This is a genomic window from Paenibacillus sp. ALE2 (assembly GCF_054113385.1).
In genome coordinates this window covers 1,472,501-1,530,171 of sequence record NZ_CM134213.1, presented here as the reverse complement: position 1 = coordinate 1,530,171, position 57,671 = coordinate 1,472,501, and the positions used below count along the sequence as shown (strand labels likewise).

General features: G+C 48.3%; 32 protein-coding genes (2 of these 32 running past the window's edge). 31 read left to right on the top strand and 1 reads right to left on the bottom strand.

All coding sequences use genetic code 11. The features are described 5' to 3' along the window. The 31 genes from spoIIE to ACXHJ1_RS06335 all read left to right on the top strand — a co-directional run. Positions 1-1,822: the 3' portion of a stage II sporulation protein E gene (gene spoIIE / locus ACXHJ1_RS06485; protein WP_019685739.1), read on the top strand. The gene continues 686 nt to the left of window position 1, outside the view; the window shows 1,822 of its 2,508 coding nt (coding positions 687-2,508); its start codon lies off the left edge, out of view; the stop codon is at positions 1,820-1,822. A 126-nt stretch (positions 1,823-1,948) separates the two neighbouring features. Next, positions 1,949-2,698 (top strand): vWA domain-containing protein, encoded by a 750-nt coding sequence (locus tag ACXHJ1_RS06480; RefSeq protein ID WP_016818910.1) that lies wholly within the window; start codon positions 1,949-1,951, stop codon positions 2,696-2,698. Beyond that, entirely contained in the window at positions 2,682-3,620 is a 939-nt protein-coding gene (locus tag ACXHJ1_RS06475; protein ID WP_016818909.1) for a protein kinase domain-containing protein, read from the top strand. The genes ACXHJ1_RS06480 and ACXHJ1_RS06475 overlap by 17 nt, the downstream gene beginning before the upstream one ends. A 66-nt stretch (positions 3,621-3,686) precedes the next feature. Further along, positions 3,687-5,135 carry a tRNA lysidine(34) synthetase TilS gene (tilS, locus tag ACXHJ1_RS06470; protein WP_107735124.1) on the top strand — a complete coding sequence of 483 codons (1,449 nt, stop codon included), beginning with the start codon at positions 3,687-3,689 and terminating at the stop codon, positions 5,133-5,135. Positions 5,136-5,182: 47 nt separating this feature from the next. Further along, positions 5,183-5,722: a hypoxanthine phosphoribosyltransferase gene (hpt, locus tag ACXHJ1_RS06465; protein WP_013368693.1), complete on the top strand. Its 540-nt coding sequence runs from the start codon at positions 5,183-5,185 to the stop codon at positions 5,720-5,722. Between the two features lie 97 nt (positions 5,723-5,819). Then, entirely contained in the window at positions 5,820-7,859 is a 2,040-nt protein-coding gene (ftsH, locus tag ACXHJ1_RS06460) for an ATP-dependent zinc metalloprotease FtsH (RefSeq protein ID WP_017427052.1), read from the top strand. Positions 7,860-8,139: 280 nt separating this feature from the next. Further along, entirely contained in the window at positions 8,140-9,753 is a 1,614-nt protein-coding gene (gene nadB / locus ACXHJ1_RS06455; protein ID WP_090891342.1) for an L-aspartate oxidase, read from the top strand. Further along, positions 9,743-10,633, top strand: a complete 891-nt coding sequence (gene nadC, locus ACXHJ1_RS06450; protein WP_457905812.1) for a carboxylating nicotinate-nucleotide diphosphorylase — start codon at positions 9,743-9,745, stop codon at positions 10,631-10,633. Before nadB ends, nadC begins: the two co-directional genes overlap by 11 nt. Before the next feature lie 6 nt (positions 10,634-10,639). Continuing rightward, positions 10,640-11,407 carry a type III pantothenate kinase gene (locus ACXHJ1_RS06445; protein ID WP_430187154.1) on the top strand — a complete coding sequence of 256 codons (768 nt, stop codon included), beginning with the start codon at positions 10,640-10,642 and terminating at the stop codon, positions 11,405-11,407. A gap of 217 nt (positions 11,408-11,624) precedes the next feature. After that, positions 11,625-12,509: an Hsp33 family molecular chaperone HslO gene (hslO, locus tag ACXHJ1_RS06440; protein WP_457905811.1), complete on the top strand. Its 885-nt coding sequence runs from the start codon at positions 11,625-11,627 to the stop codon at positions 12,507-12,509. A 20-nt stretch (positions 12,510-12,529) separates the two neighbouring features. Further along, positions 12,530-13,480, top strand: a complete 951-nt coding sequence (locus ACXHJ1_RS06435; protein WP_457905810.1) for a peptidyl-prolyl cis-trans isomerase — start codon at positions 12,530-12,532, stop codon at positions 13,478-13,480. A 238-nt stretch (positions 13,481-13,718) separates the two neighbouring features. Continuing rightward, positions 13,719-14,657: a cysteine synthase A gene (cysK, locus tag ACXHJ1_RS06430; RefSeq protein WP_016818901.1), complete on the top strand. Its 939-nt coding sequence runs from the start codon at positions 13,719-13,721 to the stop codon at positions 14,655-14,657. Between the two features lie 129 nt (positions 14,658-14,786). Beyond that, entirely contained in the window at positions 14,787-16,409 is a 1,623-nt protein-coding gene (locus tag ACXHJ1_RS06425) for an anthranilate synthase component I family protein (protein ID WP_019685744.1), read from the top strand. 5 nt (positions 16,410-16,414) lie between these two features. Continuing rightward, positions 16,415-16,990: an aminodeoxychorismate/anthranilate synthase component II gene (gene pabA / locus ACXHJ1_RS06420; protein ID WP_102997558.1), complete on the top strand. Its 576-nt coding sequence runs from the start codon at positions 16,415-16,417 to the stop codon at positions 16,988-16,990. A gap of 3 nt (positions 16,991-16,993) precedes the next feature. Beyond that, the gene (locus tag ACXHJ1_RS06415) at positions 16,994-17,890 is read left to right on the top strand and encodes an aminotransferase class IV (RefSeq protein WP_457905809.1); all 897 of its coding nucleotides are present in this window, start codon (positions 16,994-16,996) and stop codon (positions 17,888-17,890) included. After that, the gene (folP, locus tag ACXHJ1_RS06410; protein ID WP_457905808.1) at positions 17,887-18,753 is read left to right on the top strand and encodes a dihydropteroate synthase; all 867 of its coding nucleotides are present in this window, start codon (positions 17,887-17,889) and stop codon (positions 18,751-18,753) included. The genes ACXHJ1_RS06415 and folP overlap by 4 nt, the downstream gene beginning before the upstream one ends. 201 nt (positions 18,754-18,954) lie before the next feature. Then, positions 18,955-19,317: a dihydroneopterin aldolase gene (gene folB, locus ACXHJ1_RS06405; RefSeq protein WP_013368705.1), complete on the top strand. Its 363-nt coding sequence runs from the start codon at positions 18,955-18,957 to the stop codon at positions 19,315-19,317. A 9-nt stretch (positions 19,318-19,326) separates the two neighbouring features. Then, on the top strand, positions 19,327-19,875 hold the full coding sequence (gene folK, locus ACXHJ1_RS06400; protein ID WP_017427046.1) for a 2-amino-4-hydroxy-6-hydroxymethyldihydropteridine diphosphokinase: 549 nt from the start codon (positions 19,327-19,329) through the stop codon (positions 19,873-19,875). Further along, positions 19,827-20,027 carry a helix-turn-helix domain-containing protein gene (locus tag ACXHJ1_RS06395; RefSeq protein WP_080561116.1) on the top strand — a complete coding sequence of 67 codons (201 nt, stop codon included), beginning with the start codon at positions 19,827-19,829 and terminating at the stop codon, positions 20,025-20,027. The genes folK and ACXHJ1_RS06395 overlap by 49 nt, the downstream gene beginning before the upstream one ends. 46 nt (positions 20,028-20,073) lie before the next feature. Further along, positions 20,074-21,102 (top strand): tRNA dihydrouridine synthase DusB, encoded by a 1,029-nt coding sequence (gene dusB, locus ACXHJ1_RS06390; RefSeq protein ID WP_019685747.1) that lies wholly within the window; start codon positions 20,074-20,076, stop codon positions 21,100-21,102. Between the two features lie 214 nt (positions 21,103-21,316). Further along, positions 21,317-21,793, top strand: a complete 477-nt coding sequence (greA, locus tag ACXHJ1_RS06385; RefSeq protein ID WP_013308160.1) for a transcription elongation factor GreA — start codon at positions 21,317-21,319, stop codon at positions 21,791-21,793. Between the two features lie 112 nt (positions 21,794-21,905). Then, a complete protein-coding gene (lysS, locus tag ACXHJ1_RS06380; protein WP_016818894.1) occupies positions 21,906-23,432 on the top strand; it encodes a lysine--tRNA ligase in 1,527 nt (508 codons plus the stop codon). Between the two features lie 87 nt (positions 23,433-23,519). Next, positions 23,520-24,857 (top strand): TrkH family potassium uptake protein, encoded by a 1,338-nt coding sequence (locus ACXHJ1_RS06375; protein ID WP_016818893.1) that lies wholly within the window; start codon positions 23,520-23,522, stop codon positions 24,855-24,857. Positions 24,858-25,145: 288 nt separating this feature from the next. After that, positions 25,146-25,679 carry a hypothetical protein gene (locus tag ACXHJ1_RS06370; RefSeq protein WP_016818892.1) on the top strand — a complete coding sequence of 178 codons (534 nt, stop codon included), beginning with the start codon at positions 25,146-25,148 and terminating at the stop codon, positions 25,677-25,679. A gap of 422 nt (positions 25,680-26,101) precedes the next feature. Next, a complete protein-coding gene (gene fabI / locus ACXHJ1_RS06365; protein ID WP_017427043.1) occupies positions 26,102-26,872 on the top strand; it encodes an enoyl-ACP reductase FabI in 771 nt (256 codons plus the stop codon). Positions 26,873-26,884: 12 nt separating this feature from the next. Further along, the gene (locus ACXHJ1_RS06360) at positions 26,885-28,345 is read left to right on the top strand and encodes a class I adenylate-forming enzyme family protein (protein ID WP_457905807.1); all 1,461 of its coding nucleotides are present in this window, start codon (positions 26,885-26,887) and stop codon (positions 28,343-28,345) included. Positions 28,346-28,389: 44 nt separating this feature from the next. After that, entirely contained in the window at positions 28,390-29,613 is a 1,224-nt protein-coding gene (locus ACXHJ1_RS06355; protein ID WP_016818889.1) for an aldehyde dehydrogenase family protein, read from the top strand. Further along, positions 29,610-31,310 carry a thiamine pyrophosphate-binding protein gene (locus ACXHJ1_RS06350; protein ID WP_457905806.1) on the top strand — a complete coding sequence of 567 codons (1,701 nt, stop codon included), beginning with the start codon at positions 29,610-29,612 and terminating at the stop codon, positions 31,308-31,310. The genes ACXHJ1_RS06355 and ACXHJ1_RS06350 overlap by 4 nt, the downstream gene beginning before the upstream one ends. Before the next feature lie 20 nt (positions 31,311-31,330). Continuing rightward, complete coding sequence (gene fabF, locus ACXHJ1_RS06345) at positions 31,331-32,575, top strand: beta-ketoacyl-ACP synthase II (protein WP_457905805.1); 1,245 nt, start codon at positions 31,331-31,333, stop codon at positions 32,573-32,575. Positions 32,576-32,579: 4 nt separating this feature from the next. Continuing rightward, on the top strand, positions 32,580-32,987 hold the full coding sequence (locus ACXHJ1_RS06340) for a 3-hydroxyacyl-ACP dehydratase FabZ family protein (protein WP_017427040.1): 408 nt from the start codon (positions 32,580-32,582) through the stop codon (positions 32,985-32,987). Between the two features lie 95 nt (positions 32,988-33,082). Further along, complete coding sequence (locus ACXHJ1_RS06335) at positions 33,083-56,812, top strand: non-ribosomal peptide synthase/polyketide synthase (RefSeq protein WP_457905804.1); 23,730 nt, start codon at positions 33,083-33,085, stop codon at positions 56,810-56,812. A 115-nt stretch (positions 56,813-56,927) separates the two neighbouring features. Here ACXHJ1_RS06335 and ACXHJ1_RS06330 read toward each other — a convergent pair whose 3' ends face one another. After that, positions 56,928-57,671 carry the 3' portion of an alpha/beta hydrolase gene (locus ACXHJ1_RS06330; protein ID WP_016818884.1) on the bottom strand. The gene runs 291 nt beyond the window's last position, so 744 of the gene's 1,035 nt are visible here — the last part of the coding sequence; its start codon lies off the right edge, out of view — the gene reads right to left on this strand; it ends in the stop codon at positions 56,928-56,930.

The window sequence follows — 57,671 nt, the reverse complement described above, 5'->3', positions numbered from 1 at the left end:
ACGATATTTGGTCTTGGTGTTTGCTTTGGTGGGAGGTGCTTCGTTGGGTGCTTCGGTCGGTGTGATTACCGGTTTAATTTTAAGCCTGGCCAATATGTCCGCAATTGTGCAGATGAGTCTACTTGCTTTTGCAGGTTTGCTGGCAGGAATGCTGCGTGAAGGGAGAAAAGGTGCAGTGGCCCTTGGCATGCTGTTGGGCTCCTCCATTTTGACGATCTATTTGGATGGGACTGGGGACGTGTTGACATCAACTTGGGAGAGCTGCGCGGCAATTCTATTATTTTTAATGACTCCAAAAAGTTTCTTTAAAGCGGTTTCTACCTATGTCCCTGGTACGCAGGATCACGCCAAGTCCCAGCATGAATATGCCAAAAGAGTTCGTGATCTCACTGCCGAGCGGGTGACGAAATTTTCCCGTGTATTCAGCCAGCTATCGCGCAGCTTCCATCAGATATCTGCGAGTGAGGGAGCAAAACCGGACGGAGAAATGGAACACTTTATGAATGCGGTGGCGGAAGGAACCTGTGCCTCTTGCTTTAAGTGCGAGCAGTGCTGGGACGGCAAGTTTATGCAAACCCATCAGTATATGACGGAAATGATGAGCGCCATTGAGGATAATCCTGATTTGGAGCCGGAGCAGATGCCGCCACAATGGAGCAAGGCATGTGCCAAGACGGGCGCTGTCCTGCAGGTAATGAAGCAGCAGTATAGTCTCTACCAACATAATATGCAGTGGAAGCGCCAAGTATACGATAGTCGTCAGCTTGTTGCTGACCAGCTATCCGGTGTATCGCAAATTATGGAGGATTTAGCGCGGGAAATTCAGCGAGAAGGGCAGACCATGCATCGGCAGGAAGAGCAAATCCGAGAGGCTCTTGATCGACTCGGCTTGTCCATTCAATCCATTGAGATTATTAGCCTGGATGCAGGTCAGGTTGAAATAGAGATTGTCCATGCCTATACAAGGGGATTTGATGAATGTCGGAAAATCATTGCTCCACTGCTGTCGGACATACTGGACGAGCATATAGCTGTCATGCGCGAAACGGCGGCAGATCGCCGCCAAGGCTTGGCTACAGTCATGTTCGGCTCTGCTAAAACGTATGAGATTGCTACAGGAGTAGCTAGTGCGGCCAAAGGAGGCGATTTCTTCTCAGGAGACAGTTACAGCATGATGGAGTTAGGGAATGGGACTTTCGCAGTCTCTTTAAGTGACGGTATGGGGAACGGAGAGCGTGCGCAGCAAGAGAGCAGTGCAGCACTTAACATTTTGGAAGAACTACTGCAATCAGGTATGGACGAAAAATTAGCGATCAAGTCGGTTAACTCTGTCCTGATGCTCCGATCACCTGAGGAAATGTATGCTACGGTGGATATGGCGCTGATTGATCAGTATACGGCTCGGACAACCTTTATGAAGATTGGATCTACACCAAGCTTTATTAAAAGGGGGGAGGAGGTCATTCCCGTATCTGCCAGCAATTTACCGATTGGCATTATACAGGATATCGAAGTTGATTTGGTGTCGTTGCAGCTCCAGCCAGGAGATATTCTCATTATGATAACAGACGGTATATACGATTCACCGGGTTATGCAGTCAATAAAGAAATATGGATGAAACGCATGATTCAAGAGATTGAAAGTGAGGACCCGCAGGAACTGGCCGACTGTTTGCTAGAACGGGTTATTCGATATCAACAAAATCAAATCTATGATGATATGACTGTAGTTGTTAGTAAAATAGATCACTTTCGCCCAGAGTGGGCCACCCTTCATGTACCTGGCATGAGGTGGTTGGAACGTCCGCGGACGGTGAGCTAGACTCACATTGCCCGGGAAATTGCTTATTCATTTTTAAAAATCTGCATCCTTCGTTTGAATCGTTCCGGATTAGGCAAAGATAGAATCTATCGGAATAGATTAAGAGGAAGCGGAGGTCAAAAAGCGATGAAGCAAATTTTGATCATTACAGATGGATGCTCTAACGTAGGGGTTAGCCCAGTGATGGCGGCTGCCCAAGCTTTACGTGAGGGAATTACAGTGAACGTCGCCGGAGTCATAGATTATGGAACTATCGGCGAGCTTGGGAGCGCAGAGATTCAGGAAATTGCTAAAGCAGGGGGAGGGTTTAGCCAAATCGTCGGTACGAAGCAGTTGGCGCAAACCATGCAAATGATGACGCGCAAAACAGTGGTTCAAACGATTCAGCAGGCGGTTAATAGAGAGTTAACGCACATTTTGGGTGAGGGCGGCGCCCGGCATATCGGTGAACTGCCTCCGGCCAAACGAGCCCAGGTAGTTGAGGTAATGGATGAACTGACAGAAACAAGCCCTCTGGAAATTGCCTTACTCATTGATGCAAGTGCAAGCATGAAGCCTAAGCTGCCTGCTGTAGAGGATAGTATCCGCGATTTGCTGCTCAGTTTACAGTCCAGAAGCGGACTCAGCCGTATATCTGTATTTCATTTTCCGGGTGGACGAATGGGAGAAGACGCAGTCATGGATATCGGGTGGACCTCTGAGCTAGACCAGATCAAATCGATATTCGGACGCTTGCGGATGAAAGGAGCGACACCGACAGGACCAGCCATTTTACAAGTGATTGATTATTACCGATATGTTACACTAGGGGAACAGAAAGATCTGGAAGAATCCTATGGCAAAGGAGAAGGGATGCTCGGTGACTACGTCGTCTGATCCCGTTCTTGCACCCGGAACGGTCATCAAGGGCAAGTGGAAGCGGAGTAGCTATGTCATCCAGCGCTTGCTGGGCCGGGGAGCGAACGGAACTGTATATTTGGTAAAAGAAGCACAGGCCGATCGGCAATTTGCTCTCAAAATGGGAAAGAACACGCTTGATCTGCAATCGGAGATTAATGTGCTGACCACATTACAGTCTCAAGGGACTCAGGCTGCCCTCCAGCGGAATGGGAATCCTTCCTTCTTGTTTGAAGTGGATGATGTAGTGTTACGCAATGGGGAGATCCCCTTTTATGTTATGCGATACGTTAAAGGAGATCCGCTTCATAAATTTGTGGCAGCCAAAGGGTCTGAATGGTATGGTGTGGCTGGGACTGGCATACTGAATCGTCTGGCCGATCTCCATCAGGCAGGATGGGTGTTTGGCGACCTGAAGCCTCAAAATATATTGGTCAATGCCTATGGAGAGGCTGAGTTGATTGATTATGGTGGCGTGTCCCTTGCAGGTCGGAGTGTTAAACAATTTACAGAATGGTACGATAGGGGATTTTGGAATGCTGGTAGCCGAAATGCTGATCCCCAGTATGATCTGTTTGCCTTTGCTCTTTTAACGGTTCATATTTTGGAGAGCGAATCGTTAAAGGCGGCTGCGAGTAGGCTGCCGCAGCTACGTAATACGGCAGAATTGACAGTCATTATTCGTCGCAGTCGTGTATTACGCCCCTACGCCGAATGGCTGCTGGGTGCAGTACGTGGCGAATACTCCGATACTCGTGCAGCGGCCCGAGCTTGGTCGCGTCTGGCTTCCGCGCATGTCAGGCAATCATCTGTCAAAAGAGGAAATCCACGCTGGTTGGGATATGCTTTCACGGTATCGCTTTTGCTGCTTGCTGGAGCGCTCTGGATTGCGTTAAGGTAGCAGCATGACTTACATAAGATAACATAGGATCATCATTTTTACGGTCGGGAGAAAAGAGGGTCGTGAATGGGAACAACAAAACCGACCGGTGTTGTACAGGAAGTGCTCGCTTTGGCGCGGGAACATTCCCTGTGGAGCCCCGGAGACCGCATTGTGGTTGCTGTATCCGGTGGACCGGATTCGGTGGCCCTTTTGCACATTTTACATGAAATATCCGTTATACATATGCCATTACAACTTGTCTGCGCTCATGTTCATCATGGCTTCAGGCCAGAGGAATCGGATGCGGAGGCTGAAGAGGTACGCAATATTGCCCGAAAGCTCAAGCTTCCATTTGAAATGATCCGGGTTGATGCACCCGCTTATATAAAGGAGAGCGGCAAGGGTCCACAGGAAGCGGCCCGTGAGCTACGGTACAGCTTTTTACATGATACGGCTACGAAGTGGGAGGCACAGCATATTGCTATGGCTCACCATGGCGATGATCAAGCGGAAACAGTCCTCTTGCACTTGCTGCGCGGTAGCGGACCGGCGGGTTTGGCGGGTATGCGTTTGGCACGCACCGAAAAAAATGTGCAACTCATTCGCCCGCTGCTTCGTATGTACAAGGCTGACTTGATTGAGTATTGTAACTTTTATGGTCTTTCCTATGTGACAGACAGCACTAATTTATCGACCAAATACCGTCGTAATGCCATCCGCATGGATGTGCTTCCTTTTTTGGGGCAATATAATGAGCAACTGACACCGTCCCTGAACCGGCTGGCCGAAACGATGGCTGACGAAAATGATTTTATGGAGGCAGCTACACTGTCGGTATACGAGAAAATGGTGCATTTCAATAATGGCAGGTACATGTTTTCCATCGCATCATACCGTAAGCTATCCGTTGCTTTACAACGGAGGTTGATTAAACTAATATTAAATTATCTGCCTTCGGACAGTGGAAATTTTGATTTTCGTAAAATTGAGACCGTTCGACTAAGACTTCTCCAGGAGACAACTTCTACATGGAGCTTGGACTTGGGCGGCGGTGCGGTTGGAGTCCGCGAATATGACCAGGCGGTTTTGTTTGACCGTACGCAAGTCGTTATGGGTGAATGGAGCTATGGACTGAGCGTATTGCCTATTTCCGGTGAGCTTGAGTTGCCTGAAGCGGGTGGTATACTCCAGTGGCAAAGAGCTTCCTATTTGGATGGACAACATCCGGCGAATGAGGAAGAAGCATGGTTCGACGCAGATGAATTGACTCTGCCGTTGACTGTACGCTCGCGATTACCTGGAGATACCATGTATGTAATGGGATTAAACGGAAGAAAAAAGGTTAAAGATATTTTTATTGATGAAAAAATACCTCCTTCAATGCGTTCCGTTATTCCCATCGTCTGCGACCATTCTGGAGTTGTTCTCTGGATTCCGGGCGTACGACGTTCTGTACATGCTGCGGTGCAAAAGCACACGTCTTCGGTTATATATATGTCATGGCAAAGACGAGAGAGTCCGGGGCACCGGTAATTGCGCAGGAACGGCTTTCATAGTATAAACTTAGGAGGTTTACACCGTTGCAAAATGATATTCAGGAAGTATTGATCAGTGAAGAAGAAATTCAGAGTAAAATCAAGGAATTAGGCGCACAGCTTAGCGTGAAATATGAAGGGAAAAACCCATTGGTGATTTGCGTGCTGAAGGGTGCGTTTATCTTTATGGCCGATTTGGTTAAATCCATTACAGTGCCGTTGGAACTTGATTTCATGGCTGTATCTAGTTATGGAGTATCCACCAAATCATCAGGTGTCGTTAAAATCATCAAAGATTTGGACGCTTCCGTAGAAGGACGCGATGTTCTGATTGTCGAAGATATTATCGACAGTGGTCTGACACTGACACATTTAATTGAATTGCTTAAAAATCGTAATGCCAATTCGGTATGTGTCGTAACTTTGTTCGACAAGCCTGCACGCCGGACAGTTAATCTTGAAGCTGATTACACTGGATTTACACTTCCGGATGCGTTTGTTGTCGGCTATGGTCTGGACTATGCCGAGCACTACCGGAACCTCCCATACATAGGGATTTTGAAGCCGGAAATCTACACCAGCTAATCTCAGCCTCCAGTCCTAGGACTAAATAGGGTCCTTTGTTGAGAAGGGCTTACAGGCTATGGTAAAATAACTTAAGTGTCTCGAGAGGAGGTAGGGGATGAATCGGTTCATCCGGAATTCTGGTTTTTATTTGATTCTTTTTTTAGTTGTGGTGGGTATCGTTCAGTTTGTTAGCAACAGTAACGAAGCCTCCGATCTCCCTAGATATGACCAATTACGGCAAGAGGTTAAAGCTAATAACATCTCTAAAGTAACGGTCCAATTTGACGGTTACGCCTATCTTGTAACCGGTGCATATAAGAAGCAGCCGGCTAATGCTAAATCAACCAATTTTTCCGTATACGTTCCGCCAACGGATCAAGCACTAAGTGAACTGGTGAATGCCAGCGAAACGAACGGGTTTGAATACGTACAGAAGAAAATGGAAGGCGAAAGCATTTGGCTGACATTTTTGACTTCTATCATTCCTTTGGTGATCATGTTCCTGTTGTTCTTCTTCCTGTTTAATCAGGCACAGGGCGGTGGCGGCAAAGTAATGAACTTCGGCAAGAGCAAAGCCCGTCTGTATAACGAAGAGAAGAAGAAAGTTACCTTCGAAGACGTAGCAGGGGCTGACGAAGAGAAGCAGGAGCTTGTCGAAGTCGTAGAATTCTTGAAGGACCCACGTAAGTTCGCAGCCGTGGGCGCTCGTATTCCAAAAGGTGTTCTGTTAGTGGGCCCTCCAGGTACGGGTAAAACACTCTTGGCGAGAGCTGTTGCAGGCGAGGCCGGAGTGCCGTTTTTCAGTATCTCAGGTTCTGATTTTGTAGAAATGTTCGTCGGGGTCGGTGCTTCCCGTGTTCGTGACTTGTTCGAGAATGCGAAGAAGAACGCTCCTTGTATCATTTTTATTGATGAAATTGATGCCGTTGGACGTCAACGTGGTGCCGGATTGGGTGGCGGACATGATGAACGTGAGCAAACGCTCAACCAATTGCTCGTAGAAATGGATGGATTCGGTGCAAACGAAGGCATCATCATCGTTGCTGCTACTAACCGTCCGGATATTCTAGATCCGGCCTTGCTTCGTCCAGGGCGTTTTGACCGTCAAATTACGGTTGACCGTCCAGATGTTAAAGGTCGCGAAGCAGTATTGCATGTACATGCACGCAACAAACCATTAACGAAGGATGTTAAATTGGACGTCATTGCGAAACGTACAACAGGCTTTACGGGCGCTGATCTGGAAAACTTGTTGAACGAAGCTGCCTTGCTGGCCGCTCGTCGCAACCGTAGAGATATTTCGATGCGAGAAGTAGACGAAGCTATCGACCGCGTGATCGTAGGTACTGAAAAACGCAGCCGCGTAATCAGTGACCGCGAGAAACGGATTGTTGCTTATCATGAAGCAGGGCATACGATTATCGGTTACTTCCTGGAGAATGCCGATATGGTCCACAAGGTAACCATTATTCCACGTGGACGTGCAGGCGGATATGTCATCATGCTTCCGAAGGAAGACCGCATGCTGACAACCAAGCAGGAATTGCTGGACAAAATCACTGGATTGTTGGGTGGACGTGTTTCCGAGGAGCTGTTTATTGGTGAGATCGGAACAGGGGCTTATAGTGACTTCCAACAAGCGACAGGCATTGCGCGTAGCATGATCGTGGAATACGGTATGAGTGAGAAGCTCGGCCCGATGCAGTTCGGAACTTCCCAAGGTCAAGTATTCCTTGGACGTGATATCGGTCATGAGCAAAACTACAGTGATCAGATCGCTTATGAGATTGACCAGGAGATGAATCGCTTCATCACTGACTCCTATGAGCGTGCTAGAGAACTCTTGACGAAGTATTCGAAAGAGGTTCATTTGATCGCTCAAACCTTGTTGGAAGAAGAAACTCTGGAGCTTGAACAAATCAAACGTTTGATCGAGACAGGTTCTTTGAACGGCAATACGAATGAGGGAGAAGGAACACCGGAAAACGGTGAGCCTGTGATCGACAACATCGGTGATGTTCGTGTACGTATTCAAGGTAAGGATGACGAGCCTAAGAATACAACAGATCAACCGAACGATATCCCTAATCTGCAAAAACCAGAGGATGATAACAATTCAGGCAATTCCGGCGGTACTCCACCGACAACAACCTGATTATCTGGTGGATAGTTGAATAAGCATATATGTAAGCTTCGGGGAACCAGATCCTATTGGTTTCCCGAAGCTTTTTTAAATGTGGAAGATTATTGCTGACGTGATTTGACAGACACAGGAACGTTGTGTACATTTATTGTTAAATAAACGGCTGTCGCCTTCCTAGCTTAAAAGGCCAACAGCCGCTGCAATCGACTTACTATCATTTTGAACATATCCGTGAGCGCATACTGTACGATCTATGGTGTGCGCTATTCTTCTGTGAAATCAGGTGAAAGGCATGATTCCAAGATATCTAGTTGATTTTGATGTAGCGGAATTGACCCAATACGAAGCCGACGTCTTAATCATCGGCTCCGGTATTGCGGGCTTATATACAGCGATTAAGGCTGCGGAGAATCGGAAAGTGTTGCTGATTACCAAGAAAACTTTAATGGAAAGCAACACACGTTATGCTCAAGGCGGCATTGCTGCTGTCACATCGGACGAGGATACACCGGCTTATCATATGCAAGACACTCTGATTGCTGGTGCAGGTCTGTGTGAACCCGAGGCGGTCAGAACGCTTGTTCATGAAGGCCCAGAAGGTATTAAAGAGTTAATACGATTGGGGACAGCCTTTGACCGTGTGGATGGTGAACTAGCGCTAACCCGAGAGGGGGCGCATAGTCATCGTCGCATTTTGCATGCAAATGGAGATGCCACCGGTTATGAAATCGTGCGTGCCTTGTCACAGCAGGTTGTCGCCCATCCCGGTATTCAGGTGTGGGAAGAGTGCATGGTCATTGACCTGCTGACTGAGCATGGTGAGTGTATTGGGGCCCTCGTTCAAATGCCAGATGGAGAAAGGTCGTATATCACTGCCAATGCAACCATTTTGTGCTCAGGAGGTAGCGGGCAATTATACCGTTACACGACTAACCCGGATATCGCAACTGGGGACGGTATTGCTATGGCTTATCGTGCGGGGGCAGTTGTACGGGATATGGAATTCGTACAGTTTCATCCTACGGCGTTGTGCCATCCGGGCGCTCCAAGGTTTCTAATTTCCGAAGCCGTACGGGGAGAAGGGGCCGTGTTACGCAACATTCATGGAGAACGCTTCATGGACAAGTACGATTCCCGGCAGGAGCTTGCACCCAGAGATATCGTAGCTCGTGCGATCATCCATGAGATGGAACGCACTCAGTCTACGTTTGTATACCTGGATATTACACACGAGCCGCCTGAGCGGGTAAAGCAACGTTTTCCAACGATTTATCGGACATGTCTGTCATATGGGTTGGATATGACGACAGGCTGGATTCCTATTGCTCCTGCTGCCCATTATATGATGGGTGGTATCCAGACTAATCTATACGGGGAAAGCTCCGTTAGGCGTTTGTTCGCTTGTGGAGAGACTTCTTCCACAGGTGTTCACGGTGCTAATCGTCTGGCGAGCAATTCGCTATCTGAAGCTATTGTGTTCGCCAGTAGGATTATCGAGCGGCTGCATTCATTGCCACCGCTGGTCGGCCATACTTTGATATCTTACAGTGATAACCGTGCAGAGTTCCAGGCTTCATCCGTCGTGGGACAGCGACATAAGCTGCAAGAAACGATGGTTCATTATGCTGGAGTTCGTCGGCATAGTGAAGGGCTGCAAGCAGCTTTAGAAGAGCTACACGGGCTAGTGCCTGTTTTTCAGGCTGTGATCACCAGCCGGGAAGAGATCGAATTTGCCAATTTGCTCACCTGTGCTTTATTAGTAGCAGATGGTGCGTTGCTGCGTGAGGAGAGCCGGGGAGCACACTATCGTGAGGACTTCCCTGAGACAGATGATCGCATGTGGCGAAAGCATGTCCAGCAGAGACGTGAGCAAGGCATAACGGAGGAGAGCGTTCATGACATCTAACAGCGAGCTTTATGGAGAGTTTAGCGGATATCAGGAAGAACTGACGGCACAAATTCGCAGCTGGCTGCGAGAAGATACAGGTTCTGGCGATGTGACCACACGTTGGACGATTGAGCCGGGTCACCAATCCAAGGCTGTCATTCATGCCAAAGAGAGCGGCGTGATTGCGGGTTTACCTGTGGCTGAACTTGTATTTCGAGTAGTGGACCCTTCCTTGTCGTTCACTCCGTTGGTGACCGATGGCCAATGGATTGAAAAGGGGAGCGTTTTGGCAGAAGTGAATGGGAGTACTCATGCGATTTTGACTGGGGAGCGATTGGCATTAAATTTACTTCAGCGGATGTCCGGTATTGCAACGCGGACGCGGACTTTTATAGATCAACTGCATGGACTTTCCACGCGCTTGGTGGACACACGTAAAACAACGCCAGGACATCGACTGTTAGAGAAGTATGCTGTGCGTGTAGGTGGCGGCTCGAATCATCGCTTTGGTCTGTACGATGCGGTTATGATTAAGGATAATCATATTAAGGGCGCGGGTGGGATTGCACAGGCGGTCAGCCGAGCGCGCGCGCATATACCGCATACAATGACGATCGAAGTAGAGACGGAAAACATGACGCAAGTCCGGGAAGCTCTGGAGGCTGGGGCGGATATTATTATGCTGGATAACATGTCCGTCCCAGATATGAAGGAAGCCGTTCGCTTCATTCGTGAACAGGCCCGACACGTCAAAACAGAAGCCTCAGGCAATGTATCGTTGGATACAGTGCGTGAGATGGCTGAGAGCGGCGTAGATGTGATTTCTGTAGGCAGGCTGACATACTCTTTTCATAACCTGGATATCAGCCTTGACCTTAACGCTAAGAAAGATAGGTGACACCGATTGATTCTTGTAGTGGATGTAGGTAATACCAATATTGTTCTAGGAATGTATGAAGGGCGCGAGCTGTTGCACCACTACCGGATCAGCACCTCCAGACAGGCAACAGCGGATGAATACGGCGTACTCATACATAATCTTTTTAGTATGGGCGGCGTATTAAAGGCTGACATTCAGGGAGTTATTATTTCCTCTGTCGTTCCGCCGTTGGTCCGTGTATTAGAGGAAATGTGCGATAAATATATAGGCAAAACGCCGTTAATCGTCGGACCGGGAATCAAGACCGGTCTTAACCTGCGTTACGAGAATCCGCGTGAAGTAGGTGCGGATCGGATCGTGAACGCTGTTGCGGCTGTAGAACGGTTCGGCGGACCTCTCGTTGTGGTGGATTTTGGAACGGCGACGACGTTTGATTGTATTGACGATAAGGGAAACTATCTGGGTGGAGTCATTGTGCCGGGTATCGGCATTTCGACAGAGGCACTGTATCAACGGGCTTCCAAGCTCCCTCGTATCGAGTTGGAGAAACCCAAAAAGGTTATTGGTCGGAATACGGTCCATGCCATGCAAGCCGGGATTATTTTCGGTTACGCTGGGCAAGTGGATGGCATTGTGAGGCGCATTAAGGAAGAAATGCAAGCGGAACCTACAGTTATTGCTACCGGAGGTCTTGCAGAGCTAATCGCATCAGAGACAGAGAGCATTCAGAAAGTGTTGCCGATGTTGACGCTCGAAGGATTACGCATCATTTACCAACGTAACGCCGAATAAAAAGTGGATATAAGTTGCCGCTGAGTCAAGCCGATGATCTTATCGGTTTGGATTAGCGGCGTTTTTCGTCTATACTGAAATATGTTACGTTTTTGAACAATTCGGTGATCTGTTAAGGCAGGTTGTTTATATAGTGGGAAATGATGTTTCAAGGATGAGGAAATACTAACGAAAATAAGCAGCATGGCTGCCTTGGATAATAGGGGAGGATATCAATATGGAAAATAAGAAGGATCGACTTATTCGTGGCACAGCCATGGATGGAAGGGTTAGAGCCTTTGCGGTTCGGACAACTCAATTGGTAGAGGAATTGCGGAGAAGACATGATACTTATCCTACAGCAACTGCTGCTTTGGGACGAACTCTCACAGCAGGTGCAATTATGGGTTCCATGCTCAAAGGCAAAGAAAGACTGACCATTCAAGTCAAAGGTGATGGGCCGATTGGTCAAATCGTCGTGGATGCCAATGCTGTAGGGGAAGTGCGAGGGTATGTTACTGAGCCCCATGTGCATTTGCCAAGCAATAGTATGGACAAACTGGATGTAGCGGGTGCAGTAGGTACAGAGGGATTTATTCATATCATCAAGGATTTGGGATTAAAAGAGCCGTACCGCGGTAGTATCCCGATTATTTCAGGTGAACTTGGTGAAGACTTTACCTATTATTTTGCCAAATCCGAACAGACTCCGTCAGCGGTGGGTTTGGGTGTGCTGGTAGATACGGATAACTCCGTTATAGTGGCCGGCGGGTTTATTATTCAGTTGCTTCCAGGCCTGAATGATGATGAGATTACTGCTATCGAAAATGCAGTCGGCTCAGTTCCACCCGTTACCGCTCTGTTGGATCAAGGGCTAGAGCTTGACGAAATGCTGCGTTGGATGCTGCCGGACGTTCGAATCCTTGATGAAATGGATATCCATTTTCAATGTGAGTGCTCACGCGAGCGCGTAGAAAAAACATTGATCAGTCTGGGAGAAAGTGAATTGAAGCAATTGATTGAGGAAGAAGGACAGGCTGAGGTCGTGTGTCACTTTTGTAACGAGGCTTATCAGTTTAATAAGGATGAATTGCAAAATCTGTTAGATCAAGCCAAGGCCTAACCGGATAGGCGGTGTAAGCGATGACTACACGGGAAAAGGGATTATGGACAGCTGTCATTATTCTGACCGTTAGCGTCGCCGCCTTGGGTGGTCTTATCATGCTTCGGGGGCTGTTAAAGCCGGGTGATGTAAGCAAGGATGACGGCGATCATACTGTGGCGGAGATGGGTCAGGAAGGCATATCGGAGGAACAGTGGGTAGCGGAACTGAAAAAGCGATATGGAACGAATACGCTGTTGCAAATGTTGAATCGTAAAGCCGTGCAGGCTGAAACCAAGCGTCTCGGTATCAAGATCACCCAAGAGGATTTACAGCAGGTGCTGGAGCAGGATAGCAAAGGGTACGACTCAAAACACGCCTACTTTGAGGAAATGCAGCGACAATTTGGCCTAGATCCGGTTGACTTGCGGAATGAAGCGGAGTACCGAATTGGCTTGGAGAAAATAGCCACGCAAGGTATTCAGGTTGAGGAAACGGAGATTGACGAGTATTGGGAACAGCACCCTGAGGAATTTGCCGTTGGTAAGCAGATCAAACTGGCAGCTCTTTATGTGGCCAAAGCAGAGGAAGCAGAGGTGTTGCTGGATCGGGTTAAGCAAGGAGAAAGCTTCGACACGCTGCTTCGGGAACATTCAGGCTCAGGTAATCTTCTCGGCGAGGATCATAGCGGACAGCTAGGATGGGTGGATGAATATGACCCATATCAACCGGAGGCGATCATGAAAGCGGCAAGAGAACTAAGCTCCGGGGACGTTGCAGGTCCCATCTCCATTAACGATGGCTATGCGGTCATTTATGTACAGGATGTCAGGCTAAAGAGTTCTTCGGATAAGCGGCAGATTCGTCAGCAAATTCGCCGGTCGCTTGCGCTTGCACAAGCCGCTCCTTTGGATGAGGTCGAGAAGAGTCTGCGTGATAAATATGGAGCTCGTATTTTATCTGGGAAAGAGGAACCTTCCGCTTCTCTATAGCGTCGTAAAAGAATCTAGATCTGAAGGAAGCACGGTGCGGATAACGCGGGCGAACAGCATTGGCTTATTTACTCGTATTGACAATGGAATTGAAGATTGTTATGATTAGCTTATAAAACCAACTATTTTTATCGGAAATTAAATGAACGGCATAACACGAAGAATGATTTACCTAGAATCATCTACAATATGTTTTCGCAATTTTTAATATATCATCTACAGTCAGGGAGGAATTATCATGGCTAAAGTTGTTAATAACATCACCGACCTTATCGGGGAGACTCCCCTCGTTCGCCTCAACCGGATCGTACCGGAAGATAGCGCCGAAATTTATTTGAAACTGGAATATCAGAACCCAGGCTCCAGTGTAAAAGATCGTATTGCGATTAGTATGGTTGAAGAAGCTGAGCGTGAAGGCCTGCTTAAGCCGGGTGGTACCATTATTGAAGCAACTAGCGGTAATACAGGAATCGGCTTGGCTATGGTTGCTGCTGCGAAGGGGTATAAAGCAGTAATTGTTATGCCAGAAACGATGAGTATAGAGCGTCGTAATTTGCTGCGTGCTTATGGAGCCGAGCTTGTGTTAACACCTGGCTCAGAGGGTATGAACGGATCTGTTAAGAAAATGGAAGAGCTATTGAGCGAAAACCCGGATTATTTCGCTGCCGAGCAGTTCAAGAACAAAGCTAATATCAAAATTCACCGTGAAACGACGGGTCCTGAGATCGTAGAAGCGATTCGTTCCATTGGCGGCACTCTGGACGCTTTTATAGCAGGTATAGGGACTGGTGGAACTATTTCCGGTGCTGGAGAAGTGCTTAAAAAAGAATTCCCTGATATTAAAATCGTCGCTGTAGAGCCCGCTTCTTCCCCATTGCTAGCAGGCGGCAAGCCAGGACCTCACAAAATTCAAGGGCTGGGTGCCAACTTTATTCCCGAAATTCTAAACCGCGATATCTATGACGAAATTTTTCATGTAGAAAACGATGAAGCTTTCGAGGTAGCGCGTAGAGTGGCCAAGGAAGAGGGCATTTTGTCCGGTATTTCTTCTGGCGCGGCTGTTCACGCGGCCTTGAAGCTTGCTAAGCAATTGGGCAAGGGTAAGCGGATTGTTGTCATTATTCCAAGTAATGGCGAACGTTATCTGAGTACACCACTATACAATTTCGAGCTGTAATTATGTCGTAATTGTGTATACTATACGTAAGGAAACCCTCATTTCCCCTGTAACCGGGGGATGAGGGTTTCTTTGTAACGAGAAGAATGCAGACTTTTGGCAAAGTAATGGAAGGGGTAGCGCACACAGATGAAATGGACAGCTAGAGTGACGGAGGCGCAGTGGCAAACCTGGCAGAAGGAGGGCTGGAGTATGCTTCCCTATATTGCTGAGTACCCATTGCCCGGAGGCGGATTGCCTCCATCGTGGCGGAGGGCTTGGGAGGATTCGGCGCCATATGCTTTCTTGCTGGAGAGCGCTAAAGGTGGAAGATATACGTATCTGGCCTTGAATCCGGTTGCTATATTGGAAGGCAAGGGAGAACAAGCAGTTTGGACTGATTTGCAAAGCGGGGAGCATGGTGCTATACATGGACAACCTTTGACAGTCATGAACGATTGGATCGCCCCTTACCGTGCGCCACGTGTACCTGGCATGCCTTTTTTCTCTGGGGGATTTGCAGGCTACCTGGGCTACGATGTAGCTCGCTCGTTAGAGCGTTTGCCAACTCAAGCTGCAGACGATACCGATATACCTGATTATGTGTGGATGCGGGTGAATGAGCTATGGATTTATGATCATGAAACATCATGCCTATACTGTGCTGTTCATATGCCTAACCCTGTCCGCTTGAGTGAATTCAGTAGTCAGACTGATTTGGCAAATGAGGTTATGTTGAATGAGACCGCATCGATACTTGGCAAGCATTATGCGGAAGCGGTCCAACGTACAGAACGCATGTTGACTCAGTGGAAGAACATTATACATGCGGGAGAGACTGATCCGGCTTACCCTCTTCGTTGTGCTCGGCTGTCCGAAAAAGGATTAGAGGCTGTTCACCAGGAATCTGAAGGCTGGAAAACGGCATTCAGTCAACAAGATTTTGAACATGCTGTGAAACGTGTGCAGGAATACATTGCTCAAGGAGATGTATTTCAGGTGAACTTGTCGATTCGTCAGCAACGTACGCTTGCAGCCCTTCCTGAGAATATATATGAATGGCTTCGTCTGCTGAATCCTTCCCCTTATATGGGGATGCTGCGCATGCCAGATTTGCGGATCGTCAGTGGCTCACCGGAATTGCTGGTGAAGCTGGAAGATGGACGTGTGAGTGCTCGACCTATTGCAGGTACGAGAAGAAGGGGACTAACACCGGATGAAGATGCCGCTATGGCCGCAGAGCTTCTATCAAGTGAAAAAGAACGAGCCGAGCATATTATGCTCGTCGATCTGGAGCGTAACGATATCGGCCGGATTGCTGAATACGGATCGGTGCATGTTCCTGAATTGCTGACGGTCGAATATTATTCGCACGTTATGCATCTGGTTTCTCAGGTTGAGGGGAAGTTAGCCACGGGTCGTACAGCTATAGACGTAATTGCTGCTACCTTCCCGGGTGGAACCATTACCGGAGCTCCTAAGGTGCGTACGATGGAAATTATTGAAGAGTTAGAGCCCGTCCGTCGGGGTCCTTACACGGGGTCCCTTGGATGGATTGACTATAATGGTAATATGGAATTAAATATTATAATAAGAACATTAGCTGTTCAGGGCAATACTGCCTATTTACAGACAGGTGCGGGTATCGTCATTGATTCAGACCCGTACAGAGAATATCGCGAGTGTCGGAACAAGGCCAGAGCTGTCATGAAGGCGGTACAATGTGGGGAAGAAGAAGCCGCTTTGAGCAGGAGCGGTATCACAGGAGGGTGAGTCTAATGATTTTGGTGATTGATAATTATGATTCATTTACGTACAATCTTGTTCAATATCTGGGTGAACTTGGCGAAGAAGTAACCGTAAAACGGAATGATGAGATTGATGTGAAAGGCATAGAAGAGCTGGCACCAGATCACATTTTGATCTCGCCGGGTCCATGCACGCCGAATGAAGCGGGAATATCGCTGGATGTAATCAGCCATTTTAAAGGCCAGATTCCGATTTTTGGCGTGTGTCTCGGTCACCAGGCCATCGGACAGGCTTTTGGCGGTAAGGTTATCCGGGCTGATCGTCTCATGCATGGCAAAACGTCACCGATTCTCCATCACAATACCTCAGTATTTGAAGGCCTGCCTTCTCCATTTACAGCCACCCGGTATCATTCATTGCTTGTAGAGCGCGAGAGCCTGCCTGAATGTCTAGAGATTACCGCTGAAACCGCAGAGGGTGAAATTATGGGTTTGCGGCATAAAGAATTTGCCGTAGAAGGAGTCCAGTTCCATCCCGAATCCATTATTACGGACTACGGGCATCAACTGTTGCGCAATTTCCTAAAACGCAAGGTAGGCGTCTGATTTATGAGATATATCGGAGTCAATGGCGTCCTCACGGAAGCCGCAAAAGCCGTGATTCACGTAAGTGATCACGGCTTTTTATACGGAATGGGCTTGTTTGAGACATTCCGCACCTATAACGGGGTTCCCTTCCTGCTGGATCGGCATCTACGTCGACTGGAGGAAGGCTGCCGAATGCTCGGCATTCCTTTTCAACCGGATAAGGAGCAGCTTACGAAACACATCCAGCATCTAATGGTGGCAAATGGGCTGGATGCAGCCTATATCCGCTACACCGTATCAGCCGGTGAAGAGGCACTGGGCTTGCCATCTGGTGACTACACGCAGCCCAACCATATTTTGTTCGCCAAGCCGCTGCCCTCTACAAATACACAAACCGAGCAGTCCTCAGCGCCTTCGGCGCTTCAGTTGCTACGAACCCCCAGAAATACTCCGGAGGGTGAGGTTCGATTAAAATCGCTCCATTATATGAATAATATTCTTGCGAAGCGGGAACTTCAGCAGTATGCCGAGGCTGTCCATTATAAGGCTGAAGGAATAATGCTTACGGCCAATGGTTTTCTGGCAGAGGGAATAGTTAGCAATCTGTTTTTTGTGCGGAATAATACGCTGTATACCCCTGACTTGTCTACAGGAATTCTGCCAGGCATTACACGTGAGTTCATTTTGGAGTTGGCGAACCTGCGGGGCATTCCATGTGAGCAAGGGTTATACCACTGGGATGAGCTGAAACAGGCTGATGAAATTTTTATGACCAACTCTATACAAGAAATACGACCCGTGGATTTATTGTTGGAGCCGGGAGGCGTGGCAAGTCATTTATCGGTGCCCTTGGCGCAGACCGAGTCCATAACAGCCTTGCTGTTCCATGATTATAGGCAGAAAGCAGGGATGAAGTGAATATACCAACTCTTTATGAACGCAGCTATCAAATGGGGGATGCCAAGCTTACACTCGGGCATTCCACCCAGATTATGGGCATACTTAATGTGACCCCAGATTCATTTTCGGATGGAGGATTACATTATACTCCAGAGATTGCTGTTTTACATGCATTGAAGCTAGTTGAGGATGGAGCGAATATCATTGATATTGGTGGGGAATCTACCCGTCCGGGTCATGAACCAGTAGGTGTGGAAGAGGAACTGGCTAGGGTCATTCCGGTCGTCCAGGCAATCCATCGTATTGCACCGCATATCCCATTGTCTGTGGATACTTACAAAGCCGAAGTAGCCAGACAGGCGCTTGAAGCAGGCGCACACATCATTAATGATGTGTGGGGGTTTAAGGCAGACCCCGATATGGCACGAGTAGCAGCTGAATTCGATTGTCCGGTCATTTTGATGCATAATCGTCACGACCGTAACTATACCGATTTGGTTTCTGATATGCTGTCCGATTTACAAGAAAGTATCCAATTAGCACTGAAAGCAGGGGTCCGTAAGGAGCAGATCATTTTAGACCCAGGCATCGGTTTTGCCAAAGACTATGATGAAAATATTCATGCCATGACTTCTCTTGATACATTAAGTCAGCTGGGATTTCCGCTGTTGTTGGCTACGTCGCGCAAAAAATTTATCCGTACAGCACTGGATTTGCCAGTGGATGATGTAGTGGAGGGAACTGCGGCTACCGTGGCCTTTGGGATTGCCCAAGGGTGCCAGATTGTGCGTGTACACGATGTGGCACAAATCAAGCGCACTGTACGTATGTGTGATGCGATGGTGTACGGGTCTAAAAATCCACTGAGTTATGGTGGATAAAGCCCGCACGAATCCTTTGATTCTACGATCGCTGTTGCAATGGGATTCTTTTGAATTGATAAATTATATATCTGTAAGAATCCCGTTAAGTATATGCTTGCGATGTAGCTTTTCCTTGAAAAGCTTTGGAGGCGAGCGATATGAAACTTTTATGTGGAACTTATATAGATAAAATCAAATAAACAGGGGGACTTACCTAAGATGGATAAAATGAAATTGCATCGCATGGAGTATTACGGATATCACGGCGTTTTTCCCGAGGAACGTAAGCTGGGACAGCGTTACTATATTGACTTGGAACTGGAGCTTGATCTGCGTGAAGCAGGGGAGCAGGACGCTTTGGACAAAACGGTTAATTATGCTGAGGTGCATTATACCGTGAAAGATATCGTAGAAAAGGAATCTTACCAATTGATTGAAGCTTTAGGCGAACGTATTGCATCTTCCCTACTGGACACTTATACTAGTGTCAATGCACTGACTGTCAAAGTGACGAAGCCGCATCCGCCGTTTGATATTCATTTTCAGGGTGTGACGGTTGAGCTTTATCGCGCAAGAAAGTAGGAACGATACATGAATGCACATTCGACCTCTGAGGCATCAGAGGCTTATATTGCTTTAGGGGCTAATTTGGGGGAGCGTGAGCATACCCTGTATGAAGCCATTACCGCACTGGACGAACATCCGGCGATACGAGTGCTGCGCTGCTCCAGTCTGTATGAAACAGAGCCTGTTGGATATCTGGATCAGCCTTCTTTTTTGAATATGACGGTAGCCGTATCGACAACACTTGCTCCAGAGGAGCTTTTGTTTTATATGCTGGACGTGGAGAGTCGTCTGGGAAGGGTAAGACATATTCCTAACGGTCCACGAACCATTGATCTGGACTTGTTGTGGATGGAAGCGGAACAACTGGCTACGACGGATTTGGAGCTTCCTCACCCTCGTATGTTGGAGCGTGCTTTTGTGCTGGTTCCCTTGGCTGACATTGTTCCGAACCAAGATTCGTCCGGTCTGTACAGTATCGTGCATACTGCATTGAATTCTGTGGATGGAAAGGACGGCATACAGCTTTGGAAAACTTGCAGCTGGCGCAACGACTCCGCGCCTTTCGGAAGCTAAAAGGGTTCACCCAGCAGGAGTTGGCAGACCGAACGGGCATATCTTTGACTGTATTAGGTGCTGTAGAGCGAGGTAACCGTGCAGTAGACCCAGACATGCTAAACATCATTGCCCAAACGCTAGAGATTGAAGTCCGGGAATTGACGGAATGAAGATAAATATACGATATATAAAGAAGGAGTAAAGGAGGGAACGGATATGCTGAAAATCGGCGACATTGAAATGAAAAACCAAGTCGTCCTGGCACCAATGGCAGGCGTGTGCAACCCTGCTTTTCGCTTGATCGCCAAGGAATTCGGTACAGGCTTGGTATGTGCAGAAATGGTTAGTGATAAGGCCATCATTCACGGCAACAAGCGTACACGCGAGATGCTGTTTGTAGATGAGCGCGAGAAGCCGCTTAGCTTGCAAATTTTCGGAGGCGACCGCAAATCTTTGGTGGAAGCAGCGAAAGTCGTAGACCAGGAGACGAATGCAGATATTATTGACATCAATATGGGCTGCCCGGTTCCCAAAGTGACCAAATGTGATGCAGGTGCTCGTTGGCTGCTCGATCCAAACAAGATTTATGAAATGGTATCGGCGGTAGTGGAATCCGTGAGCAAGCCGGTTACCGTGAAAATGCGTATCGGTTGGGATAGCGAGCATATTTACGCTGTAGAGAACGCTCGTGCTGTTGAACGTGCCGGAGGTCAGGCCGTCAGCGTACATGGCCGTACACGTGAGCAATTGTATACGGGGCATGCGAATTGGGATATTATAAAAGAAGTTAAAGAAGCAGTATCCATTCCTGTCATTGGAAATGGTGATGTGTTAACTCCGGAAGATGCCCGCCGAATGTTGGATTTGACCAATTGTGATGGCGTTATGATTGGACGCGGCGCTCTGGGGAATCCATGGATGCTGTACCGTACGATTGAGTATTTGCAGACGGGTAAGCTGTTGCCCGATCCATCACCGGAAGAAAAAATCCGTATTGCCATTCTGCATATGGACCGTCTGGTGGCGCTGAAAGGCGAAGCAGTAGCTGTTCGTGAAATGCGCAAGCATCTGGCTTGGTACCTCAAGGGGATTAAAGGTTCTGCACGTATTAAGGATGTAATTATGGAAGAAACAAAGCGCGACGATATGGTACGTATTTTGAATCAATTTGTATCTCAATTGCACATGGTGGAAAACGAGGGGTCTTCTACAAGCGCTGCTTCTCCTGTTACTGTTGCGCAATAAGGAAGCAGTTCCGGCTTGTGCATGCGATTGACTTTTCCAATTGCTTGCCCTATAATCGTTCAGTATAAAATCTTGATGTATACTACAAATTGTATGCAGCTCTCAAGACAACAGCAGGAAATGTTCTCATTCCCTCAGAGTGGCATATTATGTTTTGAAAGCGTGCATTCCGATGCACTTTTAAACTTTTCCCATGACAGGAGAATCGGTTGAGATGAGCGATAAAGAAGTCATTCTGACACAGGAAGGCCTTAGAAAGCTCGAAGATGAGCTTGAGAACTTAAAGTCTGTCAAACGCCGCGAAGTGGCTGAACGGATTAAGGTAGCCATCGGATACGGAGATATTAGTGAAAACTCCGAATACGAGGATGCGAAGAATGAGCAGGCCTTTATTGAAGGCCGTGTAATTACTTTAGAGAAGATGCTACGTAATGCCCGTATTATCAATAGCGATGAAATTGACACCGATGTTGTGGGAGTAGGGGCAACTGTAACCGTTGAAGACTTGGAATTCGGGGATATTACAGAGTATGCTATCGTAGGTTCTGCCGAATCCGACCCGCTCCAAAACAAGATCTCCAATGAAAGCCCGGTTGGCAAGGCTATTCTCGGTAAGAAAAAAGGAACTGTTGTAGATGTAACCGTTCCAGCAGGTGTTATTCAATATAAAATCGTGGATATCAAGAAATAAAAACACGGACTTTGGAATTTAATGTAAAAGCTTCCTTGTGGAAGCTTTTTTTCTCTACACCCGAGACGGACCCCGGCCCGTCTATTCATATTGAAGGAGCTGATTTAGCACCATGTCGGATGAAACTACTAACCAGGAATTACAGGAAAATCGCGAGGAATTAAGTGAATTATTGCAAATTCGTCGTGCCAAATTGGACGAGCTTCGCTCATTGGGCATTGATCCTTTTGGACGCAAATACATACGCACGGATGAAGCGGGCGTACTACTGAGCAAGTATGACAGCTTGACCAAGGAAGAATTGGAAGAAAAAAATATTGAAGTTAGCATAGCAGGCCGCATTATGGCTAAACGAGTGATGGGGAAAGCCAGCTTTGCTCATATACAGGATCTTAGCGGACGTATTCAAATCTATGTTCGTCAAGACACTGTACCTGAAGCGAATTATAAAGCATTTGGTATTTTGGATCTCGGCGATATTGTTGGTGTTAAGGGCGTGCTCTTTAAAACCAAGACAGGCGAAACGACGATCAAAGTATTGGATATTGAAGTCTTGTCCAAATCCTTGTATCCATTGCCGGAGAAATATCATGGTTTGAAGGATGTTGAATTGCGTTATCGTCAGCGTTACGTAGATCTGATTATGAACCCAGAAGTACAAAAAACGTTCATTATGCGGTCCCGTATTATTCAATCCATGCGTCGTTATCTGGATTCGCTCGGTTATTTGGAAGTTGAAACTCCAACGTTGCATGCCATTGCTGGCGGGGCGGCGGCGAAGCCATTTATTACACACCACAATGCATTGGACACGCAGCTTTATATGCGTATTGCTATTGAACTTCATTTGAAGCGACTAATTGTTGGCGGAATGGAGAAAGTATATGAGATCGGACGTGTATACCGTAACGAAGGTGTATCGACTCGTCATAACCCTGAGTTTACGTTGATTGAGCTGTATGAGGCATATGCTGATTATAAAGATATCATGCAATTGACGGAAAACATGATTGCACATATTGCGCAGGAAGTACTGGGCACACAGCACATTCAGTATCAAGGTCAGGAAGTCGATCTGACGCCGCAATGGCGCAGAGTTTCCATGGTCGATGCTGTTAAAGAAGTAACAGGCGTAGACTTTAGTGTGCAAATGAGTAATGAAGAAGCTCATCGCCTTGCGAAAGAGCATAAGGTTCCGGTTGAACCGCACATGACATTTGGTCATATCCTGAATGCATTCTTTGAGCATTTTGTAGAGGAAACGCTTATTCAGCCGACCTTTATTACTGGACATCCGGTTGAAATCTCGCCATTGGCGAAGAAAAATGAACAGGACCCGCGTTTTACGGATCGCTTCGAGCTGTTCATGGTCGCTCGTGAGCATGCGAATGCGTTCACTGAGCTGAATGATCCAATTGACCAGCGCCAACGTTTTGAATCGCAATTGCTGGAACGTGAGCATGGCAATGATGAAGCTCATCAAATGGATGATGACTTTATCCGCGCCTTGGAATACGGTATGCCGCCAACAGGCGGACTGGGCATCGGCATCGATCGTTTGGTTATGTTGCTGACAGATGCGCCTTCCATTCGCGATGTGCTGCTTTTCCCGCATATGCGTAACCGTACAGTAGAATAACATCACATTATGAATATAGAGGATCAGCCGGGGTTCCCGTGTCTTGTTCCTCTTTTTCATAAGAACGGATGGAGAGGAATAGTTCTGATGAAACGCAGCGTCAAGCTTAGTCGGTTCGCATCGCCTCCTTTTATATTGGTCATCGGATATGTATTGATTATTGCATCGGGTACTTTGCTGCTGATGCTTCCTATTGCCAATCATGGTGGACATGCTCCGCATTGGATTGATTCGCTTTTTACGTCCGTCTCTGCTGCTTGTGTCACAGGGTTGGTCGTCGTTGACGTCGATTCGACCTATACGGTATTTGGAGAAACGGTCATTTTGGTGCTGATGCAGCTAGGTGGGCTAGGGTTTATGACCTTAGCGACCTTGTTTGCGCTGTTGATGGGACGACGGCTATCGTTGAAGGATCGGCTGCTGCTTAAGGAAGCGATTAACGCCGATAGCATGGAAGGGATCGTGCGCATTATTCGCAAGGTGCTGATCTTTTCTTTTACAATTGAAGCGATCGCGGCTGTCGTCTTAGCTTTGCGGTGGATGCGAGAGATGCCGGTCGGACAGGCGATATATTATGGGATTTTTCATTCCGTATCCCTCTTTAATAACGGGGGATTCGATCTGTTCGGAACTAGCTTCCAGCAATACGCTGGAGATTTTGTTTTCAATATGATTGCATCTGTGCTTGTGATTTCGGGAGGATTGGGTTTTCTTGTCCTCAGCGACTTGTTCGATTTTCGTCGTACCCGGAGACTGACTTTACACTCTAAAATGGTGCTAAGCGTGTCGGGAGCGCTCATTGTCATTGGTGCGCTGGTTATATTTATTTTTGAGTTTACCAATGCACGAACCTTGGGTGGACTGAACTGGGAAGGCAAAGTATATGCCGCTGTCTTCCAATCCGTCTCCACGAGATCATCGGGAACAAGCACCGTCGACATCAGCGGGTTAAGGCAGGCCAGTCAATTTTTCATTATGCTGCTGATGATTATCGGTGCTTCTCCAGGCTCTACTGGAGGAGGAATTAAAACAACTACGTTTCTGCTTATGGTAGGTGCGTTAATTGCCGTCATGCGAGGACAGAAGGAAATTGTGTTTTTCCGTCATAGGGTTCCTCAGGATATCATGATGCGGGCATTGACCATTATTGTAATGGCGCTATTTATCTTCTCGATTGTGGTGATACTGCTTTTAATGACCGAGGATGCCCCATTTCTCTCTCTTGCATTTGAGGCGGCTTCTGCCATCGGAACGGTGGGGCTGTCTGTAGGAGTGACTCCAGGATTGTCTGACGCAGGCAAGCTGATTATGTGTGTGACGATGTTTATTGGTCGAATTGGTCCTCTTACGATTGCCTATGCCATTCGCCCACGTTCGACCAAGACGTTGTACCGTCGTCCTGAAGGACATATTGTAATTGGATAGCTTATCTATATAAAAGATGCACCCGTGCTGATGACAGGGGAGCATCTTTTTTTATTGCACATAACATAATCCTTTATTTGCTGCATATTATGAAAAATGCCCAATTTGAGAATAAGAGGAAATGGACTAAATAGCCGCAATTTTATTGTAAAAAAACGGCTATTTGTTTCCTTTTATGTAATTATAGACAAAATACTAGGAATATTATGTATAATATTGTATGATAGTGGGCATGAAGGGGGGGACTTAGGGAAATACCAATTTCAAATTTGAAAGGAATCGTCCATTATGTATTTATTTATTATTAGTGCTGAGGTTTTATTTTGGGTTTTTGTTGTTGCAGGGTTAGTCGCAAGGTATATGTTTGGGTTGAAGAAATTAGGGGGCCTTCTTTTACTCTTTACCCCAATTATTGATATCCTGTTGCTGATTGCGGTGTTCATCACGGTGAGAAGTGGCATGGAGATTACGACTGCTACTGGCCTGGCAGCCTGTTATTTTGGTATTACCGTGGCATTTGGTCATAGGTTAATTAAGTGGGCCGATGTACGATTCTCTCATTGGTTTGGTAAAGGACCCAAGCCTGAACGCAAGTATGGTGCTGCTCATGCAAAAGAGGAGCGTATAGGTTGGTTGCTTCACCTGTTGGGCTGGGCTATAGGCAACGCTTTGTTGCTCGCCATCATTGTATATGTAGGTGATCCGCAGCGTACGGCGGCACTGGAGGGCATCATGCAAACATGGGCGATCGTTCTGGCAATCGACTTTGTTGTCTCCTTCAGCTATACCTTAGCTCCTAAAAAACATAAACATAAGGCTTAGCCAAGAGGAATAGAGCCGCAAGCTTGAAACGAATCAGGCTGGTCACTCAGGATGTTCAAATCGGGAGAGTCATTGATGGTGAAATGAAGTGGTTACTTTCGATAATGGGATGCGTCTATCGTCGGAATGGAAATATTTATAAGAGTATGATATTTTTATATTAAAATCGCTTTGACAGTCATCTTATCGTTGCCTCACCACTTTTTTCACACGCATGGACTCCTTTCGATTTGAACACAGACCAACAGAAACCACATTCACAATTTTTAAAATATTCTTGCCATCTGCCTAAAACGGCGCCTATATAAGTTTGGCAACTGACGAGATAATATTCCAGGAAAGATTATATATGTCTATATATGTAGACAAACGCAATTAAGTTGTTATTATGTTTAAAAATGTAAAAAGGAAAGGTGGTTTCTGTGGCAGTACTACTGAGTGGAAAGAACATTTTGATTATGGGTGTGGCTAATAACAGGAGTATTGCCTGGGGGACAGCCCAATCTTTAGCTGCGGAAGGAGCAAATCTCATTTTTACTTACGAAAATGAGAGGGTTGCAGAACGGGTGCTAAAGCTCGCTGAAACCATTCCGGGTTCCATTGTCTGTCCTTGCAATGTACAGAGCGATGAAGAATTGGATGCACTGGCGGACTTTCTCAAGGAGAAGGTAGGCGTCTTACACGGATATTTCCACAGTGTTGCGTTTGCTAAGGCTGAGGATTTGGAAGGCTCGTTCGTCGATACTTCTCGCGAGGGATTCGCGGTTGCTCAAGAGATCAGTGCCTATTCTCTGGCTGCTGTATCCCGCCGTGTATACCCGCTGATGACGGAGGGTGGAAGTATCGTCACCATGACGTATATCGGCGCAGAACGAGCCATCAAGAATTACAACATTATGGGTGTAGCAAAGGCCTCACTAGAAGCCAGCATGCGCTATCTGTCGAATGATCTGGGTACTTACGGCATTCGTGTAAATGCGATTTCGGCTGGTCCTATACGTACTTTGGCCGCCTATGGCATTAAAGATTTTAACACAATGCTAAAGCATATTGAAGAAACTACGCCCCTACGCAAGACGGTCGATACGTCTGAAGTCGGAGATACGGCGTTATTCCTATTTTCCCATTTATCGAGAGGCATTACGGGTGAAGTTATCCATGTAGATGCTGGATACCATATTACGGGGATGTAAGGGGGGAACGTTGTGCTTATTACACATACGGATTGCCGTATTATCTCACCTGAAGGAATTATGAGCAGGGAGCGTTTGGAACGGGACGTGACGATCTTCTCACGGATGTTGACTCTCAGAGGAATTCCTGAAGATGGTAGAGTGATTTTGAAAGCGGCCAATTCCTATTGGTTTGTTGTATCTCTGTTCTCCCTATGTCATCTCGCAGTTTCGATAACTGTGGTGGACGAGCAGACTGTAATTGATGAGGTGGCTCAAATCTATGATGAAGCGGGTGCCTGTTGCATCCTGACGGATTCCGATTTAGAACTTCCTCATGCTCTCGTTATTCTGATTCAAGATCTCATTCAAGAAGAAGCAGTACACCCGCATTGGGTGGGAGAGCCAAAGCCCGAAGCCCTCGACTTTAACAAGTGGTGCGAGAGATCCGATGCGCTCATTCTGTATTCTTCAGGTACGACGGGAAAACCCAAGGGAATCGTGAAAGCTGGATCAGCTTTTATGGAGAATATCAGACATTCCATACACGCTATGAACTACATACCGTCTGACCATATGCTCCCCGTGGTGCCCTTCTCTCATTTTTATGGAATTTCACTTATCTTCTCCTGGTGGTTAACCTCATGTTCTCTCATCATCTGCAATCCAAAAAACCTCTGGAGCGTCATTGCAAGTATTACGAAAGACCGGGCGACGGTCGTAGACGCTAACCCCTCTGCTTTTTACACCTTGTTGCGTATGCTAAGCCGAAAACCCGAACAACTGGAATTGATCAAGCAATCCCCAGTCCGCATGTGGTGCGTAGGCGGCTCTCCACTTACTCAAGACCTCGAAGAGAAATTTAACAACATATTTGGACAGCCCCTGCTAAATGGTTATGGCCTTTCTGAACTGGGCAACGTCACGCTGGGGACACTGGAGTGTCCGAAGGGGTGTGGCAAACCATTACCTGGTGTGGATTTGAAAATACTTGATTCTACTGGCAACCATCAGGTGGACGGTATCGTAGGCGAAGTGTGGATACGAAGTGCCGGATGCATGGAAGGTTATCTGAATCGTCCCGACCTGACACAATCTGTTCTCCAGGATGGCTGGTTTAAGACGGGAGATCTAGGCTATCTGGATGACGGAATGCTGTATGTTATTGGTCGCAGTGGTAAGACAGTCAACCGGATGGGCTACATGGTCTCTCCAGTCTATATCGAAGACCGGATTGGTTCACTAGGTTATCGATCCTGTGTGATTACTTTGGAGGATGAGGCAAAAGGGACTTTGCTTGTTGCATTCATCGAAAGTGAATCCTCACAGGTCTTACCTATGCTCCGCAAAGAGATGAATCGGGTACTCCCTTCTTACATGTTTCCCGATCTTTTGCTTCCGCTCGACCATTTTCCTTTAAATCGCAATGGAAAAGTAGATCGTCTGGAGATGGAGCGCACTGCTCTAGAGAAAGCTGCTTCTCGCAAAGCATAACAAGATATTTACCAAAATCGCATATAGGAAAGGGAGAATGTGCCATGAGTATAAATCCAGAACTGGCAGAAAACACGCTATTTTTGAAAAGGCATGAATCTATTCTGAAATGCCTCAATTATTTGATTGAAAATCGGCAAGAAGTGATGGATATTCTCACACAATTTTCATCCTATCGGGCCGCCAATGCAGAAATTGACTCCACGATCCTCACACTTCAAGGTGCATTGCAAGAAGTGCAGACCCATCAGCCAAGCTGGCAACGATCTATGGCTGTATTTATGCCCTCCAACGTCATTTTGTACTCCTATGCATTATACCTCTTGATTCCATCCCTGTACGTTGAAAATATAGACTTTCGTCCTTCTTCTCACGTAAACGAGTATGTCGATATGCTGCATGAAAAGCTGCAAGCAGTACACCAATTACCTATCTATATTCGCAAAGTTAGCCAGAAGGTGTTCATGGAGAATTCCGTGATGCCAGCTGATATTGTGGTGTTCACCGGGAGCTATACCAATGCGGAGAAGATCAAAAAACAGATTCGCAAGGATCAGCTCTACATTTTTTATGGACAAGGGATCAATCCTTTCATCATTGGACCAGATGCCGATCTGGAGCTGGCGGTTACCGATGTGATTCGCATGAGATTGTTCAACTCTGGACAAGACTGCCTGGGACCCGACATCATCCTGGTACATCAAGAGGTGAGCGAGCCATTTAAAAACTTGCTGATTCAACGGATTGACGAACTCGTATTTGGGGCCAACAATGATCCGAACGCGAACTACTCCCCTATATTCTATAAAGACACGCTATATTCGGTTTCTGAATATTTTAATACGAACGATAAGTTTATTATTTACGGCGGCGGCATTGATTTCCGTACGAAAAAAATGGAGCCAACGGTTGTATATAGCGAATTGGATCAGAACTTGGAGATTATTGAGTATTTTTCGCCTGTGTTCAATGTAGTTAGCTACCAAGACGACGAGCAATTGATCAAGCGCATTTCCTCCAGTTATTTCAGCGAACGGGCAATGGGTTGCAGCTTATACGGGTCAGAGCATCTGGCAGACGTTCTACGAAAGAAGCACACATTGACCATTAATCAAACCCTTGAGGATGTGGATCAAGGCAACAAGCCTTTTGGTGGCTATGGCACGATGTCGAACTATATTTTTTACGATTATAAGCTCGTTTCGAAGCCGATCTTGATCTCGGAAATTGTTGCAGAATATTTGTCAGAAAAGAGGAGTTTGGTATGACCGCGAGCATATCCCCCTGGGATGCCATCATTGGCTACTTACAATCGGCTGGGGTTGAGCACCTCTTTGGATTACCAAGTGACGATCTCAATATTGTAGCGTCACTCCCCTCATCCGGTATGGATTTTATTTTGTGCAAAGATCAGCGTAATGCTGTGTTTATGGCTGCAGGCTATGCGCTCACAACTAACCAGATGTCCGTATGTGTTGTGGGAAAAGGTCCTGCGCTCAGCAATACACTTACGGGGCTACTGGAAGCCAAGAACCTGGGTGCCCCGCTCCTGCTCTTGGCGCTCGGCACCGGAGGAGACAAGCTGGGTACCCGATCCTTTCAGGAAGCCGATCAAATCTCACTCGTGAAGCCGCTCGTCAAATGGGCTTATCGTGTTGAGCATGTGGATCGGCTTGTATGGGCGATGGAGCGGGCTGCCTTTTTGGCTATCAATGGAGCACCAGGTCCTGTCTATATAGAATTACCCGAAAACCTGATGGACCAGTCTGTGCCAACAGGGATTCAGTTTGCCCCGCCAGAAAAGCTCTCGTGCTCTCCGTCTGTTCGGGAACTGGATGCGGCATGGAACATCATTGAGAATGCCCGTAGACCACTCGTTCTAGTCGGAGGCGGAATGAAGTCAGGGACAAGCGATATGATTGAGCGGTTCGCTAACCAACATGGAGCGGCTGTGTTCGCAACTGCCTCGGGACGAGGTGTAGTGAATGAAGACCATGAACTTTTCTGTGGTGTTGCCGGTCTTTATACCGATCTTAGTCTGAGACAAATCTGGCAGGAATCCGATGTAGTCATTACGCTTGGCAGTCGATTGGAAGAAACGGCTACGTTCGAGTGGGATATTTTGCTACAGGATACGCCTTTAATTCAAGTCAATGTAGAGCTGGAGGATTTTGCGCACGAATTCAGAGGCATCAAGGTGCTTGGCGATGGATATGCGGCAGTGGAGCAATGGCTAGAACGGCGCGGACAGGAGCCCGATGGAGCGTGGCTTGAAACGATCAGAGGATGTAAACGGAAGGCTTTTTCAGAGAGGACTAATTATTTGGAAGGGTTGAAAAAGGCCCCCGGCATCCACGTTCCAGAACTGTTGGACATGATTCAGACGGAGTTTCCTGAAGACCTAGTGCTTCTACAAGAGAACGGATTGCAGGATATGTGGTCCTACTTTTATCCATATTTCCGTTTTACCACAGGCTCACTTTCCATTGTTCCTAGTGACCAAACGAGTCTTGGATTCGGTGCGGCCGCTGCTCTGGGGGCAAGTGTGGCGACAGAACGCCCGGTAGTAGCGCTTGTAGGTGACGGTGCATTCAATCTATTTTGTTCAGATTTTATGACGGCGGTACAGTATCAAATACCAGTAATTTATCTTGTACTTAATAATGGCGGCTACGGTTGGCTGCAGAACCAGATGAATTATAAGCATATCTCAGGACAAGCCTTCCCATTTGTTTCGGAGGCGGTCAAGACAGGAATCCAAATTCCCCAGTATGAATTTGTCGAAAGTCTGGCAATCCGCAGCAAGGGGGAGGCTCGGGAGCAGCTTCAGCTTGCTTGGCAAAAGTACAAGGAGAACAAGCTTGTGGTCGTCGAGGTGTTTGCTGATCTTGCAGATGTGCATGAGAAAATTAGTCATGTATATGGCGACTTTCCTCTCTACGAGCAACAGGCTTCCAAGAATTAATTTCAGCGAAGGACGTGGGTATGGTGAGAAGACGTGTTGTAGTGACAGGACAGGGAGTCGTAACGCCGATCGGGCTTCATCTTACAGATTTCTGGAATTCACTGCTGGAAGGAAAAAGTGGAATCGGACCTGTCACTGTTTTCGATACAGCAAATATACCAACAAAAATTGGTGCACAAGTTACGGGCTTTGACCCGTTGGAGTATATGAGCAAAAAGGAAGCCCAAAAGGTTGCACAGTTCACTCAATTCGCTTTGGCGGCTGCCCGTCAGGCAGTCGAGCAATCGAGGTTAATCATAGACGAACGAAATGCAGGTCGTGTGGGTGTTATCGTCGGCTCTGGAGCAGGCGGCCTCGATGTCATAGAGGAGAACTACAGAAAATTAACGGAGCTTGGTCCTAAAAGGGTCTCTCCTTATTTTGTTTCCTCGATGATGATTAATTCCGCGCCTGGCGAAATTTCTATTGCCATTGGTGCTAAGGGACCTTCGTTTGCTGTGGTCACTGCTTGTGCCACAGGAAGCAATGCCATCGGTGAAGCATTACGTACGATCCAATACGGCACAGCTGATGTCGTAGTGGCTGGAGGAGCAGAGGCCAACTTTAGTCAGCTTGATTTGGCTTCTTTTGCGAATATTCACGCTCTTTCCAGACGTAATGAAGAGCCACAGAAAGCCAGTCGCCCGTTTGATACGGATCGCGACGGTTTTGTCATCGGTGGTGGGGCAGGGGTTCTAGTGCTGGAGGAGTTGGAGCATGCCTTGAACCGGGGGGCCACCATTTTGGCTGAAGTTGCGGGTTATGGATGCACAACGGATGCATACCATATCACGGCTCCAGATCCCTCGGGCTCCGGCCCGGCAGAAGCGATCAATATAGCGCTGCAAGATGGGGGCTTAACACCGCAGGAGATTGACTATGTCAATGCCCACGGTACGAGTACGCCATTTAATGATCGCATGGAGATTAATGCTATTCAAAAAGTATTTGGAGAGCATGCACCCCGGTTGGCAATATCGTCTATTAAATCCATGACAGGCCATTTAATGGGCGGTGCTGGGGCAGTCGAATTAATTGCAACGGTACAGAGCATGATCCACAGCAAAGTACCACCGACACTCAATTGTGACAATCCCGAAGCCCCTGAACTGAATTTTGTACCGCATGTATATCAGGAACGTGAAGTCCGTGCGGCGATTAGTAATTCTTTTGGTTTTGGAGGACACAACGTCTGTCTTGCCGTTCGTAAGTGGGAGGGGGTATAAGCCTGTGAGCGAAGAGCTAGTCCATATTCAGGATGTGCTTCCGCACAGGTACCCATTTCTTCTGCTCGATGGCGTGACCGGGTACGAAACGTCGCAATGGGCGAAGGGGTACAAGCTTGTTACCTCAAGCGAATGGTTTATTACAGAAGCTAATCCATACATGCCTCCTATGCTGATCGTGGAGTCGCTTGCACAATTAGCGGCATTCGCTGCGATTGACAAAAGAGGTATTTCATACCTAACCAACCTCAATGGCGTTCGCTTTCATAGCCTTGCGAAGCCTGGGGACCGAATAGATCTCTATTTTGAAGTGGTCAAGCGTCGGCGTGGTTATATTCTCGGAAGTGGCCGGGCTACCGTAGGCGAACGATTGGTGGCTGAGGCGGAAGAAATTGTTTCACTTGATCAATGACGGGGTGGAAGCGCGCGTTAAACTGTCTTTTTGTCCTCCTGACTGCCAAGTGCAGCGGGAGGATATTCACATCACGGAAATAGGAGTGAAATGAGATGAATAACATGCAGTTATTTGATTTAACGAATGCGCAAAAGCGTATATGGTATACCGAATTACTCTATCCAGATACATCCGTGTCACAGCTATCCGGTACAGCCAAGATGAAGGGTCACATCAATATCGCTGCCTTCATGCAGTCCATCAATTTGATTATCAAACAGTATGATGCGTTCCGCATTCGTATTACTTCAGTGGATGGAGTCCCCCAGCAGTATGTCGTTCCTTATGAAGAAAGACAGTTGGAGTGCTTGGATCTTACTCATATCGATAGTATTTCCGAGGTGGAAGCCTTACTTGAGCAGCACAAAAGCAAACCTTTGCCATTGCTGGACTCTGAACTCTTCCAGTTTTTGATTGTGAAGATTAGTGAGGAAGAGTATTGGATTAATATCAAAATGCACCATATTATTTCTGACGGGATCTCTATGGTGGTTTATGGAAATCAACTGACAGCCTTTTATATGGATTTAATTCAAGGAAATGAACCTAAGCTGAGCGATGATTGCTCTTATATTGAATATATTGCAGATGAGAACGCATATGAGCTTTCTGACAGGTACCAAAAGGATAAGGCATACTGGCTGGATAAATTCTCCGATTTGCCTGAACTCACAGGCTGGAAGTCATATAACCCGTTATCGCTAAGTACCCAAGCTGTTCGAGAACATTTTACTGTGCCGGAGACGCTATATAACGAGCTACAGGCATTTTGCCAACAAAACAGGATTTCTCTGTTCCAATTCTTCATGGGTGCGATGTATATCTACATACACAAAGTGACGAATCAGCCAGATGTGGTGATCGGTACCTCGTTCGCTAACCGGGGGAACAAGAAAGAGAAGCAAAAGATCGGTATGTTTGTCAGCACGGCTGCCGCCAGAACATACGTTGACAAGGATGTAGAGGTGTTAAGCTTCCTGCAGGAAGTAGCCAGGGACCAAATGTCAGTCTTGCGGCATCAGAAATATCCATACAATCAGTTAATTCAGGATCTTAGAGAAATGCACGGCAACAAGGATATTCAGCGGCTTTTTGGTGTTTCCATGGAATACCGCCTTATCAACTGGGTTGACTTGGATGACGTGCGCATTTTGACGGATTATGATTTTTGCGGCGATGAAGTGAATGATTTCGTGCTTCATATCGTGGAAATCTTGGATGAAGGCGAGCTTGTACTGGATATCGATTATCGGACAGAGCTGTTCGAACGCAGTGAAGTAACGGACATGGTGTCCCAACTGCTTACGATCGCCGAGCAGATCATTCATACACCGCAGCTTTCCATTGCAGAAGTAAATCTATTGGGAGAAGCAGAAGAGCAATCCATTCTGGCTCTTTCGGAAGGCGATGTAGTGGATTACCCGCGTGATAAGACCATTCATGGCTTATTCGAGGAACAAGCTGAGCGCACGCCAGACCACGTAGCTGTTCAGATGGGCGAGCAGAGCATTACATACCTAGCTCTAAATGAGCAGGCTAACCAGCTTGCGAGATATTTGCGCACCGAAGGCGTTGGTGCAGATGTACTCGTGGGGATTATGGCGGATCGTTCCCTAGATATGGTCGTCGGCATGTTGGCGGTTTTGAAGGCAGGAGGGGCCTATGTGCCAATTGATCCTGAATATCCTGAAGAACGCATTCGTTACATGCTAGAGGATTCGGGAGTCCGTCTATTGCTCACCCAAAGCCATCTATGGGAGAGTACCACTCTTGACGGAAAGCTTGTGAGTTTGGACGAAGCGGCAACGTATACAGGAGATGCTTCTAATCTGGAGAGCATTTCGGGACCGAACCATTTGGCCTATGTTATCTACACATCGGGTACAACTGGCAAGCCGAAGGGAACGCTGATCGAGCACAAAAATGTAGTTCGTCTGCTCTTTAACGATAACAATTTATTTGATTTCAGTTCCCAGGATACATGGACTCTATTCCATTCGTTCTGCTTCGATTTCTCTGTTTGGGAGATGTATGGGGCGCTTCTTTACGGAGGAAAACTGGTAATTGTCCCATCCCTTACAGCTAAGAGTCCGGCAGCTTTCTTAGAGCTGTTGAAGGACAATCGAGTCACCATTTTAAACCAAACGCCGACATATTTTTATCAGGTGATACAGGAAGAATTGGCACAATCGTCCACAGAACTTAGCCTTAGAAAAATTATTTTTGGCGGAGAGGCTTTGAGCCCATCTCTTCTGAAAAACTGGCGGGCAAAGTATCCTGATGTGCAGCTGATTAATATGTACGGAATTACGGAAACGACGGTTCATGTCACTTACAAGGAAATCACAGAACATGAGATAGAAGCAGGCAAAAGCAATATTGGTAGAACCATTCCAACGCTTAGCGCTTATATTTTTGATGAGCACAGACGCTTGCAGCCTGTCGGGGTTCCGGGAGAGCTATACATTGCGGGGGATGGTCTTGCCCGTGGGTATTTGAACCGGCCAGATTTGACGGCTGAGAAATTTGTAGAACATCCGTATCGAGCGGGAGAACGCCTGTACCGAACTGGGGACCTGGCTCGCTGGTTGCCTGACGGCAATATTGAATATTTGGGCCGGATCGATCATCAGGTCAAAATTCGCGGCTACCGAATTGAGCTGGGCGAGGTCGAAGCCCAAATTCTCAAAGCTCCGGGCGTACGGGAAACGATTGTCCTCGCCCGGGACGACGAACAGGGACAAAAATTGCTGTGCGCCTACTATGTAGCCTCCAGCGATCTTTCGCCAGGGGAATTGCGGTCTCAGCTGGCAACGGAATTACCAGCTTACATGATTCCCTCTTATTTTGTTCGGTTGGAGCAAATGCCGCTTACACCTAATGGCAAGCTGGATCGCCGCGCGTTGCCGGCTCCTGAGGGTAGCGTACAATCCGGCGAGGATTATCTGGCTCCAAGAACTGCAGTGGAAGCACAACTGGTGCTTATTTGGCAGGATATCCTGGGAGCCGCCCGCGTTGGCGTCCACGATAATTTCTTTGAGATCGGTGGTCACTCTTTGCGGGCAACATTGCTCGTTACGCGGATTCGCAAAGAGCTGGGATGCAGCATTTCGCTGCGTGAAGTATTTCAATCGCCTACGGTTGAATCCCTGGCGCGACTGGTGAAGGAACGCATTCCAACCGTGTACGAGTCCATTCCACAGGCTGAAGAAAGCGAAGCATACCCAGTGTCCTCAGCGCAAAAGCGGTTATACGTGCTGAGACAGATGGATGGGGGAGAGCTCAGCTACAATATGCCAGGTGCCTTCACCGTGGACGGACCGTTGGATCGCGTGCGGCTGGAGTCTGCGTTCAAGGCACTGATCCAGCGCCATGAATCGCTGAGAACCGGCTTTTATATGCAGGATGGAGAGCTTGTTCAGCATGTGCATAAGGATGTTCCGTTCACGTTGGGCTATACAGAGGCTTCAGCGGAGGAGACGGATACGCTCATTCACAGCTTTACCCGTGCCTTTGATCTGAGCCAGGCTCCATTGCTTCGTGTTAGCTTAGTGAAGCTGCAGGAGGAGCGTCATCTGTTGCTGTTTGATATGCACCACATCATTTCAGATGGGGTTTCCATTCAAATACTAGTGGAGGAACTCACGCAATTATATCAAGGAGAACAACTACCAGAACTGCATATTCAATACAAGGATTATGCGGTATGGCAACGGGAACAGTCGGAAAGAGAATGGCAAGACCTTGAAGCGTATTGGCTGCAAACCTTTGAAGGAGAGTTGCCGGTATTGGATTTGCCTACGGACTTCCAGCGCCCTTCGGTTCGGAGCTTCGAGGGTAGCCGTATTGATTTTACATTGGACGAGTCTGGCAATAAGGCGATACAAGAGCTTGCATCCCGTACAGGTACTACACTGTATATGGTATTGCTGGCCGCTTATTCGGTGCTGCTGCACAAATATACAGGGCAGAAGGACATCGTCGTAGGTTCTCCAGTAGCCGGCAGACCACAAGCGGAGCTTGAGGGCATCATTGGTATGTTTGTCAATACACTGGCTTTGCGCAGCTACCCGGCAGGAGAAAAAACCTTTCAGGATTATCTTCTGGAAGTCAAGGAAACAGCGCTCAAGGCGTTCGAGCATCAGGATTACCCTTTTGAGAAATTGGTCGAAAAACTGGGCGTAGGACGTGATGTCAGCCGCAATCCGCTCTTTGACACCCTGTTGGTATTGCAAAATACGGAGCAGGAAGAGCAAGACATGGATGGTGTGCACTTTACTCCTTACCCGATGGACACCGTCACAGCCAAATTTGACCTGTCCCTTAATGTAGAGGAGAAGGGCGCTGAACTAGCCTTTGGCCTCGAATATAGTACAGCTTTGTATCGGCGGGAAACTGTAGAGCGACTTGCAACCCACTTGCTTCGGGTTCTGCATGCAGTCGCGGCCAATCCTCAGTTGCAATTGGCCGAAATTGAAATGATCACACCGGAGGAGAAAGTACAGATCATTGAAGTATTCAACGCGACAGCTACTCCTTATCCAAGGGATAAGACCATTCATGAATTGTTCGCGGAACAAGTCAAGCATACACCGGAGCAGACGGCGTTGGTATTCGGCGATGTCCGGTTAACATACCTTGAGTTGGAAGACAAGGCGAGCCGCTTGGCCCAAACACTGCGTCGTTTGGGGACGCTAAGGGAGCAACCGGTGGCTATTATGGGCGGACGGAGTATCGAGATGGTGGTTGGTATGCTCGCCGTGCTTCAGGCTGGTGGAGCCTATGTGCCAATCGATCCTGATTACCCAGAAGATCGGGTTCGTTATATGCTCGAAGATTCCGATGCCAAGCTACTACTGGTACAAAAGGGCGAGCTTATAAATGTAGACTATGGTATACCGATTGTTGACCTCAGCAGTGAAGAGGCTTATGCGTCTGATCCTGTCCAAGCTGAGGAGACAGTTCAGGGACCACAGGGACTCGCTTATGTGATCTATACCTCGGGTACGACAGGTAGACCGAAGGGCGTTATGGTTGAACATCGGAACGTGGTCCGTCTGGTCAAAGAAACCAATTATGTGGAGCTGAACGAATCCACGCGAATTTTGCAGACAGGAGCCGTGGCCTTCGATGCCTCGACCTTTGAGATATGGGGAGCGTTGCTTAACGGCGGACAGCTTTATTTCGTGGAGAACGACGATATCCTGATTGCCGATCGGCTCAAAGCAGCTATTGCCAAATACGGAATTACGACCATGTGGCTTACTTCACCGCTTTTCAATCAGCTTTCACTGCAGGACGAGTACCTGTTCAGAGGACTGAAAGCATTGCTGGTAGGTGGTGACGTACTGTCCATATCTCATATAAACCGTGTCATTGAGGCTAATCCTGATCTTGTCCCTATCAATGGCTATGGTCCGACAGAGAATACGACCTTCTCCACCACCTACAAGATTCCGGGTCGTGTTGAAGGGGGCGTGCCGATTGGGCGCCCGATTAGTAACTCGACCGCTTATGTAGTCAATGGATCGCTGCAATTACAGCCCATTGGTGCTTGGGGCGAGCTGATTGTCGGCGGTGAAGGTGTAGCGCGCGGATACCTCAATCGTCCTGACCTCACAGCAGAAAAATTTGTCCCTAGTCCTGTTAAGGAAGGGGAACGCTGCTACCGAACTGGTGATTTGGTTCGCTGGCTTCCAGATGGGAACCTGGAGTTTAAGGGAAGAATTGATGAGCAGGTCAAAATACGCGGTTACCGTATCGAACTCCCCGAAATCGAGGCTCAATTAGCCAAGGTGGAGTCAGTAGTTGAAGCCGTAGTCGTCGTTCGCGCGGATGAGCTTGGAGAGAAGCAGCTTTGCGCTTATTATGTGGCAGATCGTACACTCACGGCAGGCGAAGTACGCCTTGCTCTATCGCAGGTACTTCCGGGCTATATGATGCCATCCTACTTTATCCAGATGGATCGTATGCCATTAACGTCAAACGGAAAAGTAGACCGCAGGTCTCTGCCAGCTCCGCAAGTAGGTGCGCATACGGGACGGAAGTATACAGCTCCTCGTACACCGGCTGAGGAAGCTTTGGCGTCTGTCTGGCAAGGGGTGCTGGGTGCCGAACAGGTGGGTATCCATGACAATTTCTTTGAATTGGGCGGAGATTCCATCAAGGCCATTCAGGTGTCGTCACGGTTGCTGCAGGCTGGCTATCGGTTAGAGATGAAGCAACTGTTCAAGTCCCCGACCATTGCCGAGCTAGGTGCAGAAATACAAACGGCTGTGCATATGGCTGAACAGGGAGTTGTGCGCGGAGCGGCTCGCTTGACTCCAGTCCAACAGTGGTTCTTTGGGCGGAAACAGGCAGAGCCTCATCACTTCAATCAAGCGGTCATGCTGTATCGTGAACAGGGATTTGAGGAAAAGGCCTTGCATCATGTGCTGAGAAAATTGGCTGAGCACCATGACGCCCTTCGCATGGTTTTTCGGCAGACCGAGCATGACTACGAAGCTTGGAACCGTGATCTTGGAGAAGGAGAGCTGTATAGCCTGATCACTGCTGATTTACGGAGCGAATCTAATCCGGTTGCAGCCATTACAACGCTGTCGGACGACATCCAGCGCAGCATCAATCTGGCAGAAGGTCCACTGATGAAGTTAGGGCTTTTCCATTGTCAGGATGGAGACCACCTTCTGATCGTGATCCATCATTTAGTGGTGGACGGAGTATCCTGGCGGATTTTGTTCGAGGACTTCGCAGCAGGCTATGAACAGGTGATCCAAGGACAAGCACTGACATTTCCGCAGAAAACGGATTCCTTCCGTGATTGGGGAGACGCTATTGCCCGTTATTCGGAAGGACCAGAAATCGAGGTGCATCGGGCGTATTGGAGCAAGCTTGGGGATCAGCCACTCGAGCAGTTGCCGAAGGATGAGGCTGTGGAAAGCCTTTCATTGCAGGATAGCGAAGTGGTGACAGCACAATGGACGGTAGAAGAAACCGATCAACTGCTGAGAAAAGCCCATCGTGCTTACCAAACGGAGACGAACGATCTGCTATTGACTGCTCTAGGCATGGCGGTATCCAAATGGTCTGGTATTGGTAAGATCGCTGTGAATCTTGAGGGGCACGGTCGTGAGCCGATTATATCGAATATCGATATTACCCGTACTGTTGGCTGGTTTACAAGCCAATACCCAGTCATTTTAGACTTGGGAAATGATCTTGAGTTGTCAGCCTTAATCAAATCAGTGAAGGAAGAGCTGCGCCGTATTCCGAATAAAGGTATCGGATATGGGTTGCTCAAAACGATGGCGAGTCAGGAGGACGCAGACAGTTTCAGCTTGCAGCCTGAGATTTCTTTTAACTATCTGGGGCAGTTTGATCAGGATTTGCAAGGAAGCTCGTTGCAGGTTTCTCCTTATCCGACCGGAAGCCCGCAAAGCCTGTTGGGAGAGCCAGCCTATACGCTAGATATTAATGGCATGGTGACAGACGGAGCCTTGACTCTGACGATGAGTTATAACGGAAAACAGTATAAGTCATCTACAATGAAACAGCTCGCTGGATATATTGAAGAAAGCCTACGGCAGCTTCTTCAGCATTGTGTAACCCAGGAAAGAACTGTATTGACACCAAGCGATGTGCTTGCCAAGGGGCTGAGCATTGCTGATCTGGAGGAGCTTTCTAAGCAGACCAGCCACATAGGCGATATTGAGAATGTATACAGCCTGACGCCGATGCAGAAGGGCATGCTGTTTCATGATATGTTCGAGCCGCATACAGGTGCTTATTTTGAGCAGGCTGCCTTTGACTTTAAGGGTAGTTTTGATCCGACCGCTTTCGGACATAGTCTGGATGCAGTGGTGGAGCGTCATGCCATTCTGCGCACGAACTTCTACAGTGGTTGGGGCAGTGAGCCTTTACAAGTCGTATTTCGGCACAGAGGCGCCAAACTGGTGTATGAAGACCTGCGTGAGATGAATGCACCGCAGCGTGAAGCTTATCTAAAGACATTTGCCGCTGAGGACAAAGCACAGGGCTTCAACCTGGCTGAAGATGAGCTTCTCCGTGTATCGATTTTGCAAACAGATGAAGAGAGCTTCCGTCTCTTGTGGAGCTTCCACCACATCGTCATGGATGGATGGTGTGTTCCATTAATTACACAGGAGGTGTTTAAACACTATTTTGCCCTCCTGGAAGGAAGAGAGCCTCAGCTGGCAGAGGTCCAGCCGTATAGCCGATATATTGAATGGCTGGAACAGCAGGATGAAGCAGCTGCGGCCGACTATTGGAGCCGATATCTGGCCGGTTATGAGCAACAGACGCTTTTACCTCAAGTCGGTGGAGCAGTCAAAGGAGAAGGCTATGTAGCAGAAAAGCTGAACTATCCTGTCAGCAGGGAATTGACTGAACGTCTGGAAAAGGTGGCCAGAGATGCTCATGTCACGATGAATATATTGCTGCAGTCCATCTGGGGCGTTGCGCTTCAACGCTATAACGGTAGTCGGGATGTTGTATACGGAAGTGTAGTGTCAGGCAGACCGGCTGAAATTCCGGGAATTGACCGGATGATCGGTTTGTTCATTAATACAATTCCAGTTCGTGTGAAGACGGAAGAACATCTCCCCTTCACAGTCCTGATGAAGCAACAGCAGGAGCAATATATGGCTTCTCATATGTATGACACCTACCCGTTGTTTGAAATTCAGGCTCAGACGGACCAAAAGCAGGATCTAATCTCACATATTATGGTATTTGAGAATTATCCTGTGGAAGAGGAAGTAGAGCGTCTAGGAGATGGCGAGGCTGCCTTTGAGATTGAGGAAGCGGAGCTTCTTGAACAAACGAATTACGATTTTAACTTAATTGTTCTACCGGGCAAAGAGATGAGATTGTTGTTCCAATACAATGCGCTCGTCTATGATTCAGCCACGATTGAACAAATCAAGGGTCACTTGTTCCACCTCATGGAACAAATTGTGGAGAATCCTGCAATTTCCGTGGATGCTCTGGAATTGGTTACGCCGCAGGAGAGAGAACAGATTCTGAGCGTATGGGGAGAAACGGAAGCCAGCTCCAAACACCGTACCACGTTTCACGGGCTGTTGGAGGAACAGGCAGCTCGAACGCCGGACGCGACTGCCATTCTGTTTGAGAACGAGATGCTGACCTATGCCGAGCTGAACGCAAAAGCCAATGGATTGGCGAGAAGACTGCGTGCTGAGGGAATCAAGACGGGAGACCTGGTGGGGCTGCTTGTTGAACGGTCAACGGATATGATCGTTGGGATGTACGGCATTATGAAAGCCGGGGGCGCCTACGTTCCAATGGATCCAGAGTATCCGAAAGAGCGAATCAACTACATGCTCGAAGATTCGGGGACGAAGATGATCCTTGCCCAAGCTCATCTGCTGGAGCCTATAGGCTGGACGGGAAATGTCCTGTTGCTGGATGAACTGTCGACCTATGATGCCGACACTTCGAATTTGAAGGATACGGCCGGCTCTGATGATCTGGCTTACGTGATCTATACTTCGGGCACGACGGGTCAGCCTAAGGGCGTATTAGTGGAACACCGCGGACTACGAAATCTGTCGGACGTATATCGGGGACTCTTCGAAGTTACACCGCAGGATCGGATCGTTCAGTTTGCAAGTCTGTCGTTCGATGCATCGGTTTCCGAGATTATAACGGCACTGAGCCACGGGGCTACTCTATGCATTCCTTCTACGCAAGATATTTTAGATCATGCCCTGTTCGAGCAGTTCATGAACAGCAAGGCAATTACGATAGCGACTCTGCCACCAGCTTACATTATTCACCTTGAGCCGGAGCGCCTGCCAGCACTGCGATGCCTGCTAACCGCCGGATCGGCCACATCGGTCGAGTTGATCGAAAAATGGAGGAAGCACGTACAGTACTTCAATGGCTATGGCCCAACAGAGGATTCTGTATGCACCACAATGTGGACTGTCCCGGACAGTGAAGAAACGATGGAACGGGTGTCCATTGGACAACCCATTGCTAACCATCGTGTGTATATCTTGGATGACCATTTCAGAGTGCTGCCTGTCGGCGTAGCTGGAGAGCTATGCATTTCAGGTATCGGGTTAGCCCGGGGCTATCATAACCAGCCTGCGTTAATGGATGAGAAGTTCGTGGACAATCCGTTTACTCCAGGAGAGCGTATGTATCGGACGGGTGATTTGGTTCGTTGGTTACCAGATGGAACTATCGAGTACTTAGGTCGGATAGATCACCAAGTCAAAATTCGTGGCTATCGGATCGAGCTGGGCGAGGTCGAAGCACACATGCTCAGAGTGCCGTTCGTTCAGGAAGTCGTGGCCTTGGCTGTGGAAAGTGAGGAGGGCTACAAAGATCTAGTCGCTTACTTTGTAGCTGCTCAGAAGCTTGAGGTATCGGAGCTCCGGGCAGTTCTGTCGGAGATGTTACCTGGATATATGATCCCTTCCCGCTTCGTACAACTGGAGGGCATGCCTCTGACGTCGAACGGAAAAATAGATCGAAAAGCGCTGCAGGGTGAGCAAGGATGGGCAGTTGCTTCATCTGAGGCTCCACAGACACCTGTAGAAATTCAATTAGCCGAAATCTGGCAAGAGGTGCTGGGTGTAGAGAGCGCGGGAGTAAAGGATAATTTCTTCCATTTTGGAGGCCATTCACTGCGTGCAGCTCTGCTAGTCTCACGAATTCGTAAGGAGATGAACCGTGAGATTAGCCTAAGAGAAGTGTTTGAGTCGCCTACCATTGAAGGCTTGGCTCGTGCCATTGAGGGCTATACACCGCTGAATTTTGAAGAAATTCCTACAGCGGGAGCGCGAGAGCACTACCCATTGTCCTCAGCCCAAAAACGGCTGTTTATCCTTAGCCAGCTGGAAGGCGGAGAGCTGAGCTACAATATGCCAGGTATTCTTACGGTTGAGGGAGCCCTGAATCGGGAACGACTGGAGCAGGCATTCCGTCGTCTGATTCATCGTCATGGTTCACTGCGCACCCGTTTTGTGACTGTTAACGGTGAACCTGTACAGCAGATCCTACCGGATGTTCCGTTTACGGTGGAATATGCGGAGTTGAGCGAGACAGAGGCAGAAGCTGCCCTTCAGCAGTTTGTTCATCCTTTTGACCTTGGCGAAGCACCATTGCTGCGGGTAGGTCTCATTCGAATTGCACACGAGCGCCATTTACTGTTGTTCGATATGCATCATATTGTCTCGGATGGGGTTTCTATGAATATTCTCATAGAAGAGTTCCTTCACTTCTACCAAGAAGAGGACGTATTGCCTGCGTTGCAGATCCAGTACACAGACTATGCGGTATGGCAGCAAGAGCAGCTCGGAAGCGAACGTCTAAAAGCCCAGGAAGCTTACTGGCTGGATGCATTCCGCGGAAGCTTGCCAGTGCTGGATTTGCCAGTAGATGAAGTTCGTCCTGCGGTACGAAGCTTTGCGGGAGATCGGATTGACTTCCAGATTGATGCTTCTCTGAGCGCTTCACTCCAGGAGCTGGCTACCCGAACAGGTTCTACGCTGTTCATGGTGCTGCTGGCAGCCTATACGACGCTCTTGCACAAGTACACGGGGCAGGAAGATGTCATTGTCGGTTCACCAGTGGCGGGAAGATCCCATGCCACACTCGAGGGCCTTATCGGTATGTTCGTAGGCACAGTGGCACTGCGTACTTATCCAGAGGGCGAAAAGTCTTTCGAGGCTTACTTGAAGGAAGTGAAGGAAACAGCACTGCGGGCCTATGAAAACCAGGATTATCCGTTCGAGGAGCTGGTAGAGAAGCTGGAGCTTCAGCGTGACCTGAGTCGTAACCCACTATTTGATACTATGTTTGTTCTGCAAAATATCGAGCAGGGAGAACAAGAAATAGAGGGATTGCGTTTCACTCCTTACGATCAGGGCCATCCTGCTGCCAAGTTCGACCTCACGCTGACAGTGAGTGAAGCGGATGGGGCATTGAACTGCACGTTGGAATACGCGACTGCAATCTACAAGCGGGAGACCGCTGAGCGGATGGCAGGCCACTTTGTACAGCTTATTCAGGAAGCTATCGCCAATCCGGGATTGTCGTTGTCATCCCTTGATATCGTGACACCGCAGGAAAAGTCGATGCTGATGAAAGATGCAGACGAAGCCAAAGCAGATTATCCTCGTGACCAAACGATTCATGCACTGTTCGAGGAACAGGCTGTCCGTAATCCGGATGCAGTAGCGGTCGTATGTGAAGAGGCAACCTTGTCCTATAGCGAGCTGAATGAGCGGGCCAATGGACTTGCCAGAACGCTCCGCGAGCGTGGTCTGCAACCAGACGGTTTGGTTGGAATCATGGCGGATCGTTCCCTTGAAATGGTCGTTGGGATTTTGGCCATCTTGAAGGCAGGCGGGGCTTATGTCCCTGTCGACCCTGAATATCCAGAGGACCGCATTCGCTTTATGCTTGAGGATTCGGGAGCCAAGCTGCTGCTGACACAAGCGCATCTGGAGACACGTATCTCCTTCACCGGGGACATCGTTAATCTGGACGAGGCGGCTTCCTACAAGGAAGATGTCTCAAATCTGGAGCCTACGGCTGGACCGAATCATCTTGCCTACGTTATCTACACATCGGGTACGACAGGCAAGCCAAAGGGAACGCTGATCGAGCACAAAAATGTAGTCCGCTTGCTCTTTAATGATAAAAATATGTTTGATTTCGGTCCTCAGGATACGTGGACGCTGTTCCATTCATTCTGTTTCGACTTCTCCGTATGGGAGATGTACGGGGCATTGCTGAACGGAGGTCGTCTGGTCATCGTTCCATCGCTTACTGCGAAGAGCCCAGAGCGCTTCTTGCAGTTGCTTAAGGACCAGAAGGTTACCGTGTTGAACCAGACGCCAACATACTTCTATCAGTTACTACAAGAAGAACTTAGTCATCGCGCGGCAGAATTGAGTCTTCGCATGATTATCTTCGGCGGGGAGGCATTAAGCCCGGCCTTGCTCAAGGACTGGAGAGCGAAATATCCGCAAGTACAGCTCATCAACATGTATGGCATCACGGAAACGACCGTGCATGTAACGTATAAGGAAATTACGGAACTGGAAATTGAACAGGGCCGCAGCAATATCGGTATCCCGATTCCGACACTACGTGCGTACATTCTGGATGAACAACGCCGTCCACAACCGATTGGCATTCCGGGTGAACTCTATGTGGCGGGCGAAGGCCTGGCGCGTGGCTACCTGAACCGACCGGAATTGACGGCAGAGAAGTTTGTAGCTCATCCGTTTGAAGCGGGCGAGCGCATGTACCGCTCAGGTGACTTGGCACGCTGGTTGCCGGATGGCAGCATGGAGTATTTGGGACGGATTGACCATCAGGTTAAAATCCGGGGTTACCGTATCGAACTGGGAGAAGTGGAGGCGAAGTTGCTCCATGCTCCGTCTGTGAGGGAGGCCGTTGTGCTTGCCCGGGAGGATGGAAGTGGACAAAAAGTACTGGTGGGCTATTTCACTGCCGATCAGATGCTGACAGTAGGCGAATTGAGAAAAGCCTTGGCTGCTGAACTGCCGGCTTATATGATTCCGTCTTACTTCATGCAATTGGAACAGATGCCGTTGACACCAAATGGTAAGCTGGATCGCAAAGCACTTCCAGCTCCTGAGACCAATGTGCAGACTGGAGCGGTTTATGAAGCGCCGAGGAACGCAGCTGAGGAAGCTTTGGCTTCTGTATGGCAAGGTGTGTTAGGAGCACAGCAGGTCGGCATCCATGATCACTTCTTCGATCTGGGTGGTGACTCCATCAAGGCGATTCAGATGTCCTCTAGATTGTTCCAATTAGGATATAAATTAGAGATGAAGGATCTCTTCAAATATCCGACAATTGCTGAGCTAAGCCCGTATCTTCAAGTAGCCGGACGCACAGCAGAGCAGGGTGAAATCAAAGGTGCAGCGGAGTTAATGCCAATTCAGCGCTGGTTCTTTGAACGTCACACAGTGGAGCCACATCATTACAATCATGCTGTCATGCTCCATCGGAAAGACGGCTTTGATGAGGCTGCACTCCGGTTGACAATGGACCAAGTTGCGATTCATCATGACGCGCTACGTATGGTTTTCCGGTCTACAGAAGCTGGATATGCAGCTTGGAATCGGGGAATTGACGAAGGCGAATTCTACACATTGGACATCGCCGATATGAGACAGGTAGAAAACCAGGCAGCTGCTGTTCAAGCGCAGGCCGATGCCATCCAGGCAAGCTTCCTCTTGGAAGACGGCCCTCTGTTCAAGCTAGGCTTGTTCCATTGTAATGATGGCGATCATTTGTTGATTGTCATTCATCACCTCTTGGTTGACGGCGTATCCTGGCGCATCCTGTTTGAAGACATTGCAACAGGATACGAGCAGGCATTGAATGGAAAAGCGATTGTTCTTCCGCAAAAGACCGATTCGTATCTTGTATGGTCCGAGCAAGCGGTGAAGTATGCAGCAGGCCCTGCCCTGGACGAGGAACGTTCATACTGGCAGCAGATTGAGGAGACGATGCTGGCTCCACTGCCAAAGGATGAGGATCAGGAACCGGGCACCATTCGGGATACCGAGTCGGTCACGGTAACGTGGTCTGCTGAAGAAACAGACCTGCTGTTGCGACAAGCAAACCGGGCTTATCATACGGAGACGAATGATTTGCTCTTGACTGCGCTGGGAGCAGCTATTCAGCGCTGGACAGGCATGGAACAGATTTTGGTTAACCTTGAAGGGCATGGCCGGGAAATGATCGTACCAGATCTGGATATTACCCGCACCGTGGGCTGGTTCACCACCCAATATCCTGTTCTGCTGAACCTGCAAGGTGGGCAGGAAGTATCTGCCCAAATCAAGCGCATCAAGGAGAATTTGCGAGAAGTTCCGCACAAAGGCATCGGCTACGGTCTGCTGAAGTATATGGCACCGGAAAAAGGTACTCGATTCAGCGTAGAACCGGAGGTTTCCTTCAACTACCTTGGACAGTTTGATCAGGATTTGGAAGGCAATGCTCTTAGCCTGTCTACACATTCAGTCGGTAAGGCGCTCAGTGATCACACACCACAGCAATATGCTCTGGATGTGAATGGCATGATTGCCGAAGGCCAGCTATCACTGACGATTACGTACAGCAACAGGCAGTACCGTAAGGAGACGGTAAGTCATTTTGCTGAATTATTACAGTCAAGTCTTAGCGAGGTCATCCAGCATTGTGCGACTCAGGAGCGTTCGCAGCTTACGCCGAGTGATGTTCTGTTCCAAGGACTGACCCTGGAGCAGCTTGATCGACTCACAGCCCAAACGGCCCATATTGGAGAGATTGAGGATGTGTACAAGCTAACGGCAATGCAGAAGGGCATGCTCTTCCACAGCTTGCTGGAGCCGGACTCCTCTTCATACTTTGAGCAGGCAACGTTTGAGCTACGTGGCAGCTTCGATGTAGATATCTTCTTCGAGAGCTTCCAGGCTTTGGCGCAACGACATGCCATATTGCGTACCGGCTTTTACAACAATATCACTGATGTACCGCTGCAAGTTGTCTTTAAGCAACGGCCAATCCCTCTGAACTACGTAGATTTGCGTGCCGGTACGTTGCAGGAGCAAGAAGCCCAAATTCAGGCTTATACTACTGAAGATATGGCTAAGGGATTCAGCTTGTCAGAAGATCCGCTGATGCGAGTGACTGTCATGCAAAAAGAACAAAGCCACCTTGTATTGTGGAGCTTCCATCATATTGTCATGGATGGCTGGTGCATCCCGATTATTACACAGGAGCTGTTCGATTATTATTCTGCCCTGCGTCAGCAAATACAGCCTGTACTGCCGCCGGCTCAGCCCTATAGCCGTTATATAGAATGGCTTGATGCACAGGATGATCAAGAGTCTTCAACATATTGGAGCCAATATCTCGAAGACTATGACGGCAATACCGTATTGCCGGAAGCTAAAACGAAATCTCAAGCTAAAGTAGAGGGTTACGTTCTGAATGAGCATGTTCTCCATTTGGGCGCATCCTTGACCCATAAAATGGATGTTGTCGCGAAGCGCAATCATGTGACCGTCAACACACTCATGCAGACAGCCTGGGGCCTGATTCTCCAACATTACAATGCCAGCTCGGATGTTGTTTTCGGTGGCGTTGTATCAGGTAGACCTGCTGAGATTGCAGGGATCGAGAATATGGTGGGTCTGTTTATTAATACAGTACCTATCCGCGTACAGTCATCCAAAGACGAGGCCTTTGTCGAGGTGATGAAACGTACACAGGCACATTCGTTGGCTGGTCGTGCCTACGACACCTATCCGCTGTATGAGATTCAGGGGAAAACAAGCCAAAAGCAAGACCTGATTTCTCATATTATGATCTTTGAAAATTATCCGCTCGACGAACAGGTAGAACAGTCGGGTAATCACACAGAGGACAATCTCGAAGTCGCCAACTTCGCCATGTTTGAGCAAACCAACTATGACTTTAACCTCGTTGTCATTCCAGGCAAGGACATTAAGGTCTGCATTCGCTACAACGCTTCGGTCTATGAGCAAGAAAGCATTGCGCGAATCGGAGGACATTTGTTGCAAATGCTCGATCAGGTAGCTACTCGTCCGCAAGCGACGATACAGGAGCTGGAGATTGTAACACCGGAGGAACGGACGAAGCTGCTTGACTGGGGTGGCAAGGCTCATGCCTATCCAAGTGATCAGGGTCTGCATACCTTGTTTGAGGAACAGGTTGTCCGTACGCCAGATAAGATCGCAGCAGTAAGCGGCGATATCCAGATCACGTATCGGGAGTTGAACGAGCGGGCGAACAGACTGGCTTCGACCTTGATAGACCAGGGACTGCGGAGTGAACAAGTAGTGGGTCTGTTGGCGGATCGGTCAGTGGAACTGCTGGTTGCCATCATGGGTGTACTCAAAGCGGGCGGAGCCTATGTACCTATTGATCCTGAATATCCGCAGGAGCGGATTCAGTATATTCTGAAGGACTCCGGCGCTGAGATTCTGCTCACACAGAGCCACCTGACGAAGCTGGCCTCCTTTGAGGGAATGGTTATGGAATTGGATTCTCCGCACATCTACGGAACCGGAGTGGATAATCCTAATATTCCTGTAAGAGGAAACGACCTAGTGTATTTAATCTATACCTCAGGTACAACAGGGAATCCGAAGGGAACCATGATTAACCATAAAGGGATCGTGAACTACATCTGGTGGGCCAATAAGGTCTATTGTGCAGGGCAACCAACGAACTTCCCGCTGTACTCATCCATTTCGTTTGACTTGACGATGACATCAATGTTTACTCCGTTAATAAACGGAGGAATAGTACGGATTTATGATGGTATAGATAAGGCAGAGGTCGTTCAGCATATTTTGCGCGAAAATGCGGTCGATATTCTCAAGCTGACGCCGACGCATCTCAGTCTCATAAAAGACATGACCATTCCAGCGGAGAGTCGTATTCAGCAGCTTATTGTGGGTGGAGAGAATCTGACCACTCATTTGTCCAAAACGATTACCGATCTCTTTGGCGGCAACATCAAAATTTACAATGAATACGGCCCAACCGAAACCGTCGTTGGCTGCATGATTCACCTGTACGATCCTGCGAAGGATACACGGGAATCTGTACCGATTGGATTGCCGTCCGACAACATATACATTCATATCCTGGATGAACAGCTTCGTCTTGTACCGTTAGGTGTGGAGGGCGAAATGTACATCGCCGGGGACGGAGTAGCCCGTGGATACCTGAATCGTCCGGATCTTACCGCAGAAAAATTCATTAGGGATCCGTTCGCTGCGGAAGGAAATATGTATCGGACCGGAGATTTGGCTCGTCGCCTTCCTAATGGAGACATTGAGTACATTGGGCGTATTGACCATCAAGTTAAAATACGGGGCTATCGTATTGAGCTTGGTGAGATTGAGGCCAAGTTGCTGGATATGCCACTTGTGGAGGAAGCTCTCGTTGTTGCGTGGGCAGACGCCAAAGGACAGAAGTCTCTATGTGCTTACTTTGTAGCTGATCGGGAAATGTCTGTCAGCGAGCTGAGAAATGAACTGTCTGCCGAGCTGCCTGCATATATGATTCCGTCTTACTTTGTCCAAATGGACGTAATGCCTTTGACACCAAATGGCAAGCTGGATCGTAAGGCACTGCCTGAACCAAACTTGGGTGTGAAAGCAGGAGCCGCCTTTGCTGCTCCGCGGACGGATGTGGAGAATATTTTGGCTTCGATTTGGCAAGGTGTGCTCGGCGTACCGCTTGTTGGCATACATGATAATTTCTTTGAACTTGGAGGCGACTCGATCAAATCGATTCAGGTTTCATCAAGACTTCTCCACGCAGGCTACAAACTGGAAATGAAGAATTTATTCAGCTATCCAACAATTGCGGAACTGGCTCAGCGTGTTAGCGCAGTCAGCCGAATTGCAGATCAGGGCGAGGTACACGGAACGGTAAAACTGGGACCTGCCCAGCGCAGATTTTTCGAAGAGCAGTCAAAGGATCTACATCACTTTAATCAGTCGGTCATGCTGTACCGACGCGAAGGCTTTAATACCGATGCGCTCGCCAAGGTTATTCAAAAAATTGCAGAACACCATGATGCGCTGCGACTGGTATTCCGCCAAGGAGAGCACGGAGTAGAAGCGTGGAACCGCAGTTTGGGCGAAGGTGAGCTGTATAGCCTCCAAATCCACGATTTGCAGGATGAAAAAGACCCGGCTTTGGCAATAGAAGCTGGTGCAGAAGCCATTCAGCGCAGCATCTCTCTGGAGGATGGGCCTCTCTTTAGACTAGGTTTGTTCCGCTGTGCGGAAGGCGAACATTTGTTGATCGTTATTCATCATTTGGCTGTGGATGGCGTATCCTGGCGTATTCTCTTTGAGGACTTGCAGGAAGGCTACGAACAAGCAGCACGTGGAGAAGCGGTCAAGCTCCCACAAAAGACAGATTCGTACCGGGCATGGGTTGATGGGATTACGCAATATGCCAACAGCCCGGCGGCTGAACAAGAACGTAGTTTTTGGGCAGAGGTAGAAGGAGAGGGATTTGCCCTTCTTCCAAAAGACAAGGTAGACGGCGCTCTTCTCATAAAAGACACCGAGGCTGTTACGGTAACATGGTCGCCAGAAGAGACAGAGCAGTTCCTGAAAGAGGCGAATCGCGCTTACAATACGGAAGTTAACGATCTGCTCTTGACGGCCCTAGGTATGGCTGTTCACGAGTGGACAGGGATCGAACGTGTAGGCATCGTGCTCGAAGGACATGGACGGGAGCCTGTTGTACCGGAATTAGATATCACTCGCACAATAGGCTGGTTTACAAGTCAGTATCCTGTCGCCCTTGAGATGGGAGGCGAAATGGAGATCGGCGCCAGAATCAAGCGTATTAAGGAAGGCCTGCGTCGTATCCCGAACAAAGGTGTAGGATATGGTATTTTGAAATATTTGAGTGACGTATCCACTGGCTCCTCCTTCTCGGCAGAACCGGAGATTACCTTCAACTACCTGGGGCAGTTTGACCAGGATCTTGCAGAAGGAACGATGGAGGTGTCCCCTTACTCGGCAGGGTCTGAGGTCAGTGAGGAGATGGTGCAGCATCAGGCCTTGAATATTAATGGACTGATTACCGAAGGACAGCTTCAGCTTTCGGTCAGCTATAACCATCAACAATTCCATGTGGATTCGGTAGAAAAGTTTGCCGGTATCTTGAAGGAACGTCTCAGTGAAGTCATTGGACACTGTGCACGCAAGGATAGAACCGAGCTTACACCAAGCGATGTACTCCTCAACGATATCAGCTTGGAGGAAATCGAGGAGCTGGAAGAGCAGACACGGCACATCGGTAGCATTGAAAATGTGTATAAACTGACACCGATGCAAAAGGGAATGCTGTTCCACAGCTTGCTGGAGCCTCATTCAGAGGTCTACTTTGAGCAGGCCACATTTGAAATTCAGGGAGTATTCTATCCTGAGGATTTCAAACGCAGCTTACAGCATCTGATGAAACGGCATGCCATACTGAGAACGAATTTCCATGCTGGATGGGGCGACTTCCCTATACAGATTGTGTTCAAAGAAAGAGCATGCGATTTCGTATACGAGGAATTGCATGAGCTGGAACCGGGCGAAATGGAAACGCGTCTTGCAGCTTATATGGATCAGGACAAAGCAAGAGGTTTTGATCTGACGAATGAAGCCTTGCTGCGTGTTGCTATTCTACGTACTGCAAAAGAGCACTACCATCTGTTGTGGAGCTCTCATCACATCATTTTGGATGGCTGGTGTATGCCTCTTGTGCTCCAGGAAGTGTTTGAAACGTACGGAGCTCTGCGTGAGCAAAGGGAGCCTAAACTTCCTGTAGCAGCATCGTACAGCCAGTACATTCAATGGTTAGAGAAACAAGGCGAGGAAGAGGCATCCTCCTACTGGAGAGGGTATCTGGAAGGCTACGAGCAGCAGACGAAGCTGCCACAGGCCATCACACAGCCATCGGCAAAAGCAGAAGCCTACGTGTCGGAGAAGCTGGTATTCACGTTGGATGCGGATTTGACTGAGCGCTTGGAACAAGTGGCCAAACAGCATCAAGTGACGATGAACACGCTGATGCAAGCTGCTTGGGGAATCGTATTGCAACGCTACAATAGAAGTCAGGATGTCGTCTTCGGAAGTGTGGTTTCGGGGAGACCTGCCGAGATTCCAGGCATCGAAAGCATGATCGGTCTCTTCATTAATACAGTTCCAGTTCGAGTTCAGGCCGAAGGAAGCGAAACGTTCTCTCATGTGATGAAGAGACAGCAGGAATTATATTTGGCTGGGCATGCTTATGATTCCTATCCGCTCTATGAGATTCAGGCACAGAGCGAACAAAAGCAAGATTTGATTTCCCATATAATGGTATTTGAGAATTACCCGGTAGAAGAGCATCTGGAAGAGAAAATTGCCAATGATGAGGCTGAATACAAAATTACGGATGTTCAGATGTTTGAACAGACAAATTATGATTTTAACCTCATTGTGCTGCCGGGACGTAGTCTGGAGTTCTTGTATCGTTATAATGCCCGTGTCTATGACCGGGAGAGCGTGGAACGGATTCAAGGGCACTTGACGAAAATTCTGACAAGCGTATCTGTACAACCTGCTATCCGTATTGATGAGCTGGAGCTGATAACGCCAGAAGAGAGATCACAAATTATAGAGGTATGGGGAGACACAGCAGCTCCTTATCCGCGTGAGAAGCCCCTTCACGGCATATTTGAGGAAAAAGCTGCACTCACACCGGATCATACAGCACTTATTTTCGGCGAAACGGAGCTTACCTACGGAGAACTTCATCAGCAGGCCAACCGCCTCGCACGTACGCTCCGCGCGCAAGGGGTCAGACCAGATCAGCCAGTCGGCATCATGGTCGAGCGTTCGCTTGAGATGATCATAGGTATCCATGCCATTCTAAAAGCGGGCGGCGCTTATGTTCCGATTGATCCGGAATTCCCTGAGGATCGTATTCACCACATGCTGGAGGATTCGGGAGCGAAGCTTCTGCTGACGAAGAGCCATCTCAAGGATCGTTTCCCATTCACTGGCACGATCCTGGCACTGGATGATCCGCAGGCGTATCATGCGGATGACTCCAATCTGGAGCCAATTGCAGGACCAGAACATCTGGCGTATATCATTTACACGTCGGGTTCAACCGGCAAGCCGAAAGGTGTAATGATTGAGCATCGCTCCGCCGTCCATACACTGAGTCAGTTGGAAGCTGAATATCCGATGTTGGCAGGTGACCGATTCCTGCTCAAAACGACATTCACCTTTGACTTCTCCGTGCCAGAGCTGTTCTGTTGGTTCTTTGGACAGGGGACGCTCGTGATCCTTCCACCGGGCGTGGACAAAGATCCGGTGGCACTGCTGGAGGCTGTGGATGCGAACCGAATCACGCATCTTAATTTGGTACCTTCGATGCTCAGCGTGCTCGTTCAATATTTGAAGGAAAGCAGTACCCAAGGATTCCTTACTCTGAAATATCTGTTTGCCTGCGGCGAGACGCTGCCTGCCAAACTTGTGGAAGAGTACTATAAAGTGTCTCCTTATGCAGTACTGGAGAACATCTACGGTCCTACGGAAGCTGCTGTATATGCGACTCGATATACAACGAGTCCTGAGAATGCGACTCTAACGCATGTGCCTATCGGCAAACCGTACGCTAACGTCCAAGTATGGATGATGGACAGCGCTTCTCAGGTATCACCAGTAGGTGTGCCGGGGGAACTCTGCATTGCAGGTGAAGGGGTAGCGAGAGGGTACTTCAATCAGCCGGAACTGACGGCAGAGAAGTTCATTCCTCATCCGTACAAGTCGGGTGAACGGATTTACCGAACGGGCGATTTGGCTCGGTGGTTGCCTGACGGGAATATTGAGTACTTGGGACGGATTGATCACCAGGTAAAAATCCGTGGTTACCGCATTGAGCTGGGAGAAGTGGAAGCACAAATTCTGAAGGTACCATCGGTGCAGGAAGCGGTTGTTCTAGCACTGGCTGACTCCAGCGGAAGTACTCAGCTTTGTGCATACTTTGTGGCCGAGGAGGCGCTCGCAGCGGGCGTACTACGCGAGGCACTGGCCAGCGAGCTGCCAAGCTACATGATTCCATCTGCTTTCGTGCAGTTGGGGCAAATGCCGCTGAATCCGAATGGCAAATTGGATCGAAAAGCGCTACCGGCACCGGAAACACTTCTGCGGAGCACCGCCGAGTATATCGCGCCGCGTACGCAGACAGAAGTAGAGCTTGCTAAGATTTGGTCCGAGGTGCTCGGAGTACAGGAAATCGGGATCAGGGATCAATTCTTCGAACTTGGCGGTCATTCCCTGAAAGTATTGGGCTTGATCCAAAGGATCTCGTCCAGTATGGGTGTTCATCTCCCACTTCAAGCCGTATTTAATCTGCCGACTGTGGAAGAAATGGCGCATGAAATTTTCAAGCTGCAGGCAACAACTGCTGCCGATGAACGAGAAATGGAAATTATCCACTTCCCAGGGAAAGGAACGCTTAAAGTATTTTGCTTCCCTCCTCGGGTAGGTCACTCTCTGGGGTACTATGAGATGGCCAAGGAGCTGGATGGGCTTTGCGAGGTGTACGGGATGGAATTTATCGGCGACCGTTTCCAGGGTCAAGATATGTTGGATCGATACATCGATGCCATCGTAGATATTCAAGCAGAGGGTCCATATATATTCTTGGGATACTCACTTGGAGGAAATCTTGCCTTTGAGGTAGCTAAAGCCATGGAAAGCCGAGGTTACCATGTTGGGGACATTATTATGGTAGATGCTATGAGAAAGATGTCCAAGGATGAATCGACACCTGAGGAGCTTGAAGAGATTGTCGAGACGGTGCTGGACAGCATTAGGGAGCAGTACAAAGCATTCCTGGCCGATCCAGCCGACAGGGAGCGAGTCATGGACAAAATGTTGGTTTACTCCAGCTACCGCGATGAGCTTATTAACGCAGGTGAAGTTCATGCGAATATCCATGCTATGATTGCAGAGGATGATAGTGTTGGTCCGGATACATCATTAGATAAATTGTTATGGCAACAGGCAACACTTGGCCAATACAAAGAATACGGGGTCATTGGAACGCACGATGTGCTGCTTGATTCCGGTTTTGTTGGGGAGAATGCTAAAGTACTGAGACAGATACTTGGTAAAATTGCAGAAGCCTCATCTAAAAACAAGCCTATTTTGTCCTAATATCAATCAACCAGAATAGTAGTGAGCAACAAAGACGCCCGGGTTCCTTTATAAAGGAGGGACCCGGGCGTCCTTTTTATTTTATGAAATCCGCAACATGCAGAGAGTAGTGCCCTTAATGATCAGTGTTTGTTTTAGCAATGGTTGACCGAGAATAATGGATATTGGAGATGAGATCACGGATGACTTGAATGACGAGCTCAGGTTGATCATGGATAATCATATGTTCGCTCTTTTTGGCGACAATAAGCTTGCTGTTGTTAGAGATGTGGAGCATCTCGCGCTGCCCGATTTGCCAGCTTTGTTCGATCTGATCATTTCCACGCTTACTTATACCGAACTGAGTCAAATTTTGCTGAATGCCTCGGGCAATTACGCGTACAGGGAGGTTGCCCAAATGCTGGCCGCGTATGGCATCTTCGGTAGTGCTCGCCAGATCACCCTCCTCGGCAACAGAGCGAAAGTACTTGGGGGAAGCAACAATGTTCACGAAAGATTTTCTATCTCGATACTCCACCCGACCGTTTAGCATTAAGTTGGGGAACAGACGAAAAGCCCCCGATCTTTCTAGGAGAATGGATATGAGCGGCGAGGGATTGACCTTAGGCCGTTCTTTGGCATAGATCTTATTTGTCCGCCGGGCATCATTCTCAGGCCTAGCATCCACCAGAACCAATCCTGCGACTTCGTCTCTGTACGTCTGTGCATAGAGTCTTGAGTACATCCCCCCGAGGGAATGGCCTACAAGGATATATGGAGCTTGGATGTCTGCATTTTTTAGAGCGGTATGAAGCTCCCGAACGATGTTTTCGCCGGTACGTGGAGTATTTGCCTCTTCGCTCCATGCATAGCCTGCCCG

Bases quoted from the DNA above. Each gene is read 5' to 3' on its own strand.
- ACXHJ1_RS06425 (WP_019685744.1), top strand. From the start codon at position 14,787: ATGAAATGGACAGCTAGAGTGACGGAGGCGCAGTGGCAAACCTGGCAG.
- ACXHJ1_RS06415 (WP_457905809.1), top strand. From the start codon at position 16,994: ATGAGATATATCGGAGTCAATGGCGTCCTCACGGAAGCCGCAAAAGCC.
- ACXHJ1_RS06370 (WP_016818892.1), top strand. From the start codon at position 25,146: ATGTATTTATTTATTATTAGTGCTGAGGTTTTATTTTGGGTTTTTGTT.
- ACXHJ1_RS06355 (WP_016818889.1), top strand. From the start codon at position 28,390: ATGAGTATAAATCCAGAACTGGCAGAAAACACGCTATTTTTGAAAAGG.
- ACXHJ1_RS06480 (WP_016818910.1), top strand. From the start codon at position 1,949: ATGAAGCAAATTTTGATCATTACAGATGGATGCTCTAACGTAGGGGTT.
- ACXHJ1_RS06375 (WP_016818893.1), top strand. From the start codon at position 23,520: ATGAAACGCAGCGTCAAGCTTAGTCGGTTCGCATCGCCTCCTTTTATA.
- greA (WP_013308160.1), top strand. From the start codon at position 21,317: ATGAGCGATAAAGAAGTCATTCTGACACAGGAAGGCCTTAGAAAGCTC.
- cysK (WP_016818901.1), top strand. From the start codon at position 13,719: ATGGCTAAAGTTGTTAATAACATCACCGACCTTATCGGGGAGACTCCC.
- folK (WP_017427046.1), top strand. From the start codon at position 19,327: ATGAATGCACATTCGACCTCTGAGGCATCAGAGGCTTATATTGCTTTA.
- dusB (WP_019685747.1), top strand. From the start codon at position 20,074: ATGCTGAAAATCGGCGACATTGAAATGAAAAACCAAGTCGTCCTGGCA.
- ACXHJ1_RS06335 (WP_457905804.1), top strand. From the start codon at position 33,083: ATGAATAACATGCAGTTATTTGATTTAACGAATGCGCAAAAGCGTATA.
- lysS (WP_016818894.1), top strand. From the start codon at position 21,906: ATGTCGGATGAAACTACTAACCAGGAATTACAGGAAAATCGCGAGGAA.
- hslO (WP_457905811.1), top strand. From the start codon at position 11,625: ATGGAAAATAAGAAGGATCGACTTATTCGTGGCACAGCCATGGATGGA.
- nadB (WP_090891342.1), top strand. From the start codon at position 8,140: ATGATTCCAAGATATCTAGTTGATTTTGATGTAGCGGAATTGACCCAA.
- tilS (WP_107735124.1), top strand. From the start codon at position 3,687: ATGGGAACAACAAAACCGACCGGTGTTGTACAGGAAGTGCTCGCTTTG.
- ftsH (WP_017427052.1), top strand. From the start codon at position 5,820: ATGAATCGGTTCATCCGGAATTCTGGTTTTTATTTGATTCTTTTTTTA.
- nadC (WP_457905812.1), top strand. From the start codon at position 9,743: ATGACATCTAACAGCGAGCTTTATGGAGAGTTTAGCGGATATCAGGAA.
- folB (WP_013368705.1), top strand. From the start codon at position 18,955: ATGGATAAAATGAAATTGCATCGCATGGAGTATTACGGATATCACGGC.
- ACXHJ1_RS06435 (WP_457905810.1), top strand. From the start codon at position 12,530: ATGACTACACGGGAAAAGGGATTATGGACAGCTGTCATTATTCTGACC.
- ACXHJ1_RS06350 (WP_457905806.1), top strand. From the start codon at position 29,610: ATGACCGCGAGCATATCCCCCTGGGATGCCATCATTGGCTACTTACAA.
- fabF (WP_457905805.1), top strand. From the start codon at position 31,331: ATGGTGAGAAGACGTGTTGTAGTGACAGGACAGGGAGTCGTAACGCCG.
- pabA (WP_102997558.1), top strand. From the start codon at position 16,415: ATGATTTTGGTGATTGATAATTATGATTCATTTACGTACAATCTTGTT.